The organism is Chryseobacterium mucoviscidosis, assembly GCF_002177115.1.
In the GTDB taxonomy this organism is placed as follows: domain Bacteria; phylum Bacteroidota; class Bacteroidia; order Flavobacteriales; family Weeksellaceae; genus Chryseobacterium; species Chryseobacterium mucoviscidosis.
The window spans coordinates 115,343-173,013 of the sequence record NZ_MVAG01000105.1; the positions used below are offsets into that span (position 1 = coordinate 115,343).

56 protein-coding genes (2 of these 56 running past the window's edge) are annotated in these 57,671 nt (G+C 36.2%); 20 read left to right on the forward strand and 36 right to left on the reverse strand.

Annotated features, from left to right (window positions below; all coding sequences use genetic code 11):
- From B0E34_RS07480 to B0E34_RS07495, 4 genes are all read left to right on the forward strand, one after another.
- Positions 1–373 carry the 3' portion of a hypothetical protein gene (locus tag B0E34_RS07480; RefSeq protein ID WP_087708305.1) on the forward strand. It extends 119 nt beyond the left edge of the window, so 373 of the gene's 492 nt are visible here — the last part of the coding sequence; the start codon falls outside the window, past its left edge; the stop codon is at positions 371–373.
- A gap of 195 nt (positions 374–568) precedes the next feature.
- Complete coding sequence (locus tag B0E34_RS07485; protein ID WP_087708309.1) at positions 569–1,159, forward strand: RNA polymerase sigma factor; 591 nt, start codon at positions 569–571, stop codon at positions 1,157–1,159.
- A gap of 202 nt (positions 1,160–1,361) precedes the next feature.
- Positions 1,362–2,057, forward strand: a complete 696-nt coding sequence (locus B0E34_RS07490; RefSeq protein ID WP_087708311.1) for a YjjG family noncanonical pyrimidine nucleotidase — start codon at positions 1,362–1,364, stop codon at positions 2,055–2,057.
- A 51-nt stretch (positions 2,058–2,108) separates the two neighbouring features.
- Positions 2,109–2,699: a hypothetical protein gene (locus tag B0E34_RS07495; protein WP_087708312.1), complete on the forward strand. Its 591-nt coding sequence runs from the start codon at positions 2,109–2,111 to the stop codon at positions 2,697–2,699.
- A gap of 48 nt (positions 2,700–2,747) precedes the next feature.
- Here B0E34_RS07495 and trpS read toward each other — a convergent pair whose 3' ends face one another.
- The 7 genes from trpS to ileS form a co-directional block, all read right to left on the reverse strand.
- Positions 2,748–3,716 carry a tryptophan--tRNA ligase gene (trpS, locus tag B0E34_RS07500; RefSeq protein WP_087708314.1) on the reverse strand — a complete coding sequence of 323 codons (969 nt, stop codon included), beginning with the start codon at positions 3,714–3,716 and terminating at the stop codon, positions 2,748–2,750.
- Positions 3,717–4,038: 322 nt separating this feature from the next.
- Positions 4,039–4,683 carry a SanA/YdcF family protein gene (locus B0E34_RS07505; protein WP_087708315.1) on the reverse strand — a complete coding sequence of 215 codons (645 nt, stop codon included), beginning with the start codon at positions 4,681–4,683 and terminating at the stop codon, positions 4,039–4,041.
- A gap of 15 nt (positions 4,684–4,698) precedes the next feature.
- Positions 4,699–5,337 carry a lipoprotein signal peptidase gene (locus B0E34_RS07510; RefSeq protein ID WP_087708317.1) on the reverse strand — a complete coding sequence of 213 codons (639 nt, stop codon included), beginning with the start codon at positions 5,335–5,337 and terminating at the stop codon, positions 4,699–4,701.
- The gene (locus tag B0E34_RS07515) at positions 5,337–5,528 is read right to left on the reverse strand and encodes a DUF2683 family protein (protein WP_076396253.1); all 192 of its coding nucleotides are present in this window, start codon (positions 5,526–5,528) and stop codon (positions 5,337–5,339) included. Before B0E34_RS07515 ends, B0E34_RS07510 begins: the two co-directional genes overlap by 1 nt.
- Before the next feature lie 18 nt (positions 5,529–5,546).
- On the reverse strand, positions 5,547–5,792 hold the full coding sequence (locus B0E34_RS07520) for a DUF6576 domain-containing protein (RefSeq protein ID WP_087708319.1): 246 nt from the start codon (positions 5,790–5,792) through the stop codon (positions 5,547–5,549).
- A gap of 81 nt (positions 5,793–5,873) precedes the next feature.
- Positions 5,874–6,254 carry a TraR/DksA family transcriptional regulator gene (locus tag B0E34_RS07525; protein WP_002983772.1) on the reverse strand — a complete coding sequence of 127 codons (381 nt, stop codon included), beginning with the start codon at positions 6,252–6,254 and terminating at the stop codon, positions 5,874–5,876.
- Between the two features lie 59 nt (positions 6,255–6,313).
- Positions 6,314–9,703, reverse strand: a complete 3,390-nt coding sequence (ileS, locus tag B0E34_RS07530) for an isoleucine--tRNA ligase (RefSeq protein WP_087708321.1) — start codon at positions 9,701–9,703, stop codon at positions 6,314–6,316.
- A gap of 488 nt (positions 9,704–10,191) precedes the next feature.
- Between ileS and flxY the strand changes: the two genes are divergently transcribed.
- From flxY to B0E34_RS07550, 3 genes are read left to right on the forward strand one after another with little or no spacing between them, the layout of a single operon-like run.
- Positions 10,192–11,484, forward strand: coding sequence for a flexirubin biosynthesis putative acyl-CoA ligase FlxY (gene flxY, locus B0E34_RS07540; protein ID WP_087708325.1), 1,293 nt, complete (start codon positions 10,192–10,194; stop codon positions 11,482–11,484).
- Positions 11,485–11,502: 18 nt separating this feature from the next.
- Positions 11,503–12,105 carry a hypothetical protein gene (locus B0E34_RS07545; RefSeq protein WP_123956571.1) on the forward strand — a complete coding sequence of 201 codons (603 nt, stop codon included), beginning with the start codon at positions 11,503–11,505 and terminating at the stop codon, positions 12,103–12,105.
- Between the two features lie 21 nt (positions 12,106–12,126).
- On the forward strand, positions 12,127–12,726 hold the full coding sequence (locus B0E34_RS07550) for a hypothetical protein (RefSeq protein WP_087708328.1): 600 nt from the start codon (positions 12,127–12,129) through the stop codon (positions 12,724–12,726).
- 304 nt (positions 12,727–13,030) lie between these two features.
- Here the strand turns inward: B0E34_RS07550 and B0E34_RS07555 are convergent, their stop codons facing one another.
- Complete coding sequence (locus tag B0E34_RS07555; protein WP_087708330.1) at positions 13,031–14,275, reverse strand: NAD(P)/FAD-dependent oxidoreductase; 1,245 nt, start codon at positions 14,273–14,275, stop codon at positions 13,031–13,033.
- Positions 14,276–14,371: 96 nt separating this feature from the next.
- On the opposite strand from B0E34_RS07555, the gene flxA reads away from it, so the two are divergent.
- From flxA to B0E34_RS07590, 7 genes are all read left to right on the forward strand, one after another.
- Positions 14,372–15,892, forward strand: coding sequence for a flexirubin biosynthesis tyrosine ammonia-lyase FlxA (gene flxA / locus B0E34_RS07560; RefSeq protein ID WP_185117446.1), 1,521 nt, complete (start codon positions 14,372–14,374; stop codon positions 15,890–15,892).
- Between the two features lie 75 nt (positions 15,893–15,967).
- A complete protein-coding gene (gene flxB / locus B0E34_RS07565; RefSeq protein ID WP_076396267.1) occupies positions 15,968–16,699 on the forward strand; it encodes a flexirubin biosynthesis SDR family reductase FlxB in 732 nt (243 codons plus the stop codon).
- A 131-nt stretch (positions 16,700–16,830) separates the two neighbouring features.
- Positions 16,831–17,994: a beta-ketoacyl-[acyl-carrier-protein] synthase family protein gene (locus B0E34_RS07570; RefSeq protein ID WP_228423035.1), complete on the forward strand. Its 1,164-nt coding sequence runs from the start codon at positions 16,831–16,833 to the stop codon at positions 17,992–17,994.
- Between the two features lie 4 nt (positions 17,995–17,998).
- Positions 17,999–18,253: an acyl carrier protein gene (locus B0E34_RS07575; protein WP_087708469.1), complete on the forward strand. Its 255-nt coding sequence runs from the start codon at positions 17,999–18,001 to the stop codon at positions 18,251–18,253.
- 34 nt (positions 18,254–18,287) lie between these two features.
- Positions 18,288–19,172 carry a lysophospholipid acyltransferase family protein gene (locus tag B0E34_RS07580; RefSeq protein ID WP_087708334.1) on the forward strand — a complete coding sequence of 295 codons (885 nt, stop codon included), beginning with the start codon at positions 18,288–18,290 and terminating at the stop codon, positions 19,170–19,172.
- Between the two features lie 246 nt (positions 19,173–19,418).
- Entirely contained in the window at positions 19,419–20,957 is a 1,539-nt protein-coding gene (locus B0E34_RS07585; protein ID WP_087708335.1) for a phytoene desaturase family protein, read from the forward strand.
- Positions 20,958–21,063: 106 nt separating this feature from the next.
- Complete coding sequence (locus B0E34_RS07590; RefSeq protein ID WP_228423036.1) at positions 21,064–22,716, forward strand: C45 family autoproteolytic acyltransferase/hydrolase; 1,653 nt, start codon at positions 21,064–21,066, stop codon at positions 22,714–22,716.
- A gap of 5 nt (positions 22,717–22,721) precedes the next feature.
- On the opposite strand, the gene B0E34_RS07595 is transcribed toward B0E34_RS07590, so the two are convergent.
- From B0E34_RS07595 to DarG, 20 genes are all read right to left on the reverse strand, one after another.
- Complete coding sequence (locus B0E34_RS07595) at positions 22,722–23,894, reverse strand: DUF2062 domain-containing protein (protein WP_087708337.1); 1,173 nt, start codon at positions 23,892–23,894, stop codon at positions 22,722–22,724.
- A gap of 23 nt (positions 23,895–23,917) precedes the next feature.
- Positions 23,918–24,394 carry a hypothetical protein gene (locus tag B0E34_RS07600; RefSeq protein WP_087708339.1) on the reverse strand — a complete coding sequence of 159 codons (477 nt, stop codon included), beginning with the start codon at positions 24,392–24,394 and terminating at the stop codon, positions 23,918–23,920.
- The gene (locus B0E34_RS07605; protein WP_087708343.1) at positions 24,394–24,771 is read right to left on the reverse strand and encodes an ApeI family dehydratase; all 378 of its coding nucleotides are present in this window, start codon (positions 24,769–24,771) and stop codon (positions 24,394–24,396) included. The genes B0E34_RS07600 and B0E34_RS07605 overlap by 1 nt, the downstream gene beginning before the upstream one ends.
- Positions 24,772–24,903: 132 nt before the next feature.
- Entirely contained in the window at positions 24,904–25,515 is a 612-nt protein-coding gene (locus B0E34_RS07610; RefSeq protein ID WP_087708345.1) for an outer membrane beta-barrel protein, read from the reverse strand.
- A gap of 6 nt (positions 25,516–25,521) precedes the next feature.
- Complete coding sequence (gene lolB2 / locus B0E34_RS07615) at positions 25,522–26,157, reverse strand: flexirubin biosynthesis protein LolB2 (RefSeq protein WP_087708347.1); 636 nt, start codon at positions 26,155–26,157, stop codon at positions 25,522–25,524.
- Positions 26,123–26,749, reverse strand: a complete 627-nt coding sequence (gene lolA2, locus B0E34_RS07620) for a flexirubin biosynthesis/transport protein LolA2 (protein ID WP_087708349.1) — start codon at positions 26,747–26,749, stop codon at positions 26,123–26,125. Before lolA2 ends, lolB2 begins: the two co-directional genes overlap by 35 nt.
- Before the next feature lie 109 nt (positions 26,750–26,858).
- Positions 26,859–27,602 carry a polysaccharide deacetylase family protein gene (locus B0E34_RS07625; protein ID WP_087708351.1) on the reverse strand — a complete coding sequence of 248 codons (744 nt, stop codon included), beginning with the start codon at positions 27,600–27,602 and terminating at the stop codon, positions 26,859–26,861.
- A 263-nt stretch (positions 27,603–27,865) separates the two neighbouring features.
- On the reverse strand, positions 27,866–28,927 hold the full coding sequence (locus B0E34_RS07630; protein WP_087708352.1) for a beta-ketoacyl synthase N-terminal-like domain-containing protein: 1,062 nt from the start codon (positions 28,925–28,927) through the stop codon (positions 27,866–27,868).
- Entirely contained in the window at positions 28,924–30,123 is a 1,200-nt protein-coding gene (locus B0E34_RS07635; protein WP_087708354.1) for a beta-ketoacyl-[acyl-carrier-protein] synthase family protein, read from the reverse strand. Before B0E34_RS07635 ends, B0E34_RS07630 begins: the two co-directional genes overlap by 4 nt.
- Positions 30,124–30,204: 81 nt before the next feature.
- Positions 30,205–30,462, reverse strand: a complete 258-nt coding sequence (locus B0E34_RS07640) for a phosphopantetheine-binding protein (protein WP_076396292.1) — start codon at positions 30,460–30,462, stop codon at positions 30,205–30,207.
- 110 nt (positions 30,463–30,572) lie between these two features.
- Positions 30,573–31,112, reverse strand: a complete 540-nt coding sequence (locus tag B0E34_RS07645; protein WP_087708356.1) for a 3-oxoacyl-ACP synthase — start codon at positions 31,110–31,112, stop codon at positions 30,573–30,575.
- A gap of 18 nt (positions 31,113–31,130) precedes the next feature.
- Positions 31,131–31,418 carry a type II toxin-antitoxin system RelE/ParE family toxin gene (locus tag B0E34_RS07650; protein WP_087708358.1) on the reverse strand — a complete coding sequence of 96 codons (288 nt, stop codon included), beginning with the start codon at positions 31,416–31,418 and terminating at the stop codon, positions 31,131–31,133.
- Positions 31,415–31,666 carry a hypothetical protein gene (locus B0E34_RS07655; protein WP_087708360.1) on the reverse strand — a complete coding sequence of 84 codons (252 nt, stop codon included), beginning with the start codon at positions 31,664–31,666 and terminating at the stop codon, positions 31,415–31,417. Before B0E34_RS07655 ends, B0E34_RS07650 begins: the two co-directional genes overlap by 4 nt.
- Before the next feature lie 39 nt (positions 31,667–31,705).
- Entirely contained in the window at positions 31,706–32,878 is a 1,173-nt protein-coding gene (locus B0E34_RS07660) for a beta-ketoacyl synthase N-terminal-like domain-containing protein (RefSeq protein ID WP_087708362.1), read from the reverse strand.
- Entirely contained in the window at positions 32,878–33,300 is a 423-nt protein-coding gene (locus B0E34_RS07665; RefSeq protein ID WP_087708472.1) for an acyl-CoA thioesterase, read from the reverse strand. The genes B0E34_RS07660 and B0E34_RS07665 overlap by 1 nt, the downstream gene beginning before the upstream one ends.
- A gap of 165 nt (positions 33,301–33,465) precedes the next feature.
- Positions 33,466–33,846, reverse strand: a complete 381-nt coding sequence (locus tag B0E34_RS07670; RefSeq protein WP_087708363.1) for a GxxExxY protein — start codon at positions 33,844–33,846, stop codon at positions 33,466–33,468.
- A gap of 114 nt (positions 33,847–33,960) precedes the next feature.
- Positions 33,961–35,229: an ABC transporter permease gene (locus B0E34_RS07675; RefSeq protein WP_087708365.1), complete on the reverse strand. Its 1,269-nt coding sequence runs from the start codon at positions 35,227–35,229 to the stop codon at positions 33,961–33,963.
- A complete protein-coding gene (locus B0E34_RS07680; protein ID WP_076396306.1) occupies positions 35,216–35,971 on the reverse strand; it encodes an ABC transporter ATP-binding protein in 756 nt (251 codons plus the stop codon). The genes B0E34_RS07675 and B0E34_RS07680 overlap by 14 nt, the downstream gene beginning before the upstream one ends.
- A gap of 1 nt (position 35,972) precedes the next feature.
- The gene (gene darH, locus B0E34_RS07685; protein WP_087708367.1) at positions 35,973–36,968 is read right to left on the reverse strand and encodes a BtrH-related acyltransferase DarH; all 996 of its coding nucleotides are present in this window, start codon (positions 36,966–36,968) and stop codon (positions 35,973–35,975) included.
- 110 nt (positions 36,969–37,078) lie between these two features.
- Positions 37,079–37,480: a flexirubin biosynthesis protein DarG gene (gene DarG / locus B0E34_RS07690; protein WP_087708369.1), complete on the reverse strand. Its 402-nt coding sequence runs from the start codon at positions 37,478–37,480 to the stop codon at positions 37,079–37,081.
- A gap of 194 nt (positions 37,481–37,674) precedes the next feature.
- On the opposite strand from DarG, the gene B0E34_RS07695 reads away from it, so the two are divergent.
- Positions 37,675–38,487 (forward strand): peptidoglycan-binding domain-containing protein, encoded by an 813-nt coding sequence (locus B0E34_RS07695; RefSeq protein ID WP_087708473.1) that lies wholly within the window; start codon positions 37,675–37,677, stop codon positions 38,485–38,487.
- 57 nt (positions 38,488–38,544) lie between these two features.
- Here the strand turns inward: B0E34_RS07695 and B0E34_RS07700 are convergent, their stop codons facing one another.
- From B0E34_RS07700 to B0E34_RS07720, 5 genes are all read right to left on the reverse strand, one after another.
- Entirely contained in the window at positions 38,545–38,988 is a 444-nt protein-coding gene (locus B0E34_RS07700; RefSeq protein WP_087708371.1) for a hotdog family protein, read from the reverse strand.
- Positions 38,989–39,056: 68 nt separating this feature from the next.
- Positions 39,057–39,488 (reverse strand): hotdog family protein, encoded by a 432-nt coding sequence (locus B0E34_RS07705; RefSeq protein WP_087708373.1) that lies wholly within the window; start codon positions 39,486–39,488, stop codon positions 39,057–39,059.
- Positions 39,488–40,627, reverse strand: a complete 1,140-nt coding sequence (gene darB / locus B0E34_RS07710) for a dialkylresorcinol biosynthesis protein DarB (RefSeq protein WP_087708374.1) — start codon at positions 40,625–40,627, stop codon at positions 39,488–39,490. Before darB ends, B0E34_RS07705 begins: the two co-directional genes overlap by 1 nt.
- A gap of 1 nt (position 40,628) precedes the next feature.
- Positions 40,629–41,543, reverse strand: a complete 915-nt coding sequence (locus B0E34_RS07715; RefSeq protein WP_087708376.1) for a hypothetical protein — start codon at positions 41,541–41,543, stop codon at positions 40,629–40,631.
- A gap of 40 nt (positions 41,544–41,583) precedes the next feature.
- Positions 41,584–45,240 carry an MMPL family transporter gene (locus tag B0E34_RS07720; protein WP_087708378.1) on the reverse strand — a complete coding sequence of 1,219 codons (3,657 nt, stop codon included), beginning with the start codon at positions 45,238–45,240 and terminating at the stop codon, positions 41,584–41,586.
- A gap of 192 nt (positions 45,241–45,432) precedes the next feature.
- Here B0E34_RS07720 and B0E34_RS07725 point away from each other — a divergent pair, with 192 nt between their 5' ends.
- The 5 genes from B0E34_RS07725 (at position 45,433) to topA (ending at position 55,273) form a co-directional block, all read left to right on the forward strand.
- The gene (locus B0E34_RS07725) at positions 45,433–46,440 is read left to right on the forward strand and encodes a hypothetical protein (RefSeq protein WP_087708380.1); all 1,008 of its coding nucleotides are present in this window, start codon (positions 45,433–45,435) and stop codon (positions 46,438–46,440) included.
- Positions 46,437–47,576, forward strand: a complete 1,140-nt coding sequence (locus B0E34_RS07730) for an EpsG family protein (RefSeq protein WP_087708382.1) — start codon at positions 46,437–46,439, stop codon at positions 47,574–47,576. Before B0E34_RS07725 ends, B0E34_RS07730 begins: the two co-directional genes overlap by 4 nt.
- A 312-nt stretch (positions 47,577–47,888) precedes the next feature.
- Positions 47,889–51,359, forward strand: coding sequence for a T9SS type A sorting domain-containing protein (locus B0E34_RS07735; RefSeq protein WP_165762963.1), 3,471 nt, complete (start codon positions 47,889–47,891; stop codon positions 51,357–51,359).
- Positions 51,360–51,496: 137 nt separating this feature from the next.
- The gene (locus B0E34_RS07740; RefSeq protein WP_087708385.1) at positions 51,497–52,645 is read left to right on the forward strand and encodes a hypothetical protein; all 1,149 of its coding nucleotides are present in this window, start codon (positions 51,497–51,499) and stop codon (positions 52,643–52,645) included.
- 51 nt (positions 52,646–52,696) lie between these two features.
- Positions 52,697–55,273 carry a type I DNA topoisomerase gene (gene topA, locus B0E34_RS07745; RefSeq protein ID WP_087708387.1) on the forward strand — a complete coding sequence of 859 codons (2,577 nt, stop codon included), beginning with the start codon at positions 52,697–52,699 and terminating at the stop codon, positions 55,271–55,273.
- 163 nt (positions 55,274–55,436) lie between these two features.
- On the opposite strand, the gene B0E34_RS07750 is transcribed toward topA, so the two are convergent.
- The 3 genes in view from B0E34_RS07750 to B0E34_RS07760 are tightly spaced (at most 14 nt apart) and all read right to left on the reverse strand, a layout consistent with a single transcriptional unit that may run on beyond the window.
- Complete coding sequence (locus tag B0E34_RS07750; RefSeq protein WP_087708389.1) at positions 55,437–55,985, reverse strand: DUF6705 family protein; 549 nt, start codon at positions 55,983–55,985, stop codon at positions 55,437–55,439.
- A complete protein-coding gene (locus tag B0E34_RS07755; RefSeq protein ID WP_087708391.1) occupies positions 55,985–56,551 on the reverse strand; it encodes a hypothetical protein in 567 nt (188 codons plus the stop codon). The genes B0E34_RS07750 and B0E34_RS07755 overlap by 1 nt, the downstream gene beginning before the upstream one ends.
- Before the next feature lie 14 nt (positions 56,552–56,565).
- Positions 56,566–57,671: the 3' portion of a hypothetical protein gene (locus B0E34_RS07760; RefSeq protein ID WP_087708393.1), read on the reverse strand. Its footprint extends 223 nt past the window's final position; 1,106 of the gene's 1,329 nt are visible here — the last part of the coding sequence; the start codon falls outside the window, past its right edge; its stop codon occupies positions 56,566–56,568.

Consider the following 57,671-nt stretch of genomic DNA (forward strand, 5'->3'; position numbering starts at 1 on the left):
TTTCGGGGAAATAGGAGGGAAGCTGCTTTTCTTAAAAAATGATGATGTTATTTACCGTTTGGGAGGTTCTGCTTTGATGGGTTCTGCACATTCCCAATTTGCAATTATGCCCAAAATTTCTGCGGATGTTTTGCTGAATTTTGAAAAGAATGTAGACTTCAACCATTCCTATTATTTTCTGATGGGAGCAGAAGGAACCAATAAATATTTTGCTCCGAAAGTAGGCGTTACGCTTTTCGGGATTCTGGATCTTACCGGAGGTTATGCTTTTCCGATCGGAAACAGCGGAATAAATGGTAAAGAACTGAAAGGGGTGAATGTTAATTTTACACTAAATATCCCTACTGTATTCATTCATGACATGTTTAAATAGGTTTTTTTAAATTTTTCTCGTAAAAAATTAATAAATGATTAACAGTTATTAAAAATTTATTATATTTACACTATAGAAAAATTGTATCCGCCTATTGATTCGACTTTACTCTGAAGAATTGTTTTGTATTTACAGCTGAAGCCAGATAAAATATCTGGAAAAATTATAGTCAGCATTATTTATTGAGAAGAAGTTATGAAATCAAAATCGGATAGTTTACTAATTTCCCTTTACCAAAAAGGAGACGAAGAGGCGTTGTCTACCCTTATACACCGCCATCAAAGAGAATTGTTTACATTCATTTTTTACAAAATTAATGATGAAGATTTAGCAAATGACGTGTTTCAGGATACCTTCATGAAAATTATCATTATGCTGAAGGAAGGACGCTATAATGAAGAAGGAAAATTCATTCTTTGGGCAAAAAGAATTGCTCACAATCTTATTATCGATCATTTCAGGTTAAAATCTAAAAATATGAAAGTTTCAGAAACTACTTTTGAAACGGACGAATATTCTGTTTTTGATCTTTTGAGAGAGCCTTCCGAAAATATCGAAGATCAGTTGGTTACCAACCAGATTCAGGAAGATCTTCTAAGAATGCTTCAGTTTCTGCCTGAAAATCAGCAGGAAGTCATTAAATTAAGATTTTTTGACGGGTTAAGTTTCAAAGAAATTGCAGATCATACCGACATGAGCATCAATACCACACTGGGAAGAGTACGGTATGCTTTAATCAACCTGAGAAAAATCATGGAAGAAAATAATATTATCTTAACACGCTAGATAATAATTTCGGAAAATTCTCGTTTTTAAGGAAAACATTTTCGCCTATGAAAAAAAATGATCCCTTAAAAGTGAAAGCTTTGAAACCTAAGAAACAAACCATTGAGTTTTTACTCAACTTTTCAAAGAGCGTCGAGGTAGTGAAAGCCAAAGGCAAGAATTATCCGGTATCCAAGAATTAAAATTATTAATTTTGTGCTGTATGAAAATTCAGCACATTTTTTTTGATCTCGATAATACACTTTGGGATCATCGCCGCAATGCGTATTTAACGATAAAAGATCTTTTTGAGAAGGAAGAAATCGGGTTAAAGTACAACATCAATTTTGAAGAATTCCATTCTGTTTATCATGAAATTAATGAAAAACTCTGGGAAGATATCCGCGATGGAATTATCGATAAAGAATATCTCAGGAAACACCGTTTTTACGATACCTTTAACCATTTTGGAGTAGATGATCCGGAATTGTCGATGTATTTTGAAGAACATTTTTTAGATAAAATTCTCAATCATAATGAGCTAGTAGAAGGGGCAGAATATATTTTGGAATATCTTAAGGCAAAAAATTATACCCTGCATATTATTTCAAACGGTTTCAAAGAAGTGACGGAGAGAAAATGTATTTTATCCGGCATTGATAAATATTTTCAGACTATCACAAGCGCAGATACAGTCGGTGTAAGAAAACCACGTCCCGAAATTTTTGAATACTCTCTGAACCTTTCAGAAGCCACAAAAGAAAACAGTATTTTAATTGGCGATGACTGGGTTGCAGATGTTGTCGGTGCGCAGAATTTTGGTATGGATGTTATTTTCTTTGATGTTTTAAAGGAAAATAAATCCGAAGAAGGCTTGAAAGTGATTACGCATCTTTTGCAGATTAAAGAGTATTTATAACAGTTTCGGCGGCACCGAAGGTGCCGCCGAAAATTAATTCAATAACAATAAATGAAAAGACTGGTTTTTTTGCTGTTTTTTAGCATTACAAATATTATATCTGCTCAGGAAAAAGATCTTGATCAGGACGGAGTCCCGGATTCTGTCTATTTTGATACTCAGAAATTGAAAATTATATGTAAATTATCATCTTTAGATTTTAAGCCGATTTACAGTAAAGAAATTGAAACGTCGGGTGATTTTACTGGAGTAAGTTATACAAAAAATGGTTTTGAATTTTATATTGATTTCATGAGAGCAGGTTATTCGGCGCAGTTCAGATACGAACCAAAAGATAAAACAATAAGGCTGATTGGAATGAGTAGATACGAGTTTGGTCCTGCAAATAACGACGGAAGTGGAGAATCAAGTGTAAATCTTCTTACAGATGATTATATAGGGGAATGGAATTATTATGATTTAGATAAGTCCAGACTTATTAAAATGCCCACGATTATAACAAAATTGACATTCAAAAAAACTTTTCTGATAGATTTTGATGAATCCGTTCTCTATGATTTTGGAAGCCGATGCAGCGAATTATATCTTGCTAAAAAAGAAAAATTAATTCATAGTAATCAAATTCGAAGTCACAAAAAATAAATCGGCACTCATTTTAATGAATGCCGATTTTATTTGAATGATAAGTTATTAAATTCCCAGACTTTCTCTCACTCTTTTCATCGTTTCCGTAGCAATCACTCTCGTTTTTGCTGCACCTTCCTGAAGTTTTGTTTCCAGTTCATCAAGATTGTTCATATAATAAGAAAAAAGTTCTCTTTCTTTTTCAAATCTTGTTAAAATAAGATCCAGAAGTTCTTTTTTCGCATGACCGTAACCAAAGTTTCCGGCTAAATATTTCGCTCTTAATTCTTCAGTTTGTTCCGGAGTGGCAATTAACTGATAGATGGCAAAAGTTTTATCCGTTTCGGGATCTTTAGGCTCTTCTAAAGTTTTAGAATCCGATTCGATGCTCATCACCTGCTTTTTCAGTTCCTTTTCAGGCAGGAAAATATTGATGATGTTTCCTCGCGATTTAGACATTTTGTGTCCGTCAACTCCGGGAACGTATTTCGTGTTTTCCTGAAGCTCAGATTGTGGCAAAACAAAAACTTCACCCATCTGATTATTAAATCTGGAAGCTACATCACGCGCAATTTCCAAATGCTGAAGCTGGTCTTTTCCTACCGGAACAATTTCCGCATCGTATAATAAAATATCTGCAGCCATTAAAATCGGATACGTAAACAAACCGGCATTCACATCCTGCAAACGATCTGCTTTATCCTTGAATGAGTGCGCCAAAGTTAATCTCTGATAAGGAAAAAAACATGATAAATGCCAAGAAAGTTCACAGGTTTCAGGGATGTCGCTCTGTCTGTAAAAAAATGTTTTTTCGGTATCTAATCCACAAGCAAGCCAAGCCGCAGCAATCTCGTAGGTATTCTGTTTCAGTTCTTTCGCGTCTTTTATCTGCGTTAAAGAATGCAGATTCGCGATGAATAAAAATGATTCGTTTCCTTCCTGTTTCGATAATTCTATCGCAGGAATAATTGCACCCAAAAGGTTTCCCAAGTGTGGTGTTCCGGTGGCTTGAATGCCGGTAAGAATTCTTGACATTGTTTAAAGTTTATATTTAAAAATTAATGAACTGCAAATTTAATTAATTCTCCCTCAGATTCCATGGATTTACAGAGATGTTTATGTTTTATTGTTTGTGGTGTCAGTGAAAACATTAGAGTTATGTGTGTTTAAAAAATTTAAACGCAAAGATTTTATTCAAAAGCTATTATTTTTAGTAGGCAAAGGCAAATAAATTTGCTGCACGAAGCTTGAAAACGGAGCTTCATCAAATCAACTTGTTGATGCTTCTTTGCATATTTAGAGAAGTAATTATTATCAAATTAAAAACTTTGCGTTAAAAATCTGCAAGAAAAAAACATTAAGGAATTAAAATCTTATCTCCTCCAAATTTCGGTTCAACTCCTAAAAGAAGATCAAGATACACTTTTGCTTTCGCCAGATATTCTCTAAGATTCGTCTTCAGACCGGCATATTTATTAACATCCGGAGCATTGTAGCCAAATGCTTTCATGCCGTTTTTTTGGGCTAAAAATACCGCCCTTTCATTATGAAATTTCTGTGAAACAATAATTAATTGATTTTGCCCGAAAATCTCTTTCGCGCGTACAACAGAATCCAGTGTTCTGAAACCGGCAAAATCCAGAAAAATATTATCCTTTGGAACTCCGTATTCCATCAAAGCCATTTGCATATCTTCAGGTTCATTATAGTTTTTCTGGCTGTTATCACCGCTTACAATAATGTATTTTACCTTTCCGCTTTTATACAAATCTGCTGCAGCCTGAATTCGGTTATAAAAATAGGCATTCGGTTTTCCGTTGCTCAGTGTTTTTCCTGTTCCCAGAAGCAGTGCCGTTTTCATATTCGGAACTTCTGAGATATTGTATGATATATGGGCTTCGCTGTCTTTTTTAATGCTGTAATTCGCCCAGGCAATAAAAATAATTCCTGCAACAAAAAGAAGCAGGAAAATTTTAAAAATGTTTTTAATTAATTTTTTCATCAACAGTACATTCTTTTAAAATTCCAGACCGTTCGGAAATGCTTTTTTTCTGAAAATCAATAATAAAGCAGCTCCCACTGTAATTGCCGAATCGGCTACGTTGAAAATATATTTAAAAAATTCTATATGTTTTCCTCCGATTAAAGGCCAGCTTTCAGGAACGTTCCAGTCTACCAGCGGAAAATGCAGCATATCAACTACACAGCCTTTCATGAAAGTAGAATATCCTTCCCCGAAACTGGTGAATTTCGAAATCCCTCCATACCCGATCCATCTGTTGATGCTCTCATCATAAACTGTTCCGCTGTCAAAAATAAGTCCGTAAAACATTCCGTCAATCAGATTTCCTATTGCTCCGGCAAAAATCATTGCCATCGGAATCAGAAGATAATTGGATTCTCCCCGCTGTAACCATTTTTTAAATAAATAGATCATTCCGCCGATCAGGATAATTCTTACCAGAACCAGAAAATATTTACCGATAATGCCTCCGAAATGTAGTCCGTAAGCCATTCCCGGGTTTTCTACAAACGTTAATTTAAACCCCGGAAGTACAGAAATACTGTCATCAAGATTAAAGTGCGTTTTTACATAAATTTTTGAAGCCTGATCTATCAATAAAATAAGCAAGGTTACAAATGCTATCTTCTTCATTATAATCCTTTTGGTTTGTAAGGTTTTCCTATCTTTTCGTTTCTTTTGTCAACGATTTTCTTTACCGTTTTCTCGTTGTGATGGGTATTCTTGGTATGGAATTTTTCGAACTTAATGTTCATTTCTTTCAAAACACTTTTCAGGGCAGTAAGCTCCATTGCGTTTTTGGTGTGGACTATTATGGATTCCATTTTCTTTTAATTTAAATTTTACTTTTTAGACAATTCGTCAAGTCTTTTTCTGTCTTTTGCCGACAGATCATTCACTCCGTTTTTTCCCATCTTGCTCAGAAGACGGTCGATCTCTTTTTCCCTTTCCCGTTTATCAGAATTAAACTGATCGTCAATCGTATAATTACGCTTTTCATCCGGAAAGAACCTGTTTTTAATCCGGTCTCTGTTGAAAAATGCCAATACGACGGCAACGATAATTCCTAAAATTAATAATTCGCTCATGGGTAGATATTAAAAATTAGGTTTATAAAGTATTCCTCGAAATACGATATAAACCCAAATTTATTGTAGCTAACCTTGTGGTTATTTCTGCATATTTTTCGCTTCGATGCTCAGCGTAGCATGAGGAACCGCCAACAGTCTTTCCTTCGGAATAAGTTTACCCGTTACTCTGCATACACCGTAAGTTTTGTTTTCAATTCTTATCAAAGCGTTCTTCAGGTCACGTACGAATTTCTCCTGTCTTCCGGCCAAAATAGAATTCTGTTCTTTACTCAACGTTTCAGCGCCTTCCTCAAATGCTTTGAAAGTGGGGGAAGTATCATCCGTACCGTTATTCTGGTCGTTGATAAAACTCTCTCTGATCAGTTGTAAATCCTTTTCAGCCTTTTCTATTTTTTCCTTAATGATTGCTTTAAATTCTTGTAAATCAGCATCACTGTATCTTACTCTTTCGTCTGACATGTTCGTTTCTCTTTTTTAATAAAATTATGAAATGGAATTTGAAAAACAATAACTATAAGTTAATTTTTTTCAACATTTATCTTAAAATTAACCTCATCTATTTCGATTTCGTTAAAATTTGAAAGTGAAGATACAATTTCTATTTTATTTGACAAGACTTCGGATGAAATATATTCTTCATTTTTCTTGATGTCATCAATGAAAGGAGCGTTTTCTTCCAAAGAGATCGTAATTCTGTCCGTCAAATCGAAATCCTTCTCTTTTCGCAGGTTCTGAACTCTGTTGATGAATTCTCTTGCGATACCTTCAGATTTTAATTCATCTGTTAGCGTCAAATCTAATGCCACAGTGGTTTTTCCGTCGGAAGTTACCGTCCATCCCGGAATATCTTTTGTAGAAATTTCCACATCTTCCGGTGTAATTTCGTAACCCTGCACATCAATTTTTCCTTCTTTTTCCAAAGTGGAGATCTGTTCTGCGGTGAAATTGGTAATTTCTCCACCCACCGTTTTCATGTCTTTGCCTAATTTTGGACCTAAAGCTTTAAAGTTCGGTTTGATCTGTTTTATAATTAAATGCGACGCTTCTTCAGCATTAATTAACTGTAATTCTTTAACGTTTACTTCCTGCTTAATTAAATCTGCAACCGCGGAAATCTGCTCTTCCGTTTTCTTATCCAAAACAGGAATCAACACTCTTTGAAGAGGTTGTCTTACTTTTAAACTTTCTGCACGTCTGATGGAAAGAACTAAACTTGTTATCGTCTGTGCTAAATGTGTTTTTTCAACCAAATCTGCATCAATTAAACTTTCATCAGCAACAGGGAAATCCGTTAAGTGGATCGATTCCGCAGTTTCTTTTCCGGTTACTTTATTTAAATCCTGATACAACTGATCCATAAAGAACGGAGCGATTGGCGCAGATAATTTAGCAACCGTTTCAAGACATGTATATAAAGTCTGGTAAGCAGAGATTTTATCTTCCGAATAATCTCCTTTCCAGAAACGTCTTCTGCAAAGTCTTACGTACCAGTTGGATAAATTGTCATTCACAAAAGTATTGATCGCTCTTGCCACTCTTGTCGGTTCGTAATCTTCGTAGAATGCTTTAACTTCCTTAATTAACAAATTCAGCTCAGAAAGAATCCATCGGTCGATTTCCGGTCTGTTCTCAACTTCTTTTTCAGAATAATTAAATCCGTCCACATTCGCATACAACGCAAAGAATGAATACGTATTGTACAATGTTCCGAAGAATTTTCTTCTCACTTCATCAATTCCTTCGATATCGAATTTCAGGTTTTCCCAAGGATTCGCATTGGAAATCATATACCAACGTGTCGCATCCGGACCGTAAACCGCTAAAGTTTCAAACGGATCCACTGCATTTCCTTTGGATTTTGACATTTTCAGACCGTTTTTGTCCAAAACAAGTCCGTTACTCATGACATTTTTATAAGCAACAGAATCAAAAACCGCTGTTCCGATCGCATGAAGCGTATAGAACCATCCACGAGTCTGGTCAACACCTTCCGCAATGAAATCTGCAGGGAACGCTTTATTATTATCAATTAATTCTTTATTTTCAAAAGGATAATGCAATTGCGCATAAGGCATTGAACCGGAATCGAACCAAACGTCGATCAGATCGCTCTCACGCTTCATTGCTTTTCCTGAATCTGAAACCAGAACGATTTTGTCTACAATGTTTTTATGCAGATCCACAGATGCATAATTATTTTCAGACATATCTCCGATGATGAAATCCTTAAACGGATTTTCAGTCATCAATCCTGCTTCTACAGATTTTTCAATCTCGTTGTATAATTCTTCTACAGATCCGATGATCTTTTCTTCCTTCAGATCTTCTGTTCTCCAGATTGGCAAAGGAATTCCCCAATATCTTGAACGCGAAAGATTCCAGTCGTTTACATTCTCAAGCCAGTTTGCAAAACGTCCTTCTCCTGTAGATTTCGGCTTCCAGTTGATTTCTTTGTTTAAATCTACCAAGCGGTCTTTTACAGCCGTCATTTTCACAAACCATGAATCCAGAGGATAATACAATACAGGCTTGTCTGTTCTCCAGCAATGAGGGTAGCTGTGAACATATTTTTCTACTTTGAAGGCTTTATTTTCAGTTTTCAGCAAAATTGCCAGTTCTACATCCCATGATTTTTCGGGTGCAGTTCCTTCATCGTAATATTCGTTCTTGATGTATTTTCCTGAGAATAATTCAGGAACATTTTCGCCCTGAATAAATCTTCCCTGTAAATCTACCAAAGGAACAAGATTATCATTTTCATCTTTTACCAACATGGGCGGAACTCCGGCTTCTTTTGCCGCTTTCGCATCATCTGCACCAAAAGTAGGCGCAATGTGAACAATACCTGTCCCGTCTTCAGTGGTTACAAAATCTCCCAAGATCACTCTGAAAGCTTTTTCAGGAGTGTCGTTTGGAGTAAACCATGGAACTAATTGTTCGTATTGCGTTTCGGTTAATTTTTCTCCCGTAAATTCTTTTAAAATCTGGTAAGGAATGGTTTTGCTTTCCGAAGTGTAGTTCGCGAAATCTTCATCTGTTCCTTCCGCATATTTTTTTCCGAAGTTTTTATTCAGAAGAACTTTTGCCAGAACTACAGTTACCGGCTGGAAAGTGTACTGGTTAAAAGTTTTAACCACAACATATTCAATATCTCTTCCTACAGCCAAAGCCGTATTGGACGGCAAAGTCCAAGGTGTTGTCGTCCATGCAAGAATGTTTACATCTCCTTCAACATCATTAAACAGATCGGTAGATTCTTTTTTTACTTTAAACTGCGCCACAATGGTAGTGTCCGAAACGTCATGATACGTTCCCGGCATATTCAGCTCCGCAGAAGAAAGTCCGGTTCCTGCTTTTGGCGAATACGGCTGAATCGTGTAACCTTTATACAGCAGATCTTTGTTGTACAATTGCTTCAGTAACCACCAAACCGTTTCCATGTATTTTGATTTGTACGTGATGTACGGATCATCAAGATCTACCCAGTATCCGATTTTCTCGGTAAGGTTATTCCATACGTCTGTATAACGCATTACCGCTTCACGACACGCTTTGTTGTAATCCTCAATCGAAATTTTTCTGCCAATATCTTCTTTAGTGATTCCTAATTCTTTTTCCACACCAAGCTCTACCGGAAGTCCGTGCGTATCCCAACCCGCTTTACGGAAAACCTGCTTTCCGTTCTGGGTCTGATAACGACAGAAAATATCCTTCAACGCTCTGGCCATTACGTGGTGAATTCCGGGCATACCGTTTGCTGAAGGCGGACCTTCATAAAACACAAACTCAGGTTGCCCCTCACGAATCTCAACACTCTTATTGAAAGTTTTATTCTGCTTCCAGAATTCTGCGATGTTCTCGGCTACGTCAATAAGGTTGAGGTTTTTGTACTCTTTAAATTGGCTCATTGTAATATATCAATATCGTTGATTAATTAAGTTGGCAAATTTACTAAAATTTGTCGGTTTATAATATATGTTTTATTTTGATATTTCCTATTAAAAACTTCTGTTTCAGAAAAATAAATGAAAAGATTAATTTTTTGTGAATTGTAAATTGTGAAATTTGCCTTTTTTGAATTATTTTGTCCCACAGATTTCAGGGAGTTCCATAGATGATTGAGCATATTTCAAACACAAATAGCATTAATATTTTCACAAATGTCACAGATTTTTTGTAAAGTGACGGATCAATAGGAGCGGGCTTTAGCCCGCTTTAACAATAAACGTCTTGAATTTGGTTTTAACCAAAACTTAAAATATTCTCTCGCAGATTTCAGTAGATTACGCAAGTTTATCACAAAATTATCAGTGAAAATCTGGGAAATCTGGGGAAAAATAAATCTGCTGGAATAAAAAATAAACTAATAAATTTGTCTTTTAAAAAATAAAAACCATTGGAATTCTATCCATCCATCGAAAGATCAGACATTCAGGAAATAAAAAAGTTTCAGGAGCAAAAACTTCAGGAACTTTTAACGTATCTTGAAACCCATTCACCTTTTTATCAAAGATTATTTAAGGAAAACAATATTAATATTGCTGATATTCAGACTTTGGAAGATCTGCAAAAAATTCCGACCACAACGAAGAACGATATTCAGCAGCATAACGATGATTTTTTCTGTGTGACACCCGATAAAATTGTAGATTACAGCACAACATCAGGAACACTGGGAGATCCTGTAACATTCGGATTATCAGATAACGATCTTGAAAGATTAGCCTACAATGAAGCTATTTCTTTTGCGTGTGCCGGAATAAAAAAAGGCGATGTAGTACAGATGATTACCACCATCGATAAAAGATTCATGGCGGGACTTGCCTACTTTTTAGGACTCAGAAAAATGGGAGCGAGTGTGGTAAGAATGGGACCGGGAATTCCCGAACTTCAATGGGATTCTATTTTCAGGTACAAGCCGAAATATTTAATCACCGTTCCGTCTTTTTTGCTAAAAATGATCGATTATGCCGAAAAACATGGGATAGATTATAAAAATTCCAGCGTTTATGGAGCGGTTTGTATCGGAGAAAGCATCAAAAATCAGGATTTTACGGATAATATTCTTTCACAGAAAATTAAAGAAAAGTGGAATATTAAACTTTTCTCAACCTACGCTTCGACGGAAATGAGCACCGCTTTTACAGAGTGTGAAGAACAAATTGGCGGACATCACCATCCGGAATTAATTATCACCGAAATTCTTGATGATGAAGGAAATCCCGCGAGAGAAGGCGAAAGCGGAGAATTAACGATCACTACTTTGGGTGTTGAAGCAATTCCGTTGCTGAGATTTAAAACAGGCGATATTGTAAAAGCACATTATGAGCCGTGTAGATGCGGAAGAAATACGATGAGGTTGGGTCCTGTCATCGGAAGAAAACAGCAGATGATCAAATACAAAGGCACAACGTTGTATCCGCCTGCAATGAACGATATTTTAAATGATTTCAATAAGATTCTCTGTTATCAGATTGTTATTCAGTCAAACGAAATCGGGTTGGATGAAATCATCATTAAAGTAAGCACAGACAGCGATTCCGAGGTTTTTGTAAATGAAGTAAGAGATCATTTCAGGGCAAAACTAAGAGTGAGTCCGAAAATTGAACTGGTCGATTTTGATGTTTTATCTAAAACGGTATTTAACCCGAACAGCAGAAAGCCGATAACGTTTGCGGATTTAAGATAAAGGATAAATAAAATAACCATGAAAAAAACGATATTTCTATTTTTAGTAGCTTTCTCGTCATGCTTAATGGCACAAAGAGTAAAGCTCATTACTGGAGATTATAATTTTTTAAAAGATCAAAAATTCATTAAAGTTGTTTTCAAATTTGAAGGTGTTACTTTTGCTAAAAAGAAAATTACCGAAGAACAATATATCAATGAGAGAATGCAGGAGATTGAAAAGAGGGCAGGAAAAAAAGAAGCAGAAAAATGGAAAAATTACTGGGAATTTTCAAAATCTAAAACTTTTCAGGATAAGTTTTTAGCTTCATGGAATAAGAATACCAAAATTGAAGCATCTACTGGTTTCAAAAGAACAAAATACACTCTAATTGTTGAGCCGACATGGATCTCTCAAGGTGTTTTTGGAGGAATTGGCAGTATCCCTGCTGAAATGAATTCTACAATGACTTTTGTAGAGTCAGACAATCCCACGAATATTTTAATGGTTGTTGAAGGAATAAAAGCAACCGGAGATAATGGGATTGGTATTCCGAATAATAATGATCGAATTGCAGAATGTTACGCAAAAACATCTAAAATGTTGGCGTTAAAAGTAGATCATTATATTAACAAAAAATAGATTTTAAAATTTAAATAAACGATGAAAAAAACATTCCTATCCTTTCTGGTTTTTTTAGCCTGTACTTTGCATGCACAAAAGATGAAAGTAATTTCCGGAAATTTCGATTTTCTGAAAGGGCAGACTGAACTGAACCTTAAGATGGATTACAGCCACATAACATTTTATAAAGAAAACATAGATGAGGCAGGCTACATTGCCAAACAGGAAAAAGCGATCCAAAAAGCAGGAAAAAGTCCTGAAGAATTTGAAAAGTGGAAGAAAGACTGGGAATATTCTAAAAATACTCAGTTTGTAGACAAATTTTTAGCTTCCATGAATAAAAATACGGATATCAAAACTTCTGTGAACAATTCATCTGCAAAATATACTCTCATTGTAGAAACTGTCTGGATTTATCCGGGATGGTTCGGAGGAATTATGAACCAGCCTTCAAAACTGAGTACCCTTTTAAAATTTGTAGAAACAGAAAATCCTTCTCATGTTTTACTGGAAATCGAAAGTAAGAATGCTCCCGGCGATAATTTTGTGGGGCTTCCAAATAATAATGACAGAATTTCGGAAGGATACGCCAAAACAGCCAAGACTTTGGCTCATATGATTGAAAAAAAGATTAAATAATCTGAGTTCGGGATAAGTCTTCTTAACCGCAATGATAAACAAAGAGATTCAATTATCAAGGATTCAGCTTTTAAGATATACAAAGGCGTAAAACTTATCAAAGTAATACCATTTTTGTGTTTTTTAAATAAACGAAGTGCCTTTGTTTAGCTTGCAAACTTTAAATAAGTAGAAAAATTTTTTGTTTTTCTTTGCGATAAATTAATCTAATGCTATAAATCAATTATTTAAATTTATTTCTTATCCCGGACTCAGGTAAAATAAAAATAATACAAAACCGCTTCATATTTCAGAAGCGTTTTTTTTATGCTTGTTGCTTTTCTGTCTTAATGAATTCCGCAAGATTTTTAATCGCTGTATCATGAATTCTCACAAAAGTATTCTTCTTATTCCAGACATAACCCGCCAAAACTGCACAGATTTTTCTTTTCACATCTGGATTTTCCGGTTGGTGGAAAAATAATTCCTGAAGATTTCCGGTGTACCATTCTTTTACATACGTTGTGAAAACATCAACTCCGTATAAAATATAGTCTGCAAATTCCTTTTGCCAGTCTACTTGTTCGCCGTTCAGTTGCCTTAAGGCTAATTTTGCAGCGGTCATTCCGCCTTCTGTGGCAAAAGCCATTCCAGAAGAAAAAACCGGATCTAAGAATTCCGAAGCATTTCCTGTAAGCGCAAAACCGTCACCATACAATTTTTTTACCGAGCATGAATAATCTTTCAGATGTTGAGGTTCAAAAAGAAAATCTACATCACCGAAACGTTTGACATAATAATCCGAAAGGGAAATTGCTTTTCTCAGAGCTTCCGTTGTATCGCCGTTTTCAGAGAGTTTATCAATAAAATCGGTTGGTCCTACAATTCCTACACTTGTGTTTCCGTTGGAAAAGGGAATTACCCAAAGCCAGACTTCCGTTTCGATAATATCAAAAGAAATTAAAGTTCCTTCCGTACCTTCTTCCCGGTTAATATCTTTTACATGAGAGAAAATTGCAGAATGAGGAGAAAGTTTTGAAGGTTTTTCTAAATCTAAAAGTCTCGGTAAAACTCTTCCGTAACCGCTGGAATCGATCACAAATTTGGCATGAATTTCTTTTATTTCGCCGTTCTTATTTTTTACAGTCGTTACAGAATCTGTTCCGTTGAACTCAATGCCGATCACTTCCGTTTCGAATTCAAGATCAATTCCTTTATTAATGACTTCCTGAGCTAAAACATTATCAAAATCCGCTCTCGGAACCTGCCATGTCCAGTCCCATCCTTCCCCGAATTTATTACTGAAATCAAAAATGCAGACCTCGTTGCCTCTTAAAAAACGCGCTCCCAGTTTCTTCTCAAAGCCCATTTTATCAAGAGCAGGAAACAGTCCGGCTTCATCAAAATGATCCATCACACGCGGAATCAGGCTTTCGCCGACCACCAGTCTTGGAAATTTCGTTTTTTCAACAACTTTCACGTTGACGTTGTTCTTCTTTAAATATGAAGAAGATACGCAACCGGACGGTCCGGCGCCGATTACAAGAACGTCAACAAATTCTTTACTCATCTTTGATTTTTTATTTTAATAATAACTTCTATCTTTGCCGCAAAATTAATGACAATTAATTAATAATTACAAAATTATCTTATTACTTTTTAATTGATGAAAATAAATAACTTTTTAGAACTGAGCGACTTTAAGAAAGTCATCATCAACAATGAGAAAATAGAACTGGATGAAACACTTCTTGCCAGAGTGGATGAGAGCTTTCAGTTTTTAAAAGAATTTTCAAAGAATAAAGTAATTTATGGGGTAAACACAGGTTTCGGACCCATGGCGCAGTTCAAAATCAGCGATGAAGATACCCATCAGCTTCAGTATAACTTAATCAGAAGCCATTCTTCGGGGATCGGGAATCCGCTTCCGGCAGACGAAGCAAAAGCCTGTATGTTGGCAAGACTGAATACCTTATCATTAGGAAAATCGGGCGTTCATCATTCTGTAGTAAATTTACTTAAAGAATTAATAAACAGAGATATTACGCCGCTTATTTTTGAACATGGAGGCGTTGGAGCAAGCGGAGATCTGGTTCAGTTGGCACATCTTGCGTTGGTATTGATCGGGGAAGGAGAAGTTTTCTATAAAGGAGAAAGAAAATCAACAAAGGAAGTTTTTGAGATCGAAAACTTACAGCCGATTCAGGTAGAAATTCGTGAAGGACTGGCTTTGATGAACGGAACGTCCGTGATGTCCGGAATTGGAGTCGTTAATGCCCATAAAGCGAATCAGTTAACCGATATTTCCATTAAGTTATCCTGCGCAATTAATGAAATTGTTCAGGCGTACGACGATCATTTATCAGAAGTGCTGAACGGAACAAAACTTCACGAAGGACAGCAGAAAATTGCAGAAAAAATGCGTGCTCATTTGTCTGACAGTCAATTAATCAGAAAAAGAGCCGATCATTTATATACTCACTTTGAAGAGCAGGAAAAAGTTTTCAAGGAAAAAGTTCAGGAATATTATTCTTTACGATGTGTTCCTCAGATTTTGGGACCTGTTTTAGATACGTTGGAATATACGGAAAAAGTATTGGAAAACGAGATCAATTCGGCAAATGATAATCCAATCATCAATGTAGAAGATCAGCACGTTTACCACGGCGGAAATTTCCACGGCGATTACATTTCCCTTGAAATGGATAAGCTGAAAATTGTGGTCACCAAATTAACAATGTTGGCAGAAAGACAATTAAATTATCTTTTAAATTCTAAAATCAACGAAATTTTGCCTCCGTTTGTGAATTTAGGCAAACTAGGATTCAATTTCGGGATGCAGGGTGTTCAGTTTACGGCAACTTCTACAACGGCGGAAAGCCAGATGTTGTCCAATCCGATGTATGTTCACAGTATTCCTAATAACAATGATAATCAGGATATTGTAAGTATGGGAACCAATGCAGCGGTTATTTGCAGAAAAGTAATCGAAAATGCATTCGAGGTGTTGACGATTGAAGCTATTACCATTGTTCAGGCAATAGAATATCTTGGTTTTCAGGATAAAATTTCATCAGCAACCAAAGAATTGTATGATGAAATAAGAAAAATAATTCCTGCTTTTTCAGATGATATGGTAATGTATCCTTATCTGGAAGAAGTGAAGAAATATTTAAAGGCAATGTAATTTTTTAAGGAAATTAATTGTCATACTTAAGGAAAGGAAAATATACACAAAAAACTAAAACTACATAAGCAACACATGAAATGTGCAATCGTCACAGGAGGCTCAAGAGGAATTGGAAGAGCTATCTGTATAAAACTGGCAGAAGAAAAGAACTATCATATTTTAATCAACTACACTTCAAACGAAGCGGCAGCTAAAGAAACGTTAGCTAAAGTTGAAGAATTGGGATCTACCGGAGAAATTTTGAAATTTGACGTAGGAAATGCCGAAGAAACTCAAAAAGTTTTAACAGAATGGCAGGAAAATAATCCTAAATCCGTTGTTGAGGTGATCGTAAATAATGCCGGAATTACAAGAGACGGATTGTTCATGTGGATGCCGAGTGAAGACTGGAACGCAGTGATTAACACCAGTTTAAACGGTTTTTTCAACGTGACGAATTTCTTTATCCAGAAACTGCTGCGCAATAAATACGGCAGAATCATCAATATGGTTTCTGTTTCCGGAGTGAAAGGAACAGCAGGACAAACCAATTATTCTGCGGCGAAAGGTGCTTTGGTAGGAGCTACAAAAGCGCTGGCTCAGGAAGTGGCGAAAAGAAACATCACCGTAAACGCGGTTGCACCGGGATTCATAAAAACAGACATGACGCAGGAATTCAATGAAGACGAATTAAAAGCAATGATTCCTGCAAACCGATTCGGGGAAGCAGAAGAAGTGGCAGATTTAGTCGCATTTTTAGCGTCTAAAAAGTCATCGTACATTACAGGCGAAGTCATCAATATTAACGGAGGAATCTACTCATAAAATCAGGTGGCAGATAAAAGGTAGCAGTTGTGAGCTGCAACCCAAAACCTAAAACCTAAAACCTTGAACATTACATGGAAAATAGGGTTGTCATTACCGGAATGGGAATTTATTCCTGCATCTGAACTTCTTTGGAAGAAGTGAAAGAATCTTTATTTCAGGGAAAATCCGGAATTCATTTAGTAGACGAAAGAAAAGAATTTGGTTTCAGATCGGGATTAACGGGCGTAGTTCCGAAGCCGGATCTCAAAAATCTTCTCAGCCGCAGACAGCGCGTAAGCATGGGCGAAGAAAGCGAATATGCCTACATCGCAACGCTTGATGCCTTACAACAGGCAAATATAGACCAGGATTTCTTAGACAATAACGAAGTCGGAATTTTATACGGGAACGACAGTGTTTCCAAGGCAGTGGTAGAATCTATCGATATAGCGAGAGAGAAAAAAGATACAACGTTAATGGGTTCAGGAGCCATTTTTAAATCGATGAACTCTACCGTTACCATGAACCTTTCGACCATTTTTAAACTGAGAGGGATCAATTTAACCATTAGTGCAGCCTGTGCAAGCGGATCTCATTCTTTGGGATTGGCTTATATGATGATTAAAAACGGTTTTCAGGAGATGATTATTTGCGGAGGAGCACAGGAAACCAATAAATATTCAATGGCGAGCTTTGATGGATTGGGCGTTTTTTCAGTACGCGAAAATGAACCCACAAAAGCATCAAGACCTTTTGATAAAGACAGAGACGGATTAATTCCGAGTGGAGGGGCAGCAACTTTAATTGTTGAAAGCTTAGAATCTGCCCAAAAAAGAGGAGCTAATATCATCGCGGAAATTGTCGGGTATGGATTTTCTTCCAACGGAGGACATATTTCCACACCCAATGTAGACGGACCGGCTTTAGCAATGGATCGCGCTTTAAAACAATCAGGATTATCGGCAAAAGATATTGATTATATTAATGCTCATGCGACGTCTACACCAATTGGTGACGCCAATGAAGCAAAAGCCATTTTCGAAATTTTCGGAAGTGAAGTTCCGGTAAGTTCAACAAAATCAATGACCGGTCATGAATGCTGGATGGCTGGTGCGAGTGAAGTCATTTACTCTATTCTGATGATGCAGAACGATTTTGTAGCCCCGAATATCAATCTGGAAAATCCTGATGATGAGGCGAAAAGGATAAATTTGGTTGCTGAAACAAAAAGTCAAAAAATTGATGTATTTTTGTCGAATTCTTTCGGATTTGGGGGAACCAACTCTGCATTAATTGTTAAAAAATTTAATTAAAAACATGGAAAGGGAAAAGATTATTGCGATTGCCAATGACTTTTTAGTCAACGAATTTGAAGTAGACGGCGATGAAATCAGCAATGATGCAAACTTTAAAAAAACGCTGGGTTTAGACAGCTTAGATTATATTGATCTTGTAGTGGTTATCGAATCTAATTTCGGAGTGAAATTGGGTGAAGCAGACTTCAAAAATATAGTGACTTTTGACGATTTTTATACCGTGATCGAAAACAAGATTACTGAAAAAAGCCTATAATTGATTTAGCTTCTTTGCGTTAAGAACAAAAAATATGAACAAATGGAAAGGTAAATCTAAAGGGACGATTCTGGGCTACAAAATTTTCGTCTGGTGCATTAGAAATATCGGGATCAGAAGTTCATATGTAGTGCTTTACTTTGTTGCGTTCTATTATTTTTTGTTCGAGAAAAACAGCAACAGATACTACCGTTATTATTTTTCAGAAAGACTGAAGTATGGCTTCTGGAAAACAAAACTTTCTCTGTTTCAAAGCTATTTCACTTTCGGAACCGTTCTTATTGATAAAACTGCTATTTCAGCAGGATTACGCGATAAATATACCTACGAATTTGATGGAATTGAAAACCTCAGAAACCTTTTAGCCGAAAAAAAAGGTGGCGTTCTCATCAGTGCGCACATCGGGAATTTTGAAATTGCCGAACATTTCTTTGCCGATATCGATTTCGACTGTCAGATCAACTTAGTGACAACAGATCAGGAAGTTACAGTCATTAAAGAATACCTTGAAAGTGTTTCCGTAAAAGCAAGCAGCATTAAATTCATCTACGTGAAAGAAGATATGTCCCATATTTTCGACATCAATGAAGCCTTGTCTAAAAACGAGCTCATTTGCTTTACCGGAGACCGATATTTTGAAGGTTCTAAATTTTTAGAGAGCGAATTGCTGGGTAAAACAGCGAAATTTCCTGCAGGACCTTTTCTCATTGCTTCCAGATTAGGCGTTCCGGTCGTGTATGTGTATGTGATGAAAGAAAAAAATCTGCATTATCATTTGTACGCAAGAGTTGCCCAAAACGTCAAAAAACGCGATGCACAGGGACTTTTGAACTCTTACACCCAAAATCTTGAATCCATGATCAAAAAATATCCGCTCCAATGGTTCAATTATTTTGATTTTTGGGACGATATTAATTAAATTTCCTACTTTTACCTTTAGAAAACTAATATTTAACTCAAACATTAAATGATTTAGAGATTTAAAATAAAGTCCTAAGTTTCCTTTTATCTTTGCTGAGTGTTAACGCCTTTGCCTCAATTTTATGATTGATTCATTGGATTCGGCGAAACTTCGTTTTGCGAACTTAAAAACAGGAAGCGATTAAGAAAAATCTTTGTGGACGTTGCGTTTTAAAATTCAAAATCATTAAAGACACTTTCCTCCTTGAAAAAAACGTTCGACATACTCGTAATCGGCAGCGGATTGGGCGGTCTTGTTTCAGCGCTTGTTCTGGCGAAGGAAGGTTTGAAGGTATGCGTTCTGGAGAAAAACAACCAGTACGGCGGAAATTTACAGACCTTTTCCCGCGACAAACTCATCTTCGATACCGGAGTTCACTATTTAGGAGGACTTTCCAAAGGGCAGAATCTTCATCAGTATTTTTCCTATCTGGGAATTATGGATGAACTTCAGCTTCATAAGATGGACGAGAACGGCTACGACAAAATCACTTTCGGAGACGATGAAACCGAATATCCTCATGCACAAGGCTACAGAAATTTTGTTGAACAGTTATCAGAATACTTTCCCGAAGAAAAAGACAATTTAGAAGACTATTGTGAAGAAATTCAGAGGGTTTGCAGCCAGTTTCCCAGATATAATCTTGTGGGAAAAGACAATTATAACGAGGAAATTCTTCACTTAAATACCAAAAGATTTATTGAATCTTTAACCTCGAATAAAAAGCTGCAGTCCGTTTTATTGGGTTCTAATTTTTTATACGCTGGAGATTCTGAAAACGTTCCGTTTTACGTTCATGCACTTACCGTAAATTCTTATATTCAAAGTGCTTACAAATGCATAAAAGGAGGAAGCCAGATTTCAAAACTGCTGATTCGCAGGCTTCGTGAATATGGAGCAGAAGTACACAAACACGCTGAAGTTTCCGAATTTATTTTTGATGAAAACAATATGTTATCCGGAGTAAAAACTTCAGAAGGAAAAGAATATTTTGCGAAAAAATTCATCTCAAATATTGAAATTCGGACAACCCTGAAACTTCTTGGTGAAGAAAGGCTTAAAAAATCATTTGTCAACAGAATTATAAGTTGGGAACCTGTTCCGTCGTGTTTCAGTGTTTATCTCGTGATGAAACCGCAATCTTTTCAGAATTTCAATTATAATATTTACCATTTTGCCAATGAGGAAATGGTCTGGAATGCCCATCGTTATCAAAAAGAAAAATGGCCTGAAACGTATATGCTTTCTTCAACAGAATCCAGACACAATCCCGGTTTTGCAGAAAGTCTCACCGCCATTTCCTACATGGATTTTCAGGAAGTGGAAGCGTGGAAGGAAACTGTCAATACCGTTGCAGACAAATATGAAAGAGGAGCGTTGTATGAAAAATTTAAGCTGGAAAAAGCTGAAAAAATGATCGATGCTTTAGAAAAGAAGTTTCCTGATTTAAGAAAGTCAGTTAAGCATTTTTATACCTCTTCACCATTGTCTTATCGCGATTATATCGGAAGTTTTAACGGAAATATGTACGGTTATATGAAAAGTTCCGAAAATCCTCTGAAAACAATGGTTTCTCCACGCACGAAAATCGACAATCTCTTTCTTACAGGACAGTCCGTCAATATGCACGGAATTTTGGGCTGTACGATCGGCGCATTCAATACCTGTGCAGAAATTCTCGGAAAAGAGCTGATTGATGAAAGATTAACACAACTGATTAATAAAAATAAAGGTGAAAAATAAAGGTAATACTAATGTGCAGTCTGTCATTCTGAACGAAACGAAGTGGAATGAAGAATCTAAACGTAAAAAAATAGATTTCTCCTTTCGTCGAAATGACAAAACTCTAATCTTAATTTTTCTCAGTCTAAACCTTATCCTTTTCCTCAACTCTTGCGGAATAAGAAAATCCATCAAACATATTCCCGATGTAAAACAATATTCGCTTGATATTCCGAAGGTTAATAAAATAAACGATTCCACTTTTAGTTTCAATCAGAATTATTTAACAAAAAATAAGCAGCAGATCTGGGAATTGTATATTCAGGGAAATCCTCTGCAATTAGGCTACAATAACGGAGCTTTAACCCAGAATCTGATGCAGAAACAGGAAGAAATTTTCTTTTCCAAAATTGAAGGATTTGTTCCGTCAAAGTTTAAACAAAATTTACTGCGAGGTTTCCTGAAATGGTACAACCGGAAAATGTATCTTAATGTAAGGGAAGATTTTCAGGCAGAAATCTACGGAATGTCTCAATATTCTTCGGATCAATACAATTTCATCGCGCCAAAGTTTCTGCGAAGTATGTATTTGCACGGAGCACACGACATTGGTCATGCCATGCAGGATTTAATGATGGTGGGCTGTACTTCTCTTGCGGTCTGGAACGAAAATACAGAAGACGGAGATCTGCTTATCGGAAGAAATTTCGACTTTTACGTGGGAGATGATTTTGCTAAAAATAAGGTCATAGAATTCGTTCAGCCGGAAGACGGAATCCCTTATCTTTCTGTAACTTGGGCAGGAATGGTCGGAGTCGTTTCAGGGATGAACAAAGAAGGAATTACCGTTACCATTAACGCCGGAAAATCTAAAATTCCACTGGCTGCAAAAACTCCTATTTCTCTGGTGACAAGAGAAATTTTACAATATGCCAGAACCATTGATGAAGCAATTGCCATTGCAGAAAAGAGAAAAGTTTTCGTCTCGGAATCTATTCTGGTCGGAAGTGCGAATGATAAAAATGCAGTGATTATTGAAGTTTCTCCGGATAATTTTGGGGTGTATGAAGTGGAAAATACAAGCCGTGTATTTTGCACCAACCATTTCCAGTCGGAGGCTTATAAAAATGATAAAAGAAATCTGAAACATATTGCGGAAAGTCATTCAGAATACCGCTACGAAAAGCTGCAGGAACTTTTAGCGGAAAATAAAAAGCTCAATCCCGAAAAAATGGCTGCGATTTTAAGAGACAAATCCGGCTTGAAAGGAGAGAAGATCGGGTTTGGAAACGAAAAAGCCATCAATCAGCTTTTGGCGCATCATGCGGTAATTTTTGCACCTCAGAAAAAACTGGTATGGGTTTCTGCAAATCCTTATCAGTTGGGAGAATTTGTCTGTTATGATCTGAATGAAATTTTTTCGGATAAAAGATTAAAAAGCGGTGCGTTTGCAAAATCTGAACTGAATATTGCAAAAGATCCTTTCCTCAATTCTCAGGAATTTGAAAATTACGAACAGTACAAAATAATGAGTGAAGAAGTGGAAAAGGGAATTGAAGGAGATGTTTTACTCACCGACGATTTTCTGTCCCGTTATCAATCTTTAAATCCTGATTTCTGGCTCGTTTATTTTCAGGCAGGAAAATATTATTTTAACAAGAAAGAATATGCAAAAGCAAAAACAGAATTTGAAAAAGCATTAACCAAAGAAATTACAACCATTCCGGATAGAGAAAATGTGGAGAAATATCTGAGAAAAACAGTGAAAAAACTGAAATAAAGGGTTTAATTTTTATCAGGGCTCACCTTATTCAGGAAAAGAAAAGTGGCTGCACCTAAAATCGCAGAGGCAGAAGTCGCCAGAATGAAACTTCCGATAACGTACTGCAACAGATTATTTTTCACCAGATCAAAATTTAATTCCTGACTGAAAATATTGCTGTCTCCATGTACAAAAGGAGAACCCAGAAACAGCGAAGCGGCAATAATGAAGGGAATAAAAGGTGGTAAACTTACATTGGATGCAAAAAAGGCAAGCACTTTATTCAGCTTGAATAGTACAGAAAGAGAAATAACAATCAGCGTATGAAATCCCCAGAACGGAGAAAAGCCCACAAAAACGCCCAAAGCAATCGAAAAAGCTTTAATTCTGTTGCTTCCGTCACTTTCCAGAACATCTTCTTTTATGAATCTTTTAATGCTTTTTTTTTTGAAATTATTCACGAAGTTTCGCGGAATAATATAAAGCAAAGTAATGGTTACCAGAATTGTATTCAGAATACTGATCCTCGTAAAATCTTTAAAAGGTCTGAAGTGAGAAACTCTTTCCGCAGGATCATAAAGAACCTTCACCGGAACATTTTTAACCGGAATATGTCTCCAAGCTGTTCTTACAATGATTTCAATTTCAAATTCAAACTTTGGCGTAAAATATTTCTTGGGAATTTTGTGTAAAGGATATAATCGATAGCCGGATTGGGTGTCTTCAAGCTTGATTCCGGTTTCAAACCAGAACCAGAAATTAGAAAAACGGTTTCCGAAACTGCTTTTCTTCGGAATTCCGTCCTGAGACATATTTCGGTTCCCAATCAATAAAACATCTTCCTTTTCATTCAGCAAAGCCTCCACAAAAACAGGAATATCATCCGGATAATGCTGTCCGTCGGAATCAATCGTAATGGCGTAATGATAACCGAGTTCTTTAGCTTTTCTAAAGCCAATTTTTAAACCATTTCCTTTTCCTTTATTTTCCGGTAAATCAATAACTTCGAGGTGAGGATAGCTTCTTAAAATCTCTTTCGTAGCATCCGTAGAACCGTCATTTACAACAATAATATCTTCCGTGTAATCCAGAACACCGTCGATTACCCTTTTCAGAGTTTTTTCATTGTTATAAGTAGGAATTAAAATACAAATTTTCTTTTCAGAGATTGCATTTCGTACTTCGGAAAGGTTCATGTAAATAGTTGGTTAATCGTGTTTTATTTAAAATTTGCCTTTTCAGTCTCCGTCATGGTTTTAGACTGTGCGGCAAATTTTTTAATATAACTTTTTAAAGCAGAATTCTGTTTGCTGTAATTATTAATAAGAAATATTTTATCATCTTTAAGACTTCCTCTGTAACCTACAATTTTCGGAATGTTTTCCTGAACGCTCATGCGGATTAGTCTCAGTTCTGCATTATTCGGATTGCTTTTAATAACCGCTTCAAGATTGGTTGCTCCCGATTTTACCAGAGCTTTCCTGTTGTTTTTGGAAATTTTTGCCTCCATAATCTGCGCCGCTGCTTTGTATCCCTGAATGGCTGCATCCGATCCTGAAGTTTTTTCAGCTAAACTGATGAATGCTTCTGTATTGGCATTAGAGCTGCTTGCTTTGGCATAACTTTCTCTCAGAGATTCAAGTCCCGACTGAAAAAAAAGCATAAAAGCGGCGATAAGTGAAAATAAAACTTTCATTATGTCAATTTTTGATAATTTACCGACATTTTTAATGCAATAGTCTCGCCAAAAGAAGTCGTGTTCTTTACTTTTACATCTCCTTCATTTTCAGTAATATCAAGCTGAATTTTCAGATCAGGCGTTTCAAAAGGATTGATGATTGCCATAAACTTTACATTCGATGCCGTTTTTAAAAATAATGAAGATCCGGTAAATTCTTCCGTAAGTTCCTTCACGATCTGCATCATACAAACTCCCGGTGTTACAGGATTTCCCGGAAAATGTCCCTTAAAAATATCGTGATCTTTATTCAGGGAAATCTGCGCGGTGAAACTTCCGCTTTCCGTTTTTTCGTAGGATTGTAACGTATAAAAGTCTGTAAGTATTGTCTGCATGATGTATTCTGTTTCAGTTATTTGAAATCTTTTTCTGAATTTTAAAATTTCAAAAAATTTAATATTTAAACCTTCGCGAAGATATGTTTTTTTGAAAGGAAAAGAAAATGGTTTTGGTCATCAACATCAATTCTATTTCTTAAAATGGAACGTGTAATAACCGCCAATCTGAAAAACCATATTTGAATTGGAAAACAGGAAAGAAGAATTTTCGTGACCCAGCATCGACGCAAAACCTTTTTTAATTCTTACTTCAACCCCCAGATTTTTAAAAATATCATAACCAAGACCTCCCGAAAAACCCAGATCTAGTCCGGAATTGTTTTCGCCGACAGCCAAATCCAGAAACGGACCGGCAAAAACACTGAAATTTTTAATATAAATTTTATTTGTAAGCTGTACCCCGATAAAATTGTAATGCAGTCTTTTTTCCGGAAGAACTCCGTTTTCTGTAGTGTACTGTAAATTGGTTCCCTGTCTGGAATAGTTAACTTCCGGTTGCAAAGCATAACGTTCTGTAAATCTAATGTTTCCCTGTAATCCAAAGTAGAAATCAGTTACTGTTTTCAGGCTTGTATGAATTACTTTTTCCGGGTTTTCATCTTCATGGAGATAAAAGGTTTCATTGCTTCGGTTCGTAAGATTGGCAAAATTTATTCCCGCTCTTATTCCGGGATTGAAAGTAACCTGAGCTGATAAAAATCCGGAGATCAGAATCAGCAAGGCAAAAATCTTTGTTTTCATGTAAGGTTATTGGTTTTCGGTGATCTGGAATAGTTTTATATTGATTTTAAAATCTTTATGCTGTAAATTAAGACTGTCTGCAAATGTATTTTTCTTTGCATCAAATGTAAAATCGATCTTTTCCTTTTTGTTTTTCGTGTAAACGATTTGTTTTAACAGATTATTTTCTTTGTTGAAGAACAAATAATACCCCTTCTTATCCATTTTTGAAAGGTAAATCTTAGAATTTTCGTTTTCAAAACTTTCTGTTACAGGATATTTCTGCTTCAGAAGCTGCTGAAAATCATTCCTTAAAAAATTAATCACGATTTTTTTATCCAGATCAGGAAGAACGTAATTCAGCTTAAAATCATCCTCAGAAATCTCAAAATCAATCAGTTTATTCCCAAAATCAGAAGTCAGAACCACACGATGGGTCGTTTCGCTGATTTTTTTGATAATTAAAATTCCGCTCACATGATTTTTATAAATATCCATCTGACATTTATACACATAATCTTCTTTGGAAGAAAAGTATAAATTCTCAACTGTTTTTTCAGAAGACGAAATCGGTTTTACATCAGTAAGCTTATACGTTTTGCATGAAGCAAACAGAATGAAAATCAGACTATAAGCTAAATTCCGAAGCTGCAACAGTCGCATTGATCTTGGTGTTTTTGAAAACAATATTCGTGGTGTCTCCCGAAGATTCCGTCATATTTACCTGTGAAACCGTAGATTGATTTTTAGGAAAATGCAGCTCGATCTGCTTGATGTATTTTAAAAGCTGAGCCGATTTCGGAGTAAATTTGGCGATATTCGAAGTCGCGTTCTTTAGGTAAGAAACAGAGAATTCAGGATCGTTGAACATCTGTCCGTTTGAGCTTCCTACAATTAATTTGTTGATTTTTTCAAATGTTTTGCTTTTTGCATCCACCGAAGATTTTTTACCCTGATCATTAATCAATATTTTGTTGTCTTTAAAAACAATGCTGTATTGATAGGGTTTTGTGTATTTCCAGCTTAGCATATTCGGTGTTTTCAGAGACATTCTTCCGTAGGTGACAATGTTCTTATCCAAAAAATCCATCTTTTTGGTCTGGATAAAATCTGATTGTAAGGTTTTTATTTCTTTTGTTTCCGAAGAAACTTTGGTTACAAACGCTTTCGCTTCCGCTCCCGACATTGCCGTATTCTGCGCAAAGACAAAAGTCGAAATTAATAAAAGAGTGCTTAAAGCTATATTTTTAATCATTGTTTAACGTCTTTAAATTTAACCACAAGGATGACAAGGGTTTCACAAAGGACACTATTAAAGAATATTTATTAATAATTCCTGTCTTTCTGGTGAAATCATTGTGGACTTAGTGGCTTTCAAACTTATCAATTGTAAAAGTTGAATAATTTTTCTGCTTCAAAAATACTAATAAATCCTCCAAAACATTGTACGTTTTTTGTGAAGTATCATGAAGAAGGACAATGCTTCCTTTTTTTAAATTTTTCGTTACTTTCTGGTAGATTTTTTTTTCATCTTCTGTCATCGTATCAAGAGAACGGACGTTCCATCCGATGCTTTTTTTGCCAGTTTTTTTGATGGCTTTGGCAATATTCGGATTAGTAACTCCGAAAGGCGGTCTGTACAAATTCGTCTTTATATTTCCGGTTTTCAGCATGACTTCATCACATTTTTCAATTTCTTCCGTCATTTTTGATGTCGATAAAAAACCGGTGTTGTTGGAGTGGGATAAAGTATGATTTCCAATGGTATGACCTTCCGCAATGATCCGTTGAAAAGTTTCAGGATATTTTTCAATCTGTTTTCCAATGCAGAAAAAGGTTGCTTTTACGCTGTTTTCTTTTAAAAGATCTAAAAATTTGGGAGTGAATTCAGTCGGACCGTCATCAAAAGTCAGCGCCACTTCATTGATTTTTGTTCTTTTATGCGTAATGCTGTTGACAAAATATCCCAATTCAATATCAAAAGAACCCCAGATTACAAGCGCAGAAAAAAGCAAAAAACAGAACAGATACACCCAAAAACTTCCGTGAAACGCGAAAATAATAACGTTGCAGAAAAGATAAAATAAGATAAATAGATAGTGTTTCATCTTTATTGTCTTTAAATTTTGGGTTTAAAATATTCACAATCTGTATCCACCCTGTCATTCTGAATGGAGCGAAGCGGAATGAAGAGCTTTAACTCTAAACCTCACAGGTTTCAAAAACCTGTGAGGTTTTACTTTTAAGCTTTCCTCAACAAAATCAGACCGTGATTATTTGCTTTTAAATGTTTGTAAAGCAAGATTTGTTCTACTTTATTTTTTAAGTTCCAAACCTCACAGGTTTCAAAAAACCTGTGAGGTTTTAATTTTTAAGCCTTTCCTAACAAAACCAGACTGTGATCATTTCCTCCTAAATGATTGTAAAGCAGAACATTTTTAATCTCTCCTTTCTTCAGATCATTAATCATCATCACTTCCGGAATCTCCTGATTTTTAAGAATATGACAAGCCATAAACGTCGAAAAACCACTCGCCGTATTAAATTCACCACTCAAATGTTTATAATACAGCAAAGCAGAATTTTCAAACAGATCCATTGCATTTTTGTAATAAACATCCGATTTTACATCTCCGCTGAATCCTAAAATAACCGCATCGATATCTTTATTCGTCAAATTATTTTTAGCTAAAAAATCTTCAATAAACTGCTGAGCTTCTTCTAAATCTAATTTGTTTGTGATCTGAATATCCGTTAATTGAGCGTAAGAGCTTTCTGTTTTATCTTTTCCTAAGACAAAAAAACTGGCACCTTCTCCCCAAATGACGCCTTCTGTTTTAGAATTCAGAAAATCAACCGGAAGATTTTCTTCTTTTTTAATGGTTTTATTTAATTTGTACAGTTCCATCACTCTTTCGGTCTGTTCATCGGTGGAACCAACCAGAACGTTTTCAGCTTCACCGTCATTGATTTGTAATTTTCCGTCTAAAAAAGAAAATTCCAGAGATGAAGAAGAATTTACATAGGTGAAATTGTACGCGTGACATTGCAAACCCAAAGCAATTTGTCCTGCAACCGTATTGTGAGTAGACTGAATAAAATAGGTCGGAGTAAGAAACTCTTCATGATTATCCAGAACATTTTTCAGAAACTTTTCAGAATCCTGAGAACAGCCCATTCCGGTTCCTACAATAATGGCGTCTGGATTTTCGATTCCTGCTTCTTTTAAAGCGTATTGAGAAGCTACGGAACTCATTTTTACCGTTTTAGACATTCTTCGGATCATTGCCGGAGGAATGAATTCTTTGTAAACAGGTTCAATAGCTTTTAAAACCTGAACTGAATTTTCAGGTTTGAGATTCCGGAAAAAATTTTCATTTAAAGTGTCCTGAGCTGAAATACAGGCTGCACTGTTGATGTAAATGGCACTCATGATTTTGAGAAAATTAAAGTTGAACAATTTCCTCCAAAACCAAACGAATTGGAAAGAACGTGGTTGATGTTTTTCTCTTTAAGCTCCGTTACAGGCGTTAAATCAAATTCTGCCATTTTTGTTTTAAAATTCAGATTCGGGAAAATGATATTATTTTGAATCGCCAAAAGAGAATACACCGCTTCAATTCCCGCCGCCGCAGCGAGCGTATGACCGGTAAACGCTTTTGTAGAACTGAATTCCGGAACGTTGTTTTCCCCGAAAATCCGGATCATCGCAATTCCTTCCGAAAGATCATTATTGGGCGTTGCCGTTCCGTGAACGTTGATGTAATCGATATTTTCTTTATCTAAGCCCGAAACTTTTAATGCTTTTTCCATTGCTAAATAAGCTCCCTGTCCGTTTTCTGAAGAAGCAGTTTGGTGATGGGCATCATTGGCATTTCCGTATCCCGAAAGATATCCTAAGACTTTTTTATTTTCTTTTTTTACCACTTCATCCGATTCCAGAACGATGAAAGCGGCAGCTTCACCCAGATTCAGACCTTTTCTGTCGTTGTCAAAAGGGGTGTTGTAAGAATCCGTAAGAATCATCAACGTATTGAAACCGTTCAAAGTAAATTTTGAAAGAGAATCTGTTCCGCCGACAATTACACGGTCTAAAACACCGTTTTTAATGAGTTTTGCGCCCATCATAATGGCGTTTGCCGCCGATGAGCAGGCTGTACTGATGGTGGAAACCATACCTTTTAATCCGAGATAATCAGCGATTAACAAAGACGAATTTCCCGCATCGTGAGAGTCAATGTATTTTTGCTTTTCAGGAAAGTCTTCATAGGAGTAGAAATATTTTTCGGTAACATCCATTCCGCCAACGCTGGTCGAAGAAATCAGTCCCGTTTTATATTCATTGATATCCGAAATTCCGGCACTTTCCACAGCTTCTTTTGCCGCCATCATTCCTAACAAAGCGGTTCTCGTTGCATGATGATCTTCTTTGAGCTGAAGCTTTGCGGCAAGTTCCTCATTAGACAATTTGATTTCGCCTGTTTTGATGTTTCCTTTATGACGTGTTTCAAACAAAGTAATGTCTGAAATCCCGTGCTTTCCGGAAGTCAGCGAACTCAGATTTTCCTCCACATTGTTTCCAATGGCGGAAATGATGCCCATTCCTGTTATGGCAATTTTTTGACCCATCTTTTAATAATGTACCAATGTATCAGTTTAACAGCCTAACAATATTGGTACATTGCTAAATTGATACATTGTTAGATTGAATTATTTTGTTCTGTTTTCTTCGATGAATTTTGCCATGGTTTCGATGGACGTAAAAATCTCCTTTCCTTTTTTCGGATCGGCTAATTTTATTCCGTATTCTTTATCCAAAAGAACGATCAGCTCCAGAGCATCAATAGAATCCAAACCAAGACCTCCTCCAAATAAAGGATCTGTATCTTTGATTTCTTCTACTGCAACGTCTTCTAAATTAAGAACTTCGATGATTTTGTGTTTTAATTCTTCTCTTAAGTTTTCCATAAAATTATTTTGAAAATATGTTAATGAGACAATTTGAAAATGTATTAAATGTTATGCCTTATTGATATGATTTTACATTTTCAAATCAGCACACTTTCAAATTATCAAATTTATAATGTCAGCAAATATACAAAAGCTTTGTAACTTTCCTGATATAGTTCTACCCAGCCGCACAATACTTTATCTGCCTTTCCGGACTGTAAAAGCTGTGCTGAATAATTGTTTAAAAATTCTTCATCCAATTCGTCTAAAACAAAAAACGCATTTTCGGTCTGCATTTTGTGTCTGATGCTGATTTCACCTACGCAGATATTCGGTAAAGTATACACAAAAACCGCGGGACTCGGAAAGTAATTTTCCTGAGAATTGATGCTTTCCTGATATTTAAAATCCGTGTCTAAACTTGATGATCTGTTTGCGAAAACCAATGCGGTTCTGCTTTGGTCTTCATCCTTGAGAATAATTTCAGAAGCGAGAAAAGCGAGTTTGCTTAAATGATCCATTTTATGAAATTTCGGATAATTCAGCTCTAAACTTTTATAAGCTTCTTTCGCAAAGTCTGAGAAGTTTTCAGTCGGGGTTTCAAAAATAACCTCATTGTTTAGAACTATTTTTGAATTTTCTATGGTGCAGATGTCTGTTTTCTTCATGAGTAAGTTTAAAAAAGATTAGGGCTTTTTTGTTGGATTTTGATGGGTGTTGAAAACAGCAAAAACAATAATATTATCCCCGATAATTTGATAAATGATAAGATAAGGAAACTTCTGAATGTAAGCCTCACGCAAGTTTCCTTTTTTTAAGGGAAAGTGAAATGGATGATTTTGAATTCTTAAAAAATAGGATTCAACTTTTTTTATAAATTTTTCACCAAGCCCGGTTTGTTGATTTTCGTACCAAAGGGCTGCTTCTAACAAATCATTTTCAGCATTCGGAGATAAAGAAAAGTGATAAATCATAATTTTTTCATCAATCTTTCTTTCACTTCTTCCCAGTTTGATGTTTTTACTTCTCCTTTCATATATTTTTCACGTTCTTCCTCAATTCGATCATAAATATAATCAGGAACTTGTGGATAATCTGAAGATTCTAATTCTTGATCTCCCTCTTCAGCATCAATAATTCCTTTGAAAATACGCAAAATTCTTTCATCGGCAATATCGATGAAATCGTGAATTCTTTTTCTGATGTCTACTGTGGATTCCATTTCCTAAAACTTTAATTTTATAAAATTACAAAATTATTTTCAGCATTTTTCCAAAACAATCGCGGCGTTGCATCCTCCAAAACCGGAAGCTGTTTTCAGAATATATTTAATTTCTGCGGATTGGTTTTCTCTGATAATGTTCAAAGATTGGGAGGTTCCTGTTTCTTTAAAGTTTTTAGATGGAATTAATGTTTTATTCAAGGCACTTTCCATGGAAAGGATACTTTCCAGCAATCCCGATGCGCCCAAACAGTGTCCATAATACGCTTTTAAACTATGTAAAGGAATGTTTTGTAAATTCATTCTGTTAAAAGCGATCGCTTCCATTTCGTCATTATAAATGGTTGCCGTTCCGTGTGCGGAGATAAAGTCTATTTTTTCTGCTGAAACCTGAGCTTCTGTCATGGCATTGTTGATGCTTGCAAACAATCCGTCTCCCGTTCTCGAAGGTCCGGAAATATGGTTTGCATCGTTAATTGCAGAGTCTCCCAGAATTTTAAAACTAAAGTTTTCGTTCTCATCTCGTTTTGAAGTGATATAAACCGCTGCTGCCGCTTCGCCGATATTGATTCCGTCACGGTTTTTATCGTAAGGTTTGCAAATCTCGGTTCCAATTGCCTGAAAAGAATTAAAACCTGAAATCACAAATTCTGAAATTTCATCTCCGGCAATAACAAAAGCATCTTTATATTTTCCTGCCTGAATCATATTTTTAGCGACACCAATTGCCATGACTCCCGAAACACAGGCGTTGGAAACTACAATCGGTTTTGTTTGAAACCTGAAAAAATCAGCTATTTTTTGTGCTAAATTGGAAAGAAAAACGCTTTCAGGTAAAGTTTTTTCATTTTTTAACAAGCTGATATTTCCTTTTGTGGTAGATAAAATAAAAGCGGTTTCTTCTGAAATCGGGTGTCTTTCAATCAAAGGTTTTAAACTCAGCAAAAACATTTTTTCAAGCCTTGTAAAGCTCACGTTGTCATTGCCTAAACGCTGAATCTCCGATTTCTGTGCAGAGTTGAAGAATCTGTTAAATTCTTCATCTAATTTTTCAGAATCAATCATCGAAGCATAAAAAGGCTCCTGATTTTCGATGATTTTATGTAAACCTACACCAGATTTTCCTTCTACAAGAGCATTCCAGTTTGAAGAAACATCAAAACCTAAAGGCGTGACGCAGTTATAATCTGTAATATAAACTTCTTTCTTCATCAGAGTCCCATTTTATCTTTCCATTCCTGAAAAAACTCAGGATTATATAAACATAAATTGTTATCGGAATCCAGAAAAACCTGAATGGTTTCCCCTGAACATACCAATTTATTTTCTTCGTTGAAAAGCTCGTATTTATAAATCAATTTCGCAGAATTTGAATTGACGAACGTTGTGACAATTCTGAACGTTTCGCCATATTTTAAAGGCAGAAAATGTTCGCAGGTGCTTTTTACAATCGGCGTTACATATCCTGCTTTTTGGATATCAAGATAAGTCAAACCGTGCTGTCTTCCGAAAGCTTCTCTTCCGTCCTCGAAATAAACAATATAATGTCCGTGCCACACAATTCCCAACGGATCTGTTTCGTTGAATCTTACGCGGACTTGTTCCGTACAAGTTAAATTTTCTTTAGACTGCATTTTGTTTTCTTTTTTTACCACAAAGGGCACAAAGTTTTTCACAAGGTTCACAAAATAAATTTTTCACATTTTCTTTTTCTGTGTTAAAAAACTTGTATTTTTCGTGGTGAATAAACCCCTAAGTTCACAAAATTATACACAATGTTCACAATAAATATTCTAATTTTATATCGTTCCGTTGATTAATCTTTTAACCCCATTTTTAAATAAAACTGAGTTAAAATTAATCAATAAACCTAATTTACAATTGCTTAATTTTAAATACGTTAAAACTTGAGCAATATGAATTTCATTTAATGATTCTACGGATTTTATTTCAACAACAACTTTTCTCTCAACCAATAAATCAATCCTATAGCCAATGTCAAGTTTTATGTCATCATAAATTAATGGCATTGGTTTCTGTTTTTCTATCAGTAATCCGGATTTCTGTAACTCATAGTACAGAGATTCTTCGTATGCGCTTTCTAAAAGTCCGGCTCCAAGTTGGCGATGAACTTTTAATCCTGCATCAAAGATAACTTTTGAAACTTCATTTTCATTCATATCATTTTGTGTTTTATAATTATTTTTACCACAAAGGTCACAATAGATTCCACAAGGGACATACAATAAATGCTTGAGCTCTTTGTGAAAAACTTTGAGTCTTAGTGGTTAATCCTAAACAGCATTTTGTTTTCTTTCATAAAATAATGAAATTGCGACCATTGCTATATAAAATAGAAAAAGGAAAATGATTTCTTTCGCAATTCCTACAATTCCGCTGTTTCTTAAAATAATATCATAATAAGCATTTAATCCCCAGTTCATCGGAGAGAATTTGGCGATGGTCTGCATAAATTCAGGCATTAAAAATACGGGAACCCAGATTCCGCCGACTGCTGCCAAAACCACCACAGAAGTCGCACCAAACGGAGCCGACTGCTCCTGCGTATTGGCAATCGTTCCTAAAAGTACGCCAAATCCGATGGCTGCCAAACCTGCAAAAATGGTCACGACAATAAGTGGAAACATTTTTCCGGTAACGTCAAATTGCGGAAGATCCATGTATGGGAAAAGATAAATTCCCACTGCAACCATCAGTAAAAACTGGATCACACAGATGATGAGATACGTAAATGTTTTTCCTAAAATATGAACGAAATACGGAGTCGGGCTGATTCTCGCTCTTACACTTGTTCCCTGACTTTTTTCTTTAACCAGATTAATAGACAGAGGAACCACAATAAAGAATATCGCAAACAGCGCCCAAGCCGGAACATTATGCTGAACGGAATTCGGCATGATGTCTGTTTTTCCTTTTTTCGGAGTGATTTCTTTAAAGCTGATTAAATTTTTAGTTTTTCCGAGATCTTCCGTAGTTCCCAACTGATCCTGAAAGGCTTTGTAGATCTTTTTGTTCTCAATTTCAAAAACCATTTTGTTGACGGCGGTCATCACATTGTTTTTGAAACCGATATTGGTTGCCGGATCAAAGTACAAATGAATATCATCAGATTTAACGGGACTTTCCTTCACAGATGGCGAGTCATTTTCAAGCCCAAATGAACTGACGATTGCCTGAACTTTAGATTCTACATTGGAATTGATGTTCTTCGTTAAATTTTTCGGAATAACAATGGCCATCTGATAATCTCCTCCGAAAACTGCTTTTTCGGCAGATTCTTCGGTGAAATTGGTAAGAAGCTCGAAGGTTTTACCATTTTCGAACTCTTTTTTGATGTTTTGTGAAATCTCAGATTTGTCGTTATCAATAAAAATAATCGGAATTTTTGTGCCTTCCAGATTTTTAAAGGTAGAATCCTGAATTAAAGTAATGGTGATAATCAGCAGCAAAGGCATCACAAAAATGATGACAATTCCTCCGATATCTCTTTTCAGCAAAAGAATCTCCTTGATGAAACTCCGCCACAATTTATACAACAACATCTCGTAATTCTTTTCCGGTTAATGATATAAAAACGTCTTCTAAATTTTCTGCATTGGAAACCTTACTGATTAATTCTTCAGGTGTTCCGACAGCATGGATTTTCCCATGATCGATGATGGCAATTTTGGTACAGAATTCTTCCGCTTCCGAAAGGTGATGGGAAGTGTAGATGATGCACGTTCCTTTTTTATTTAAATCCAAAAGATAATCGATAATCGCTTTTTTAGACTGAACATCCACACCAACAGTAGGTTCATCCAGAAATAAAACTTTCGGGTTATGAAGGGTTCCTGCAATCAGATTACAGCGGCGCTTCATTCCTCCGGAAAACTGTTCCACTTTTTTGTCTGCAAATTTCGACAAACCCATGATTTCCAGAGATTCAGTGATCGAATTCTTTAAATTTTTATGACTCAATCCGTAAAGACTTCCGAAAAACATTAAATTTTCTCTTGCTGTTAAAGTTGGATATAAAGCATATTCCTGCGGAACAATTCCAATGATTTGTCTCAGTCTGAAACCGTTCTTCTGAGGCGAAAGTCCGTCAATTGTAAAATGTCCGGAAGTCGGTTTTATCAATCCGGAAAGCATGGAAATCAATGTTGTTTTTCCGGCTCCGTTAGGTCCGAGAATTCCGTAGATTTCGTTTTTGGCAATACTCAGCGAAATATCGTTTACAGAAAAGTCTTCTGCATTTTTATATTTTTTGTAGAGATTTTTTATTTCTATGAAATGTTCCACGTTATATTGCTTTTCTCAGTTTTTTATAAAAAGCTTCTTCCAGATCGGCAATGTGAAGCATTGATTTTGATAATTGGTTATAAATATCGCTTTTAGAGTTCCTGTTTTTGTACACTCTTGCAATATCCACCGCAAAATCTCTCCACAGATCACCAATTGCCGTAATTTCTTTAGAAAGTTCTCTTAATTCATCATTTTTAAGAATGATGGCTGCTTCCTGTAGAAATGCACCGTAAATAAACCTGAATCCGCCGCCGCCGGTTCCGATTTCTTCCTGCATTCTGATCAGTTGTCCTAGATAATGATTGGTGGTTTTTGTACCTTTTTTGGCTGCCCATTTCGGAATGCTTCTTGCGACCCATCTCATGGCTTTTACCCCGATAATAGGAACCGGAGCCAGCATATTTTTACAGGTATCTTTGATTCCTTTTTTGATGGCTTCTTCCAGATTTACATGATCCGGAATGTGAGTAGGGTAGTACATATGACCTTTCGGCGGAAGTGCTCCTTTGGCGTATCTCACTTTTTCCAGCTCGGCTTCAGTAAGGGTTGTGGTGTAATCCATCACTGGATCGCTGATCAGGAATTTTCCGTCTTCTTTTCCGTAAACAACGAGATTGTGAGCATTAAAATGGAATTTATATTCTTCGGGAAAATAAGTAAGGTTAAAAACACCGACCTGTAAACCTGTCGGAATATTATTGTTGAGGTTTCTTTCCAAAGCTTTTTGTGCTTCGGCAGGATTGGAAAATTTTTCTCTTTTGATTTTAATTCCCAGTCTTTTTGCGGCTTTGCTGAAAATGGCTCCCGGCATTGGACGATAGCTGAAACCCGGTGCGAAATTAACTTTCAGGAAAGGTAAATACACGAAAAATAATCCGGAACCGATTCCGAAGATCATAGGCTCGCTGAGCTTCAGTCCTTTATTCAATAGTAAATTGGAGGCAACACCGTTTTCGCAATGGGCAGTCTGGTGATGTTCAAAATTAAGTTCCATTCGTTTCTTGTCTTTTTATCGCGGGAAATGCTTGATTTTCATATTGTAGAGATTCTCTTTCCGTCAGAATGAATGACAGTCGGAGGGATTTTTCTCTTTTAATCAATTGTCTACCCTTTGAAGTTTTTTAGTTCATCCACCGAAATACCGAAAGCATCGGCATATTTTTTCAGTACGGAATCGCTTAGTGTTTTAAATATTTTTGGTTTTCCGTGTCTTTTCACGCGCCACTGCCACATTCCGACATAGGCTGCAAGAACCTGCAGATCCATTTTATTCAGCTCCATGAAATAAAAAATGGGGCTTGCTGTATTGTTGGCAACATTTTGTCTTGCTTCTTCAATTCTTTCATTAATCAAAGCCAAAGATTCGTCCAAAGCAGCTTTTTTAGCTTCCCAGCCAATACTGTTTGCGGTCGTGTAGTTGTTGTTTTCATCTGTAACATACAAAACCTCAGTCATATTCGCTGACTTTAAGTTGCTTTCGTCTTGTGGAAGGTCTTGCTTTTTCATCTGAAATTAATATTGAAAGATGGTTTAAATAGTTCGCTAAGATAATAAAAATGTGCAACATAGTATCATTTGTTTTTAGAGGATATTATAGGTGTTTATTGTTTATAAATCACCCCAAATCGTTATTTCTCTGTTTTATTTTCGAGCTTATATTTGTTATGATCTTAAGAAATAATAACCATAAAATCTATATCATGATAAAAAAACATTTTTTAAAAGAAATTGAAATTTCAGGAACACAGTCAAGAGGAGCTGCGAATTCCTCAAAAGAAGTATCGAAAATACAAAGCTGGCTTAATCTTTACGCTTTTTTAAATCCTTCAAAAGGAACTTCAACCGGGATTGATGGTGATTTCGGACCGGCTACAGAAAAAGCGGTGAAGAATTACCAAAAGGCAAACGGACTTACTGAAAATGGCATTGTAACCCAGGAGCTTTTCCGGAAAATGGCAGATCCTATGATTAAAGCTTTTACCCAGCCTGTTGAGGGAACAGGATTAAGGGAATTGGTCGTGAATGCAGCAAAACAGCATCTTGTTGCCGGAGCACGGGAACTTACGATAAAAGGGGAAGGAAACAGAGGTCCTTGGGTGAGAGCTTATATGGATGGTAGTGAAGGAAGGGATCAGCTTTGGTGTATGGGATTTGTGCAGACGATTTTAGATCAGGCAACAAGTCAGATAGGAGGCAGTTTTACCAATATTGTGAAAAGAAGCTTCAGTTGCGATACGGTAGCTGGTGAAGCGCAGAAAAGAGACAATTTTATTGATTATACTTTGGTTAGAAATCGTGTATATCATGTTCGGCCGGGCGATATTTTTCTTTTGCAGAGCAGTACAAACAGCCACGACTGGATTCATACAGGAATTGTTGTTGAAAGTAACGGAGATGTTTTTGAAACCATCGAAGGAAATACCAATGCAGACGGAAGTGAAAACGGCTATGGCGTATTGCGGAGAACCAGAAATTTTATGAATTCTAAACTGGATATCATCAGAATTGATTAATCAGGAGAGGGATTAAAAACAAAGAAGCTGATCTTTTGGAACAGCTTCTTTGTTTATTTATGATTTCACTTCCTGAATAAATAGAGTAATTTCCGCTCTTATCAGCAGTTCATCATCATTGAATGTCTCACAAAAAATCTGACAGATATTTTCAAACTGTGAAACCAATGAGGCTTTTGAAATAATTTTGTTGCCGACTTTGGGCAAAGTAAATATTTCAATCTTTTTTATGTTGGTAATGAAGCCAATTACTTTTGTTTCTGTTTCAGGATTTTCAAAAAAGCTCTGTCCTAAAATTGAGGAGCAGGTTTGTGCTGCATTTTCTATGAGTCCAGCTTCAACGAATACATTATCGTGAACAAAAATATTGTCTTCTTTTATTTCAAAGGAAGTAATCACTTTTTCTTTCGTCAATTCCAGAATGTAATCTGTCATCAGCATCGGTTCGCGATGCGGGAGAAAGTTGTGGATATTGATGATGTTTTCTTCCTTAATTTTCATTGAAATTTCTATTTTATTTTATCAGACCTCATAGGTTTTTAAAACCTATGAGGTCTATCTAAGTATAATTACATTACAACCGTTTTCATTTGAGATTTTGCAATAACCTCATCGTTCAGCTTGGTTACAATATCGACTAAAGTTACGCCCATCATTTCATTGAGAATAGAAACTTCGGAAGTCAAGGTATCGCCCAATTTAGGTAAAGTATACGCTTCAAAGGTTTTAATGGCTCCGATATATCCTGTAGGAGCTTCTTTTCCCAGCAGATAAAATTGATAGCCTGTGTGTAAAGCCACACTTTGCGCCTGATGCTCGATCATTCCCGAAGCCTGAAAAATTCCGTTCTGAACAAAAATATTGTCTTCTTTAATTTCAAAACCTGAAATCAGGTGGCTTTCGGAATATTCTGAAATGCTGTTCACCATGACGAAAGGAAATCTTTGCGGAATTAAGCTTTCCACAAAGTCCTGATCGGAGGTTGGTAATCTGTTTTCCATTAGCAAACCGTTAGCAAAGCACAGGAATAAGCAAATCTTCCGCTTTCAGGAACACAAAGCAATACTTTTTCTCCTTTTTTCAGCTTTCCGGAATTCATTAATTCTTCTAAAGCGATGAAGATAGAACCTGCTCCGATGTTTCCTACTTCAGAAAGGTTGTAATACCATTTTTCCCAAGGGAAATCCAATCCTACATTGGCAAATTCTTCTTTAAGCCCTTCTTTAAAGTATCCTGAAGAAATATGCGCCAAAACATGGTCGACTGATTCCGGATCAAGTTCATGCTTATCAAAAGATGATCTTAAACTTTCAGCACCTTTTACCAGAATATATTTATCTAAAATTTTCGTGTCCTGTTTCAATGCAAAAATAGACTGTTTCAGCCATTCGTCGGACGGATAATCTGCCCACGATTTAAGGCTTCCGTCTTCCTGTTTTTCGCATCCTGCATACATACAGGCTTCGATCTCGTGTGCGTAAGAATAGAAATCAATCCATTCTACTTTAAGATTTATTGCGTTTTCTCTCGGTTTGTTTTCAAGTAAAAAAGCGCCTGCTCCGTCGGAAAGCATCCATCTTAAAAATTCTCTTTTGAAAGCAATGATGGGTCTTTCTTCCAGTAAAGCCAGATTTTCTGCTTCATGGTTGAATTTATCCGCCGTCATCCATGCAGACATTCTCTCGGAACCTGCGCAGACTGCTTTATCCTGAACTCCTGCTTTTACAGAAAGGAATCCGTAGTTCAAAGCATTCATTCCGGAGTTGCACAATCCGGTTGCGGTATTTATTTCGATAGATTTTCCGATGTTCAGTTCACCGTGTACCATGGATGCGTGAGAAGGCTGAAGCTGATCCGGAGAAGTAGTTCCCACAGACAATAGTTTCATGTCTTCCTTTTTGAAGTTTTCATCAAAAAGTCCTTCAATGGCTTTTGCCGTAATCTGGGCATTGGTATGTGTAGGATTTCCTTCTTTATCTAACGCGTAGTATCTTGTCGTAATTTTGTTATTTCTTAAAATAAGAGCTTTCGCTTTAGATTTTGCACCGTTTATATAACCAAGATACGTTTCCATTTCATCATTAGAAACCGGCTCATTGGGTAGGTATTTTGATGCTTTTGTTATAAATACGTCGTACATTCTATTTTAAATTAATTCCTTGTAAATATTCTCTTTGTTTCTTTCTTTTAAACCAGAAAACAGGTGTTGTTAATAAGTGTAAAACCAATACGATAGGTGAAATGATCCATATCGCAGCCATCAAATATACCTTAAAGAATTTAATAAGCAATGGTCGTTTTTCTTTTTTCTTCATGATAAGGTTTGACCAGATGGTGAAAATTTTGTTTCCCACTTTCTCTACCCTTACCAGAAAAGCGCGGATTTCCACCGCTCCGTTTTTCACCAGATCAGGCTGTAAAGTATCCAGATCATTTCTGCTGAAATGTTTTTCAATAATTTCCCCGTATTTTACAGAACCTTTTATTTCTTCATCCGAAACTCCTGCTGCAGGAAGAATTCCCGATTTTTCTTTTTTTCCGGTGGTCATCCAGCGAAGAATCGTAAGAACACTGGTGTAATTGTCGTGTCGGTCTACCAAAGCGATATTTCCTACCAATTTGGCGTTTAAGTTCTTTAAATATACTTTCAGTTTTTCCTGAGAATACATCCACATATTTCTTGTTGCCGAAACGGTAACAACCGGAGTGTCTTTCAGGATATTTTCCGCAAAACCACTTTTCAGGAATGAAATGATCGGGATGGAGGGTGTTAAATACCAAACCTGATAACCAAAGATAATCAAATCAAACTTTTTGTTAACCGCTTCTTCCGGCGGCGGCAGAATTTCACTCGGGATCTGCAGGTAAGATTCCGGAAAGGTATTGAAGAATACATCATTCGGCCACGGAAAAGGAAAGTCTTTTTTCAGCTTAATATTGTAGTACGTAACATTGTACTCCTCCTTTTTGGCTTCAAAAGGTAGGGCAATGTTTTTTACAATATCGGTAAGCTGTCCGGTTTGTGAATAATATATAACGAGTATATCTTTTTGCATGGGTTCTCCTTATTCGTTTACAAAAATATGCTTTTCATATTTATTTTTCAGAACGAAATACTTTTAAAGCTTCAGAACTGAATTTCAGTGTATAATTATTATTTTCCGGTAACGTATTTTTCACATTTAGAAAAATAACAGTTTCTGGAAGATCAGCTAAAGTATCTGCTTTGAAACTTTCGTCCGAAACCAGAAGAACGTCAATTTTTTTATCAATTTCCGTACTGTTTTTTATGTATTTAATTTTCCTTCTTTTTACCAAATAAATCTGTTCGGCGATTTGTCTTTTTTCTTCATCTTTCATTAAGCTGAAGATTCTTCGGCTCGCCTGCTGAAGCGAGAGTAAAACATCTTTCTGCCCGAAATCATCTGCAATATGCAGAATATTGGCATCTTTAGGAAGATGTTTATTTAGTTCAAAATAAACCGATTTGTTTTTGTTAAAATCTTCTTTTACTTCCTGTATGACTTCGTTATCTTTATACAGATAGCTCAGGAAGAGTTTTTTCTTAAAATAATTTTCATCCTCCAGCTCACTTCGGAACTTCGCAAACTGCTCCCTGAAAAAAGCATTGATCTTTTTTGTTCTTTCGGAATAATTTTTCCCGAAGTGTTCATCATTTTTATCAATTCTGTCGCCCACTTTTACGGTAATTGAACCGTCATAGATAATAAAGTCTCCTTTCGGCTGTACTTCAGAATTTCCATGAATGTAAACCGGAACCACATCCAGTCCGAATTCTTCTGCGATATAAAAAGCTCCTTTGTGAAATCTTTTGATATCATTGGTATAAGACCGTTCTGCTTCCGGAAAAACAACCAGAGAATAACCCTGATCTACTTTTTCTCTCAGCTTTTCCATTCCGTTTTCAATACCCTGAGAAACGGGATAAAATCCTAACGCTCTCACGATTTTTCCGAAAACAGGAGAGTTGTACACCCAGTCATTCACCAGATAAATGATTTTATGTGTTGTCATGGCTAAAGCCAATGTATCCAGAAACGAAGTGTGATTGGCAATAATGACTGCGGGTCTGCTGAAATCTTCATTCGGGTTTTTAATGAGCTTTTTCTTTACAAATGGATTCGTATAAAGGACAGAAGTTAAAAATTTGGCTAAAATTAATTTAATAAAGTTCAGCGTTTTGCCTTTTGATTGCTTCACAAAGAGGCTTCCGATGGCGGAAAACAGCAATCCGCCTAATCCGTAATACAGGAAAGACAATACTGCATTGAAAAATAACCTGAAGGTAACCGGAGAAAGTCCTTTTTTAGCCCTGTTCGTAATCAGCAAACGGAACCAGAACGGATATAAGGTTGAGGTAATGATGATTACGGAGAACATCCCGATTAAAGCAACCAGAGCTAATGAATGCAAAGCAGGATGTTTGGCGAAAATTAATGAACCGATGGATAAAATGGTCGTGAAAACCGCCAGAATAATGGATGTTCTGTAGGTAGGAAGCTCGTTTTTTCCGGTAGTGTGCTCTTTCTGCATTGCCTGGGTAAGGAAAATACTGAAATCGTCGCCGACTCCGAAAACCAGAGTACAGACAACGGTGCTGAAAATATTTAGTTCAAGACCTAAAAAGTAAAGAATTCCCGCTGTAACGACTCCCGTTAAAACAATCGGAAACATCGTAAGAACCGTTAATTCAAAATTACGGAAAAACACAATAATCGTTAAAATAATTGCCAAAAGGGAATAATTGATTAACGTGTTAAAATCATTTTTCAGCAAGCCCAAAAAGTTTTCGTTCATCTGTTGACGGTCGATTGCCAAAGCATCATGCTTTTTTTCAACGTCTTTAATGAAGGCATCTCTTTTCTTTTCGTCTACTTTTACGACATTGGAAACTGTGTAAAATCCGTTTTCCTGACTCAGAAATTCAGAAATCTGGAGTGTTTTTACCTTTTCGTAGTCTTTTAAAGTTAATGTAGAATAGTTTTTATTTAAATTTTCATTGAACTGATCAAAGGCAGAATTGTTAAATCCGAATTGATTTCCGTTTTTAATTAATTCAGAAACGGTTTGATTCTTTTTATTTTCGTCCCAGAATTTTTTCCAGTTTTCAATTCTTTGCTGCTGGTCTTTTTCAGACAAAACTACATTTCCGAGAGAATTGTAGCTTAAAATTTTACCTTCTTTTTTTTCTTTTTCTAAAAATTGGCTCAGCTCAGAATTTCTCGATAAAGCCTGTTCTTCGGAATCACCGTAAGAAATCGTGTAGATGGATTTTGACGTAATATCGGATAACTTCTGAAGTTTTGCTTCGCTTATTTTTAAATCTTTCGGAACATAATTAAGATCGCCGATGTCTTCGTTAAAACCTACTTTTCTGAAACCGAAAAGACACGCAATAATAATAACCGAACAGATAATAATTAAAGGTTTGTTTTTCTCATACGGATACGAGCCGATTTTATCGATAAAATTTGCATTGACTGCTTTTTCTTTTTTCTTCGGATGATACAGTTGCGGAATGATAATTAAAGCCGTAACGGAAGATAAAATAACCGTTATTGCGGCGAAAAGTCCCAAATCTTTCAACGCTTCCGAACGTACAAAAACAAGGCATAAAAAAGAAACGGCTGTTGTTGCGCTGCTTAAAACAATTGGCTGGGTAATTTCTTTGTAAAGCTCTTCAATATTGTTGTTGTGTTTGTAATGCGTCAGAATATGAAGGGCGTAATCAATGGTGATTCCTATCAAAATGGCTCCCACGCTCAGAGAAATTGCCGAAATTTTATCTTTAACGAAGTATAAAATCAAAAGAGCGAGTAACACCGAGAAAACCGTGGGAAGAAATACAATAATCGGTGTAAAAACATTCCTGAAATAATAAATAAGAATCAGAAGAAGCACCGTCATTGAAATAATAACCGTATTCTGAATGTCTTTTTTGATCTGCTGTGCATTCGCAACCGCAATGACAGGCGAACCAAAATAGCTGATTTCTGTTTTTCCTTTAAATTTTGTGTTGAGGTTTTCTTTGATGGTATTTAACTGATTAACAAATGCTTCGTTGTTTTTGGTGTCGTTGCTTTTGTTTTTGGGATCGATGAAAAGCAGCAGGTTTTTCCCGTCTTTGGTAACGATGTAATTGTCTTCCAGCTTAAAATCTTTGCTGATGTTTAAAGCGTTGAGTTTTTTAATTCCCAGAAAAGTAATTCCGAGCGGATCTTTTTTGATGAATTCTTTGGTAACGAGACTCGTGGGCGAAACCAGAGAAACGTAGTTGTTTTCAACCTGTTTGGCAATGCTGTCTTTCTGGAGTTTTCTCTCAATTTCTTTGTAATCGTTTTCATTCAGAAATAAAGGCAGATTATGATTGACGAAATCGAAGGTTTCCGAAATTTCATTATCGTTTACTTTCCCCTGAACCGAACCGATGTATTTTTGCAGAGGTTCAATTTGATTTAAAAAAGCATCGGCGGTCTCCGAAAGCTGAAAATTTTCTTCTTTGGGTCTGTTTTCGATAATCACGATGATCTTGTCTGAAAAATTGAGCTGCTTCAGAACTTTTGCGGTAAGATCGGATTTTTCGTTTTTAGGAATAATCTGATTGATGTCTTCCTCAAAATTGATCTTCGATGCGAAAAACAAACATAAAACGGTAATTCCGACCGAAAAAAATACGGACAGAAGTTTGTTTTTAGAGATCAGATAATATAAAAATATGAAAAAACGATGCATTACATTATAAAAATCAGGTTTGCAAATTTAAATTTTTCAGGGGGAGTTCAAAATTTTTTATCACAAGTTTTATCTGAAAATCAATAAAATATTTAGTAAAAATGAAAAAAAAATATACTTTTGCAAAAGTTCCCAACTGATGAAGCGTGTTTTAAAACAAAAATTGACTAAGTCTAAAACTTAGGTTTTGATATGTTTAAACTATTTGATGAAAAAATAAACGGATTTTTATTTATTATAATCTTTCCTTTCCTTCTCTTTTTCATGTCCTATTACGGATTTGAGACTTCTTATGTTGTAGGAATTAAAACCTGGGAAAAAGCGCCGGATTTTATGTTTTCGTCTGTGTATGCATACCGTGTCATCCCGAATTACCTGAGTGTTCATGTAACGGAGATAATGACTTTTGTGGTGGATAACTATCTTCCTTTTGCAAGAAGTTTTCTTTTGAAGCAGGGTTCATTGTTTTATCACAGTACTTTTTTAATTAATGTTTTCTTTTTTCTGCTGACTTCATTTGTTCTGTATAAAATTTTAGAACTAAAACCGATAGAAATTCTTTCAAACCAAAAAATCAGAAGAATGGTTCATCTTATTGCGGTATTTTTTATCGTTATTCTTCAATATGTTCCGACTAACTGCGACTGTATTGCGATCTTTTTTTATGTTTTAGGAATGTTTTTAACACTGAAATATTTACAACATAAAAAGCCTACGGATTTATTGGGATTAAGTATTGTGATATTTATTTCAACTTTCGTGCGGGAAACCGCCTGTCTTAATATCGCTTTCTTTGCAGCGGTTTTTATTGATTTTGAGAATCTGAAGAACAGGAATTTCACTTTCATAAAAGAAACTTTTTTGCTGGTGATTGCGTTTGTGCTTCCATATATTGCTTTGAGGCTGGTAATTCCGCAGAAAGCTTCTTTTGTGGAGGGAATTTATTTAATTAAGAATTTTACAAGTCCTTATAATCTTGCCGGACTTTTATTCGGAATTTTAGGGATTTATTTCAGTTATGGTTTTTCTGATGATACCGGAAAAATAATGATGAAAAAATATTTGTTTTTTGCGCTGCCGTATCTTTTAATGATTACTTTAGTGGGGCTTTTCTGGGAGACCAGATTGTTTATGCCTTTGCTGATTACGGGAATCGTAACGGCTTCTTATCAGTTTAAAAATAGTTTACCGGAAAGATGAGTTTACTGCATCCATATTATATTATTGCCATTATCTATATGCTGATTTTCAGTTATCAGGAAGTTTTTCATGGTAAAGTTGAAAAAAAATGGCTTTGGTTCTTGGGGGTCTATCTCATGATTATTGCAGGACTTCGGGATCAGGTCGGTCCGGATTATGGGAGTTACCGCGGAATTTACGTGTATTCCGATACCAAAGATTATATCTCGCTCATTATGAAAGGTTTCGGAATGAAGGGGCCTCAACCAATCGAAGTAGAGTGGCTCTATGTACTCATCAATAAAATTTTACTGAATATTTTTAACGCACCGTTTTATATTCTCACCTTTGTAATAGCTATTCTTGCGATTTATTTTAAGGTAGAATATACAGATGATAATACTTTTTATCCCTTTACCTTTATGCTTTTCATGTTCATTCCCGGATTTTTTATCGGGGAAAGCGGACAGATCCGGCAGAATCTCGCTTCGTTTATCGCCTATTTCGGAATAAAATATATTAAAGAAAGGAAACTTCTTGCTTATCTTCTCTGTATTTATCTTGCAGCAGGAGTTCATACTGTTTGTTATGTATTTGTCCCGATGTACTGGTTGGTAAGAATACCGCTGAACAGATTTGTAATGCTTTTTATGATTATTACTTCTGTCTTCCTGTCACCATTTGAAGTCTATCGTGTTTTTGGAGATTTTATGACGGATATTGCCGCAGACAGTACACTTTCTATTGGTTTTAACGGATATATGGATGAAACGGTGCAAAGATTGAACGGAGCCATCGGAATTCCTGAAGTAATGATGGCAATCCTCACCTTCTTCCTTTTTGCTTTTGATGAAAAAATGAAAGAAAAATTTCCTTACTACGAATACCATCGTGCGTATGTTGTAATCGGGGTTTGTTTTTATTTCATTTTCAGGGATAATCCTATTTTCTCTTCGCGCCTTGCGGGAGCTTTTATTGGTTTTGCCTATATTATTATTCCGAATGCAATGTATGTGGTTTCTTCGAATTCGAAAAAGATGATCTATTCTTTTATCATTGCTCTTACTGTTTTCAACTTTGTTGTGTTCTCAAGCTTTAAAAATATTGTGAACGGAAGATTTACGTGGGATTTGTATGAGAATCATCTGTTGCCTTAAAAGAGCTTACAACAACCATCAATAAAAGAAGACAATACTGAAGAGTGTTGTCTTTTTTATTTCAATATCTCTCAAATTATCAGGGTGTTAAAATTAATTCGATGCATAATTTATTGTAAAAAGATTAGAGAAAATAATGTATTTTCGCAGAACCTGAGTTTGAAAATGATATATTGACATCTATAATGATTAATTGTGGAGTATTGTTTTATTAATTCCTTTTATTGTGAAGTTATTTATAAAATAAATCTATTTTCTTTAACAAGGGTTTAAATGTTGTATTGTATTAACAACAGCATAAAATCAAAGGACATGAAAAAATCGTTTACCAATTTCGCAGCACTTTTAAGTTGCCTGTTTGCGCATGAAATATACGCCAAAGAAAATTTTAAGATAAATAAGTCTGATGATTGGGCAACATCAGAAAAAATACATTCCGGACACTCAGATTCATTGGTAGAATCTTTGCATAAAGACCGTTTTCCCCATGCTCATAACGGAAAGTTATTAGCTCCGGACTGGACTAAAGCTCCCAACAGTTATATTTTTGATCCCAGCCAAAACAGCAACGGTATTTACATTCCCGTTAGAAAAGCATATGCGATGTGGGCGAAGGATAAATTATTGGGAGGTGCAGGAATTCCTGCGGGTAAAGTTACGGCAGATGTTCTTTGGGAAGATGTTCACGGCTTAATAAAATCCGACGCTGGTTACCGGCTTGAAGTTACAGATTCTGGCGAAAATGCCAAAATTAAAGTACCGGTAAACAAATCTAAAAAAGGAAATGCGGTCATTGCTTTCAGAGTAGACGGAGAAGTCTACTGGTCTTGGCACGTTTGGGTCACAGATGATCCTTCCAACGGCTCCACTTATAAAAGTTTTCCCAATGTGAAAAGACAAAAAGCAGACGGAACCATTGAAGCTATTCCCGATGAAGAATGGGGATGGATGGATAGAAATCTTGGAGCAATAAGCAGTTCTATTACAGCAAACGACTGGAACAGGAACGGAGGACTGCTGTATCAGTGGGGAAGAAAAGATCCCATTCCGCCATTGGTTTACAGAGGAAATGATTTCTATGAAGTTTCAGGCTCAATAGGAAGAATTAGACACCGCGGCGCAAAAAACTTCACCGGAGCTGCTAATTTTGATAATCTAAGGAAGTTTGTCCTGCTTTCCAACGCTACGGTTTCCAATAACCTGAAACTTTCGGTAAAAAATCCTTTAAGTTTAATTTACGTTAATAAAGACGACAATTCTGGCATTGCTTATTATAACAACAATGCAAATCTGATGGTGAACTGGTTTGGGAAAATGCCGGGCTTGAATGACAGTCAGCTTCCGGAGCTGAATCTCTGGTCAGATAACTCTCAGGGAAAAGTTACTTCAGGATATAATAATGATGCCGCAGCGCAGCCTTACCGTAGCAAATCTTCCTATGATCCCTGTCCGAACGGATGGCGCGTTCCATCCGCATTAGTTGCCAATCTGGCTTCTCCTACTTATGTTGATGATATTAGGGTAGATTTTTCTCCGTTTGGCGTAAGAACAAATATGTCTAAAAATGTTTTTGAAGCCAATAATTATCATAAAATAAAACCTACGGCTGCCGGAACGCCAAATTTTATGACCAATTTTAAGCTGTATCCTAATTTCGGTTTTGATCTTTCGAATGCAGGAGGTTTAAATATGGGAATTTTTCCCGGTACAGGAGCCATTGTCCTGAATGCGCATCAGGGACAGTTTACAGATCAGCATCAGACCACCTTATGGACGGCAACCATGGCAAGACATTTTGATACAACGCCTTCTGTAGGAGCCAGAACATTGTTTTTAATTCCGGATAAAATGCAGCCGGATATTCCGGATTCCGGTTATCCTGATGTAAAAGGAAGATACTGGTATTTTCCGCTTGCCGGAAATTCTACAACGGATGCCGCAGGCTGCAGATGCATAAAAGATCCTCTGTATGTAGTAAACGAATATGATTTCCCTACAGAATATATCGTTCCTGAAACCGAATATCGGGAAGGAATCAACAATCCGAATACGTATCAGGTTGTAAAAAATACTTCAGCTTTTACCGTGGAGATTCCTGTAAGCAAGGCATTTTCTGTACAAAGTCAGCTTCTGAATAACAAAGATATTTTAAACTCAGTTAATTTTAATAATCTTAAAGCCAATGTTCTATGGACAACCAACACCGGTTTGGTAAACAATGTCTCCGTTGTTAATCCTTCACCAACTTCTCTTGGAGCGATTTCTTCCTCTAAAATTGCAGTTACCATTAATCCTAACCAAAGCGGAAATGCAGTCGTAACCTTACATAACGGAAGCATTACAAATCCTGTGTATTGGTCTTGGCATATCTGGGTAACCGACACGGCGGTAGGTTCTTATAATTATACAACCGAACTTCCTGTAACTTCTGTAACGAACTATGTGAATTATGTCCCGAAAGCAGATAATGTTTTTCAGACAGAGTTTATGGATAGAAATCTTGGTGCAACCGACGCCTTTCCTCTTGTCGTGAATCCGTTAACGCCAACTGCAGCAGAACTGGCAAAAATTAAAGCTTCCACAGGACTGCATTATCAGTGGGGAAGAAAAGATCCGTTGCCGATCTTCCAGTATGCAGACGACAGAACGTCTCATCCTGTTTATCTTGGAAATACTGCAAACGGAGTTTTAACCTACACAACACTTTCTGCGGCTTCCTACAACGATCTCGCCGGAAATTATATTGTACCTTACAACACCTACACCAATTCGGCAAACGCCAATGTTTCGGCGGCGGATAAAATTTCAGATAAAGTTTCCAAAGTATTGTCGTATTCTGTTAAAAATCCATTGGTTTATATGATTCCGAGTGCATTTGCACCTTATAACAGCACAACTCCGGTTTACACCAACGGAACCGACTGGCTCGCCAATGAACCGAATCTTGCTCCCGACCGATGGGGAAGAGGAGGCAAAAAATCTCCGTTTGATCCTTGTCCGGAAGGATGGAGAATTCCTGATCTTACCGGAGTTATGATATCAACAGTGCAGGATTTCGGGTTTACGCCTTGGTATAAAAAAGATAAGAATGCAGCCACTTCATACAGCATCATTACAGATTATCTGGGACAGAGAGTACGAAGGAGTGCTTCCGCGAGTTATACCATCGGATATATGTTTAATGATTCGTCTTACAAAACAGGAAACTATCCGAATTCCGGATCGCGTGGTTTCAGAAGTGTAACAGCAAATCAGACCGCAACCGGAACGTATAATTTCATCAATTATCAGTATCCCGGAGTCTGGACTGCCGCTCTGAATTCAAATTACATCGGAAGACCGGTTAATATTTTATTTGATGCCGCTTCTACCGCCAACCGAATGATTGCTTTTCATGATAACAACGATCCGTATTTCGGGATGAGCTGCCGTTGTGTAAAAATTAAATATGATGCCGAAGGAAATGAAGAAGGGGTAATTCCTAAGCTTCAGATTACTTCTTTACCGGCTTCAAAGCCTTCTGCTCTTTTAAGTAAGAATGATGTTCAGGCAATCAAAGAAGATAAAATTTCATTCTTTCCGAATCCTGTAAAAGAGGAACTGTACATCAAAACACCCGATAACCGAGAAGGGTATTATTATCAGATTTACAATATGTCCGGGCAACTGGTGAAATCCGGAAAATTTGAAAACGGGAAAACCAATCTCTCGTCATTGATTACCGGAACCTATTTACTGAGAATCAACGATTCAAAAGAAATTGTAAAAATCATTAAGGAATAATTGATATAAAATAGCAACCTTAAGAGAAATAAAACCGTAATTAAGTTAAAATCATTATTTTTGAGTCTTAAATAATGAAAACAAACTGAAAGCTGTTTTGTTTCTCTTTTTTTGTTCCAAATTTTTCAAAACACATTATGAGGCTAGAAAAAGTCGTATCGAATTTCAATATTAAAATTGGTATCTATTTTTTAATTGCCGTTACGGCTGTTTATACGCTTGTATTCACCTACTATTACAATCTTAAGGACGACGGATATATTCTTGGAGACTGGCTCATCAATTATCAGGATGGAGGATTTAAAAGGAGAGGTCTTTCCGGAAGTTTCTTTTTCCTGTTGCAGGATCTTACAGGATTGCGGTTAAATTATCTGGTCTATTTCGTACAATTTTTACTTATTTCCGGATTTTTCTGGCTGTATACCAAACTCATCCGGTATAAAGCAACCGATCTTCTTTATTTTTCACTTTTACTGTCTTCCATTGGTTTTGTGGGACTTTTAAATACGGTAACCTATGTCGGAAAAAAAGAATTTATCGTTTTCCTTTTATTTGCATGGTTTGCCTATTTGCTAGACAACGACAAACTATCGAAGAACAAAGAATATTTTTTCTGTATTGCACTTTTCGTAACGACCTTTCTGCATGAAGTTGTTTTGTTTTATGTCCCGTACTTTGCGATTGCTTTATATCTGAAAGCAGGAAAGTTTGAATTTAAAAGATATCTCAAATATTTTCTCTCCGTCGGAATTCCTACGCTTTTAATTCTGGCTTTTGGTAAAAATGTAAACGAAGGAAGATCTCTTCAGATTCTTTGTGAAAGAGGAGTTCATCCTACCTACGGAATTTTTTACTGGAACATCAATGAAAGGGATTACATCAGACAGCACAGCAGTGAATATGTACTGTATTTTCTGAGTTTAGCACTAAATATTTTGCATGTAGGCTATTATTTAAAATTTCTAAACAACCGAAAGATTTTATCTATATTATTAATCGGAGCCTTTTTGTTTTCATTTCCTCTGTTTTATCTTGCTATTGATTGGGGAAGATGGATGTATATTCATATGATGTTGATGATCGTCCTTTTCGCTTTGCTGTTAAGGAAAGAACGCAGCATTTACACATTCGAACCCATTGTGATCAGCCGTAAATTTTACATTACGCTTTTCATTATTATTTTCTCATTATTATATAGAGTAGAGATGTCCGGAAGGGGCTTTACTTTCGAAGGAATTATCTACAGAGTCTTCGTTGCGCCGCTTGAATTATTAAATAAAATGTAATTCAAAAAAACTATCTAATAAAAAAACTTTACTTTTGCAAAAATTTCTGGAATGTCGAAAAATTTAGTAATCGTTGAGTCACCGGCAAAAGCAAAAACTATTCAAAAGTATTTAGGTAAGGATTTCGAGGTAAAATCAAGCTTCGGACACATCCGGGATTTGCCTAAAAAAGGAATGGGGATTGATCTGTCGACCTTCAGTCCGGATTACGAAGTTTCTGCCGACAAAAAGAAATTGGTAACCGAACTGAAAGCTGCCGTAAAAAAAGCCGAAATGGTTTGGCTGGCTTCCGATGAGGACCGTGAAGGAGAAGCAATCGCATGGCATTTGGCAGAAGAACTGAAACTGAAGCCCGAAAACAGAAAAAGAATTGTTTTCCATGAGATTACCAAAAATGCCATTCTGAAATCTATTGAAAATCCCAGAGATATTGATCAGAATCTCGTCAACGCTCAACAGGCAAGAAGAGTTCTCGACAGGATCGTAGGTTTTGAAATGTCTCCGGTTCTCTGGAAAAAAGTAAAACCGGGATTATCTGCGGGAAGAGTACAGTCTGTTGCCGTAAGATTAATTGTGGAAAGAGAAAAAGAAATCCGTGAGTTTGTGCCGAAAGCAAGTTTCAAACTGGACGGAATTTTCTTAAATAAAACAAAGCAGGAAATTTCTGCGAAGCTTAAAAAGGATTTCGATAAAGAAGAAGAGGCTGAAAAATTCCTTGAACAGGCAAAAACCACCGAGTTTAAAGTTTTAAATGTTGAAACAAAACCCGGAACACGTTCTGCTTCTGCACCTTTTACCACTTCTACATTACAGCAGGAAGCTTCCTCAAGACTAGGATATAATGTAACGAACACGATGCGTCTTGCACAGAGATTATATGAAGAAGGATACATTACCTATATGAGAACCGACTCGGTAAACCTTTCTCAGGAAGCGATTGAAGGCGCAAAAAAACAAATTGTCTCAGAATACGGAGCGGAATATTCTGCACCGAGAAATTATACCACAAAATCGGCTTCTGCACAGGAAGCGCACGAAGCGATCCGTCCTACAGATTTTGCTGTGAAAACAGTGGGAGATGCCCAGTTGAACAGATTATACCAGCTAATCTACAGAAGAACACTTGCTTCTCAGATGGCAAATGCCAAAATTGAGAAAACGGTGATTGAAATCGGGAACACAAAACTTCCGCAGCATTTCGAAGCACAGGGTGAAGTCATTATTTTTGACGGTTTCCTGAAAGCTTACGGAATTGTAAAAGCAGAGGAGGATGACGAAGAAAACAACGAAAAATTGCTTCCTAAAGTAACCGTAGGAGAAGTTTTAGACTATAAAAAAATAACGGCAACCGAAAAATTCACAAGACCGAGCGCAAGATATACCGAAGCCGGACTGGTAAAAAAACTGGAAGAATTGGGAATCGGTCGTCCATCGACGTATGCACCGACCATTCAGACCATCCAGAACCGTGAATATGTGGATAAAAGAGAAATTGAACCGCAGACAAGAGAAGTGGTGAAAATTTCTTTGGCAAATGATACCATTAAAAAAGAAGTCCTCGACGAGAAATTCGGAGGGGATAAAAATAAATTCGTTCCAACGGACACGGGAGAAGTTGTAAGTGATTTCTTAACCGATAATTTTAAGGAAATCTTAGATTACGGTTTCACGGCAAGAGTAGAAGAGAGCTTCGACGAAATTGCAAACGGTGACCAGAAATGGAAAGAAATGATGACGGATTTCTACTCAAAATTCCATCCGAGAATTGAAGATGTAGAAGAGAATGCAGACCGTGCAACCGGAGACCGACTTTTGGGAGTAGATCCGAAAACAGGGAAAAATGTTCACGCAAGAATCGGAAGATTCGGGGCAATGATCCAGATTGGGGAAACAGACGATGAAGAAAAGCCGATTTTCGCTTCGTTAATGGCGGGACAGAATATCGCAACCATTACTTTTGAAGAAGCACTGGAACTGTTCAAACTTCCATTTGATTTAAATGAAGTGGACGGACAGCCGGTTTCTGTGGGAGTCGGAAGATTCGGACCTTATGTGAAGTGGGGCGAGACGTTCATCAGCATTCCGAAAGGAGAAGATCCGCTTTCTGTAGATCAGAAACGTGCAGAAGAGATCATCAACGAAAAGAAAATCGCAGATGCGCCGATTGCTACTTACAAAGGTGAACCTGTAACGAAAGGAAGCGGAAGATTTGGACCATTCATCAAATACAAAGATATTTTTGTGAACGTTCCGAAGCGATACGATTTTGAAAACCTTTCTCAAAGCGACATCAATGAATTAATTGATGCCAAACTCGAAAAAGAAGCGAACCGATACATCCAGCAATGGGAAAAAGAAAAGATCTCCATTGAAAACGGAAGATGGGGACCTTTCATTAAATTTGGAAAAGCGATGTTCAAGATTCCAAGAAAAGCAGATGATACCAAATATGAAGGAGAAGAGCTAAAAGAAATTTCTCTTGATGAGGTTAAAAAATGGATTACCGATCAGGATCCGAAAGCTTTTGCAGAGAAAAAGAAACCTGCGGCAAAGAAAGCTACAACCGCTAAAAAGACCACCACTACAAAAAAGGCAACTACAACGAAAAAGCCTGCCGCAAAAAAGTAGATGGATTTAAAAATAGAAAAGCACAGATTTGGGTCTGTGCTTTTTGTTTGAAGTCGTATTGTTGATATTATTATCTCCTTTCATAAAAGTAAAGGATGTGGATCTTTTAGAAAGAGCACACACTTTTATAGACTTTGGTTAACAGTCTCCGAAGAGGCTTTTATTACTGTTTTGTGAAAATTAGATTATCCGTTTCAGGCAAATAAACTGTTTTATCAGCAGTAGAAGGACAATCATCTCTCAAAGAGGTACTGTTAGGACTGTAATCCCAGGATATTTGAGTCGTGCTAAGCTTTTTTATAGTCACTTTACCCCAACCAACTCCGCAATTAGTTCCGTAATAATATAATACGACAGAATTTTCAGTAGGTCTTGTACCAATACTATATAGTTGATTGGAAGAGCTATTTTGATTACTCTGTAAAATTAACCCACTGACATTTTTTACAATATATTTTACAACTAAAGCATCACGATAAAATTGTTTACTAACTCGTTTCTCCAATTTATTTTCTTCCTTTGTTATAAATAATGTAATTTCATTACCCTCGAAGTTCGCTTTATAGGTTCCTATATAGGGATTTAATTCGTTATTTAAATCTTTTACCTGTGCATTGTTAGGAATATTATCTAATGCTGTATTTATTGGCAATATTTGTTGTGATTTACAAGAAACCACAGCAAAAATTATTAAAAGTAAAACACTTTTCATTATTGTTTTGTGAAAATTAGATTATCTGTTTCAGGCAAATAAACTGTTTTATCAGCATTAGCAGGACAATCATTACCTAAAGCTCCACTATTTGGTTGATAATCCCACAGCATTTGATTATTGTTAACTTTTTTTAATACAATTCTACCCCAACCTATACCACAATTAGTTCCACTGTAGTAGAAAATAATTTTATTTTCGTACGGTCGTGTTGCAATACTATATAATTCAATATTTGGTACATTATAATTCTGGGTATCCTGCAAAATTACACCTGAACTATTCTTGACTATATACTTTACTGATAAAGCATCTAAATAATATGTTTTTCCAGTGCTTTTTTCTAATTTATTTTCTTGTTTTGTAATATATAGTGTTATCTCATTTCCTTCAAAATTAGATTTATAAATTCCTATATATGGATCTAATTCATGATTTAAATCTTTTACATAGGAACCTTCAGGAATGTTTCTAAGAATTGTATTTAGTGGTAATATTTGTGACTTACATGATACAATAAAAGACAAAATACATATTGCAATATAATTTTTATTAAATGTTTTCATATTTTTTTATTTATTTATGGACAAGGAATTGGAGTTATATGCAATCCATCAGGATTTAAATTTATATTATTAACAGTACCATTATCTTCTATCCTTTGCAAAATTACTTTATTAGTTAACCCCATTTTATTTATTGTATCAAAGAAAAGAACTTCCAATCCTTCATTTGTTAAATCTCCTGTAAGACTATCCATATATGTACTTCCATATGAACCAAATGGATCTGTAAGATCTGTATATAACTTTTCATAATCTTTTCCTCTCATTTTTAAATCCGCATCTGAAAAACTAGTCAAAGCATCATCGTAGGTACCATCGAATCTTATAATATAATGGTACGTTTTAAAACCCGAAGGACAGCCTGAACAAGTTTTTTTCACGATCATACCAAAATAAGCATTTTTATGTTCTCCGGCAGGCTGCGCTCTTGCAAATGCCAACAAATTATTATCGATATCCGGAGGTGAATGCATAGGTATACCTGCAGGGGTATGATTATGATATCCTCCCTGATATCCTGCTTTAACCCCCAAATCTACCTCGTGTTTTCCTCCACTTATAATGCCTGTAACGGTACCATCTTTTTTAACTTTAAAGCCTATTTCTCCTTTTGTTAATGATTTCTTTTTAAGACTGTCTAATTTAGTCTGAACCTCCGGATTATTCAGTAAATTTTTTGTTTTTTCGCAGGGATCATCAAGATCAGGAATATCCGTATTTCCTCCTCCACATCCGGGAGCCAGTCTGTAAAATACTGTGTTCAAAGAGCATGGGTCTTTTGGCGGTTGTGGCCCGGGAGTTCCTCCTCCGCCACCGCCACCGCCGCCGCCAGGCGATCCTGTAGTGCCCGGAAAACCTTCGTCCGGAATATAGATCATAATGGTGCTGCATGATGTGGAATAGCACGCTGCACAGTGATCACAATTTTTCCAGCTTTCATGGTTTTTACAAGACCAGTAGCTTCCACAGCTTTCTATAAAAAGCATCTTAGAGGTACTTCCTTGCGCCTGATGTCCTGCTGCAAGATCTTTTAACCAGATCCGCCCGTAGTTGGTATCATATTTTTTTCCTGAAAACAAATCTTTAGGAATTCCTGTAAACTGCTCTGTACCAAATGTTT

Bases quoted from the DNA above. Each gene is read 5' to 3' on its own strand.
- B0E34_RS07525 (WP_002983772.1), bottom strand. From the start codon at position 6,254: ATGTCAGACGAAAGAGTAAGATACAGTGATGCTGATTTACAAGAATTT.
- B0E34_RS07495 (WP_087708312.1), top strand. From the start codon at position 2,109: ATGAAAAGACTGGTTTTTTTGCTGTTTTTTAGCATTACAAATATTATA.
- B0E34_RS07595 (WP_087708337.1), bottom strand. From the start codon at position 23,894: ATGAACCTTTCCGAAGTACGAAATGCAATCTCTGAAAAGAAAATTTGT.
- ileS (WP_087708321.1), bottom strand. From the start codon at position 9,703: ATGAGCCAATTTAAAGAGTACAAAAACCTCAACCTTATTGACGTAGCC.
- B0E34_RS07660 (WP_087708362.1), bottom strand. From the start codon at position 32,878: ATGAAGAAAGAAGTTTATATTACAGATTATAACTGCGTCACGCCTTTA.
- DarG (WP_087708369.1), bottom strand. From the start codon at position 37,480: ATGAAAAAGCAAGACCTTCCACAAGACGAAAGCAACTTAAAGTCAGCG.
- B0E34_RS07665 (WP_087708472.1), bottom strand. From the start codon at position 33,300: ATGCAGTCTAAAGAAAATTTAACTTGTACGGAACAAGTCCGCGTAAGA.
- B0E34_RS07610 (WP_087708345.1), bottom strand. From the start codon at position 25,515: ATGAAAACAAAGATTTTTGCCTTGCTGATTCTGATCTCCGGATTTTTA.
- trpS (WP_087708314.1), bottom strand. From the start codon at position 3,716: ATGTCAAGAATTCTTACCGGCATTCAAGCCACCGGAACACCACACTTG.
- B0E34_RS07755 (WP_087708391.1), bottom strand. From the start codon at position 56,551: ATGAAAACATTTAATAAAAATTATATTGCAATATGTATTTTGTCTTTT.
- B0E34_RS07675 (WP_087708365.1), bottom strand. From the start codon at position 35,229: ATGTTGTTGTATAAATTGTGGCGGAGTTTCATCAAGGAGATTCTTTTG.
- B0E34_RS07625 (WP_087708351.1), bottom strand. From the start codon at position 27,602: ATGAAACACTATCTATTTATCTTATTTTATCTTTTCTGCAACGTTATT.
- B0E34_RS07520 (WP_087708319.1), bottom strand. From the start codon at position 5,792: ATGAGCGAATTATTAATTTTAGGAATTATCGTTGCCGTCGTATTGGCA.
- B0E34_RS07640 (WP_076396292.1), bottom strand. From the start codon at position 30,462: ATGGAAAACTTAAGAGAAGAATTAAAACACAAAATCATCGAAGTTCTT.
- B0E34_RS07645 (WP_087708356.1), bottom strand. From the start codon at position 31,112: ATGAAGAAAACAGACATCTGCACCATAGAAAATTCAAAAATAGTTCTA.
- B0E34_RS07650 (WP_087708358.1), bottom strand. From the start codon at position 31,418: ATGATTTATCACTTTTCTTTATCTCCGAATGCTGAAAATGATTTGTTA.
- B0E34_RS07505 (WP_087708315.1), bottom strand. From the start codon at position 4,683: ATGAAAAAATTAATTAAAAACATTTTTAAAATTTTCCTGCTTCTTTTT.
- lolB2 (WP_087708347.1), bottom strand. From the start codon at position 26,157: ATGCGACTGTTGCAGCTTCGGAATTTAGCTTATAGTCTGATTTTCATT.
- B0E34_RS07635 (WP_087708354.1), bottom strand. From the start codon at position 30,123: ATGGGTCAAAAAATTGCCATAACAGGAATGGGCATCATTTCCGCCATT.
- flxA (WP_185117446.1), top strand. From the start codon at position 14,372: ATGAAAATAAATAACTTTTTAGAACTGAGCGACTTTAAGAAAGTCATC.
- B0E34_RS07725 (WP_087708380.1), top strand. From the start codon at position 45,433: ATGTTTAAACTATTTGATGAAAAAATAAACGGATTTTTATTTATTATA.
- B0E34_RS07555 (WP_087708330.1), bottom strand. From the start codon at position 14,275: ATGAGTAAAGAATTTGTTGACGTTCTTGTAATCGGCGCCGGACCGTCC.
- B0E34_RS07730 (WP_087708382.1), top strand. From the start codon at position 46,437: ATGAGTTTACTGCATCCATATTATATTATTGCCATTATCTATATGCTG.
- lolA2 (WP_087708349.1), bottom strand. From the start codon at position 26,749: ATGATTAAAAATATAGCTTTAAGCACTCTTTTATTAATTTCGACTTTT.
- B0E34_RS07740 (WP_087708385.1), top strand. From the start codon at position 51,497: ATGAGGCTAGAAAAAGTCGTATCGAATTTCAATATTAAAATTGGTATC.
- B0E34_RS07720 (WP_087708378.1), bottom strand. From the start codon at position 45,240: ATGCATCGTTTTTTCATATTTTTATATTATCTGATCTCTAAAAACAAA.
- B0E34_RS07605 (WP_087708343.1), bottom strand. From the start codon at position 24,771: ATGCAGACAATACTTACAGACTTTTATACGTTACAATCCTACGAAAAA.
- B0E34_RS07515 (WP_076396253.1), bottom strand. From the start codon at position 5,528: ATGGAATCCATAATAGTCCACACCAAAAACGCAATGGAGCTTACTGCC.
- flxB (WP_076396267.1), top strand. From the start codon at position 15,968: ATGAAATGTGCAATCGTCACAGGAGGCTCAAGAGGAATTGGAAGAGCT.
- B0E34_RS07510 (WP_087708317.1), bottom strand. From the start codon at position 5,337: ATGAAGAAGATAGCATTTGTAACCTTGCTTATTTTATTGATAGATCAG.
- darB (WP_087708374.1), bottom strand. From the start codon at position 40,627: ATGTACGACGTATTTATAACAAAAGCATCAAAATACCTACCCAATGAG.
- B0E34_RS07705 (WP_087708373.1), bottom strand. From the start codon at position 39,488: ATGGAAAACAGATTACCAACCTCCGATCAGGACTTTGTGGAAAGCTTA.
- B0E34_RS07630 (WP_087708352.1), bottom strand. From the start codon at position 28,927: ATGAGTGCCATTTACATCAACAGTGCAGCCTGTATTTCAGCTCAGGAC.
- B0E34_RS07670 (WP_087708363.1), bottom strand. From the start codon at position 33,846: ATGAATGAAAATGAAGTTTCAAAAGTTATCTTTGATGCAGGATTAAAA.
- B0E34_RS07695 (WP_087708473.1), top strand. From the start codon at position 37,675: ATGATAAAAAAACATTTTTTAAAAGAAATTGAAATTTCAGGAACACAG.
- B0E34_RS07700 (WP_087708371.1), bottom strand. From the start codon at position 38,988: ATGAAAATTAAGGAAGAAAACATCATCAATATCCACAACTTTCTCCCG.
- B0E34_RS07545 (WP_123956571.1), top strand. From the start codon at position 11,503: ATGAAAAAAACGATATTTCTATTTTTAGTAGCTTTCTCGTCATGCTTA.
- B0E34_RS07600 (WP_087708339.1), bottom strand. From the start codon at position 24,394: ATGAAAGTTTTATTTTCACTTATCGCCGCTTTTATGCTTTTTTTTCAG.
- topA (WP_087708387.1), top strand. From the start codon at position 52,697: ATGTCGAAAAATTTAGTAATCGTTGAGTCACCGGCAAAAGCAAAAACT.
- B0E34_RS07715 (WP_087708376.1), bottom strand. From the start codon at position 41,543: ATGCAAAAAGATATACTCGTTATATATTATTCACAAACCGGACAGCTT.
- B0E34_RS07575 (WP_087708469.1), top strand. From the start codon at position 17,999: ATGGAAAGGGAAAAGATTATTGCGATTGCCAATGACTTTTTAGTCAAC.
- darH (WP_087708367.1), bottom strand. From the start codon at position 36,968: ATGGAACTTAATTTTGAACATCACCAGACTGCCCATTGCGAAAACGGT.
- B0E34_RS07550 (WP_087708328.1), top strand. From the start codon at position 12,127: ATGAAAAAAACATTCCTATCCTTTCTGGTTTTTTTAGCCTGTACTTTG.
- B0E34_RS07580 (WP_087708334.1), top strand. From the start codon at position 18,288: ATGAACAAATGGAAAGGTAAATCTAAAGGGACGATTCTGGGCTACAAA.
- B0E34_RS07655 (WP_087708360.1), bottom strand. From the start codon at position 31,666: ATGGAATCCACAGTAGACATCAGAAAAAGAATTCACGATTTCATCGAT.
- B0E34_RS07750 (WP_087708389.1), bottom strand. From the start codon at position 55,985: ATGAAAAGTGTTTTACTTTTAATAATTTTTGCTGTGGTTTCTTGTAAA.
- B0E34_RS07735 (WP_165762963.1), top strand. From the start codon at position 47,889: ATGAAAAAATCGTTTACCAATTTCGCAGCACTTTTAAGTTGCCTGTTT.
- B0E34_RS07485 (WP_087708309.1), top strand. From the start codon at position 569: ATGAAATCAAAATCGGATAGTTTACTAATTTCCCTTTACCAAAAAGGA.
- B0E34_RS07490 (WP_087708311.1), top strand. From the start codon at position 1,362: ATGAAAATTCAGCACATTTTTTTTGATCTCGATAATACACTTTGGGAT.